Source organism: Mesorhizobium sp. M0514 (genome assembly GCF_040321145.1).
Lineage (GTDB): Bacteria > Pseudomonadota > Alphaproteobacteria > Rhizobiales > Rhizobiaceae > Mesorhizobium.
In genome coordinates this window covers 1-55,019 of record NZ_JAMYQZ010000004.1, presented here as the reverse complement: position 1 = coordinate 55,019, position 55,019 = coordinate 1, and the positions used below count along the sequence as shown (strand labels likewise).

The window sequence follows — 55,019 nt, the reverse complement described above, 5'->3', positions numbered from 1 at the left end:
TAGAACAGCCCGTGCGAATGACAGCTAATTATCGAACGTAAAGCTAGGCGCTATCTCTCTTTCATCGCAACAAGGAGATGCGCCATGAAAACCCGCAAACTTGGTACTGAACTCGAAGTCTTCCCCGTCGGCCTCGGCTGCATGGGTATGAGCTTCGCCTATGGCGGTCAGGCCGAGGCGGATGCAATCGCCACGCTGCGCCGCGCTGTCGAGATCGGCGTGACGTTTTTCGACACCGCCGAAGTCTATGGTCCCTTTGAGAACGAGATCCTTCTCGGCAAGGCGTTGAAGCCGGTGCGCGACAGGGTGACGATCGCCACCAAATTCGGCTTCAAGATTTCCGAGGAAGGCTCAGGCCTCGAACGCATGGTCGGCGTCGACAGCCGCCCGGAGCACGTCAAGGCAGTGGCGGAAGCCTCGCTGAAACGGCTCGATACCGATGTTATCGACCTCTACTACCAGCACCGCGTCGATCCCAACGTGCCGATAGAGGACACGGTCGGCGCCATGGCGGAACTGGTGCGCGACGGCAAGGTGCGGGCGCTGGGCCTGTCGGAGGTCAGTGCCACCACCATCCGCCGGGCGCACGCCGTGCATCCGATCGCTGCCGTGCAGAGTGAATATTCGCTGTGGAGCCGCGACCCCGAAGACGAAGTGTTCGATGTCTGCCGCGAACTCGGCATCGGCTTCGTCCCCTACAGCCCGCTCGGTCGCGGCCTGCTCACCGGCACCATCGCCAAGCCCGAGGCCCTCAGCGACGACGACTGGCGCCGGACCTTGCCGCGTTTCCAGGCCGACGCCATGGCCGCTAATGCCAAGGTCGTTGCGACGCTGGAAAAGCTGGCGGTGGAAAAAGGCGTCACCTCGGCCCAGCTGGCGCTGGCCTGGGTGCTGCACCAGGGCGACTTCATCGTGCCGATCCCCGGCGCAAGAAAGATCCGCCATCTCGAGCAGAACACAGCGGCGGCCGGGATCGAGCTGAGCGCGGCTGAGGTCGCGGCGATTGGAGATGCGCTGTCGCCGGACAAGGTGGTTGGCAAGCGCTATACGGAGGAACTGTTGGCGCTGGTGAATGGGTGAACAAGCGGGGGAGCTTGGCGCCCTGAGAAGTCAGCGCGCGGCACCCCCCTCTGTCCTGCCGGACATCTCCCCCGCAAGGGGGGAGATCGGCTGTCGTCGCTGTTTTCGCCAATCACCAACGTTGCAGAAAGTGCGCCAACGATGAAGCTGCCAATCTCCCTCCTTGCGGGGGAGATGGCCGGCAGGCCAGAGGGGGGTGCCTCGCGCCGCCATTTCGTATTACCAAGGCACCACCGTAATCTCCGGCCAGCACGCCTTCGCCCTCGCCCCCTTGGCCTCATGCGTGCGCCTGTTATCCATCAGCCGGTTGGGCGTGATGCGAAACGCGAAGAGGTCATCCAGCCCGAACGGCGCCACGACCTCAAGCTGCCCATCGGCATCGTATCGCACCCCGACCGCATGCGTCTTCGAAGCAAAATAGCTCACCGACTCGCTGGAACTCGTATAGCGCGGGCAGGGCTGGCCGAATTTCTGCGGATACCACAGATGCACCCGTGCCTGGTTGCGCACCTCGGCCGGCAGAGCCAGCCCCTCGAAATGCTGCGCGGCTCGACGGATGACCGCGTCCTCGGCCTCGTAGGACAGGTCGCTGTCATCGAAGTAGAAGAGATCGACATCCTTGATGCCGTAGCCCGGCGCCTTGCCGGTCAGGTGGTTCCAGACGCTGTTGTAGAGCGCGCCGGACACCACCAGCCAGTCCGGCAACGCCAGCGTGCGGGCCCGCTCCAGCGCGTCGCTGACGAGCGCATCCGCCAACACCATGGCGAGAAACGCTTCGCGCTGGGCTTCGAACGGCAGACCGGAATAGCGCAGATGGTCCATCGCCCTTTGGAGAGCGATTCGCAACTGCCGGCAATCCTCAGAAGCAATTCCAGGAAAAGTGTGTAGCGGTTTTACTGGGAAAGCGCGCCGCGCTTTCCCTAAGACGCGCTTTCCCTAAGAATTGCGTGAAGTCGAAATACGTAGGGCGGCGTTAGCCGCTCTACGTTCTCAGCATGCCGCCCGTTTGCTTGCCGACATTGTCGACGATGCGCTTGGCCAGCGCCTCGAAATCCTCGTCGGTGAGCGTCTTTTCAACCGGCTGGATAGATACTTCGATGGCAATCGACTTCTTGGCGGTCCCGAGAGATGCCCCCTCGAACACATCGAACACCGAAACGCCGGTGACCAGCTTCTTGTCGGCGGCGAGCGCCGCGCGCACCAGCGCGCCGGCCTCCACCGTCTTGTCGACGACGAAAGCAAAGTCGCGCTTCACCGCCTGGAAGGCGGACAGCTCCAGCTTTGGCTTGGTTTTCGACGGCTTGGCCTTCGGCTCGGGCACGGCGTCGATATAGACCTCGAAGCCGCAGAGCGGTCCGGAAACGTCGAGCCCCTCCAGCGTCTTCGGGTGGAACTCGCCGAACGTGCCGAGCACCGTCTTCGGGCCGAGCTTGATCGTGCCGGAGCGGCCGGGATGGTACCAGGCCGGACCGCCTGGCTCGATCTGCAGCCGGTCGACCGGCGCGCCGCAGGCTTCCAGCGCTGCAATCGCATCGGCCTTGGCGTCGAACACGCCAACCGGGCCTGCATTGCCGGCCCAGCTGCGGCCGGAGCCGTCGAGCTTGGCGGTGCCGCGCCGCACGCCGGCGGCGACGCGTCGCTGCTGGTCGGGGCCGTCGCCCTCATAGGTGCCGGAGACCTCGAACAGCGCGACGTCGCCAATGCCCTTGTCGGCGTTGCGCTGCGCGGCGGAAATCAGCCCGGGCAGCAGCGAGGGACGCATGTCGGACATGTCGGCGGCGATCGGGTTGGCGAGCTTCAGCGCCGTCTGGCCACCGCCGAACAGTTCGGCGTGCCTGGCCGGGATGAACGACCAGGTGACGGCTTCCATCATGCCGCGCACGGCGAGCGAGCGCTTGGCGGTGCGGGTGCGGACCTGCAGCGTGGTCAGGATCTTGGAATTGACCGCATCATGCGCGCCCAGCGGTTGCGGTGCGATGTTGTCGACACCGTGGATGCGCATGACTTCCTCGACCAGGTCGGCCTTGCCGTCGACATCCGGGCGCCAGGACGGCACCGCTACATCGACGACATCGCCCGAGCCCTGCGGCTTGAAGCCGAGGCGCGACAGGATGTCGAGGCTCTCCGCCCTGGGCACCTCGATGCCGGTCAGCCGCTTCACTTCCGAAAGCGGGAAGGAAACGGTCTTCGGCGTATGGCCGGCGTAGCCGACGACCTCGATTTCCGTCGGCTCGCCGCCGCAGAACTCCAGCACAAGCTTTGTCGCCAGCTCGACGCCGGGCACCATGAATTCCGGGTCGACGCCACGCTCGAAACGGTAACGGGCATCGGTGATGATGCCGAGCGTACGGCCAGTGCGGGCCGTGGTGATCGGATCCCAAAGAGCGGATTCGATCAGCACGTCCGTGGTGCTCTCGTCGCAGCCGGAATGCTCGCCGCCCATGACACCGGCGATCGATTCGACGCCATTATCATCGGCGATCACGCACATCTGCGGCGTCAGCGTGTATTCGCGCCCGTCGAGCGCCAGCACCTTCTCGCCGTCGCGTGCGCGGCGCACGACGAGATTGCCGGCGACCTTCTTGGCATCGAACACATGCAGCGGCCGGCCACGGTCGAAGGTGACGTAGTTGGTGATGTCGACCAGCGCGCTGATCGGGCGCAAGCCGATGGCGATCAGCCTTTGCTGCAGCCATTTCGGCGACGGCCCGTTCTTCACGCCTTTCACCAGGCGCAGCGCGAAACCGGGGCAGAGCTCCGGCGCCTCGATGGTCACCTTGACCGGCGTTTCACCTTTGCCAAGGACCGCTTCGACCGGCGCGGTCTTGAGCCGGCCAAGCCCGCTTGCCGCCAGGTCCCGGGCGACGCCGTAAATGCTGGTCGCATCCGGCCGGTTCGGCGTCAGATTGATCTCGATCACCGGATCGTCGAGATGCGCGTAAGCCGCGAAGCTGGTGCCGACAGGCGCATCGGCCGGCAGGTCGATAATGCCATTGTGCTCATCCGACAGCTCCAGCTCGCGCTCGGAACACATCATGCCATGGCTCTCGACGCCGCGGATCTTGCCGACGGTGAGCGTCACATCGATGCCGGGCACATAGGTGCCGGGCGCGGCGAAGGCGCCGATCAGGCCGGCGCGGGCATTCGGCGCACCGCACACCACCTGGACAGGGGCCGCGCCATTGCCGGTGTCGACGGTCAGCACCCGCAGCCGGTCGGCGTCGGGATGCTGCACGGCGGTCAGCACCTTGGCGATGACGAACGGCTTCAGGCCGGCCTTGTCGTCGACATGCTCGACTTCGAGGCCGATCGAGGTCAGCCTCTCGACGATCTCGTCGAGCGTGGCGTCGGTGTCGAGATGATCCTTGAGCCAGGAGAGGGTGAGTTTCATCACTGTGTTCCGTTTTGTCTGTACCCGCCCGGACCTTGTCCATCGGGTCGGGGCACGCTGGTCTTCAAATGGCGCGGCAGGTCGTCGGGCATATGCAGGAAAGGCAGTTGCTCGCGCACATAGGCATGGTGCGTCGGCCGGAAACAGGCCGGCATGTCCATGGCGCCGAGCATGAAGTAGATGTGGTCTTCCAACCGCTCATCGACATAGGCGATCGGCGAACCGCAAATGCCGCAGAACGAGCGTGTAACCGGGCCGTTCTCGTACATTTTCAGCGCCTTGCCGGTGAAAGCCACCTGCTCGGTAAGGAAGCCGACAAAGGCCGACACCGGCGCGCCGCTGGCGCGCCGGCAATCGCCGCAATGGCAATAGCTGACATGGTGCGGTTCGACCGAGGCCTCGAACCGTACCGCGCCGCAGCGGCAGCCACCGGCGTGCGGCGCCGTCATGCGGAAAGACCTCCGAACAGCGTCGGCATGTCGAGCGGCCGGAAACCGTAATGCGACAGCCAGCGCACATCGGCGTCGAAGAAGGCGCGCAGGTCCGGCATGCCGTATTTCAGCATGGCGATGCGGTCGATTCCCATGCCCCAGGCAAAGCCCTGATATTCGTCGGGATCGAGCCCGCCGGCGCGCAGCACATTGGGGTGGACCATGCCGCAGCCGAGGATCTCCATCCAGTCGGAGCCTTCGCCGAAGCGCACTTCGCCGGGCCGCGAGCGGTCGCATTGGATGTCGACCTCGAGGCTTGGCTCGGTGAACGGGAAGAACGACGGCCGGAAGCGCATCTTCACCTGCGGCACCTCGAAGAACGCCTTGCAGAACTCCTCCAGCACCCACTTCATGTTGGCGACATTGGCCGACTTGTCGATTACCAGACCCTCGACCTGATGGAACATCGGCGAGTGGGTGGCGTCAGAGTCCTGCCGGTAGGTTTTGCCCGGAATGACGATGCGGATCGGCGGCTTCTGCTTCTCCATGGTGCGGATCTGGACCGGCGAGGTGTGGGTGCGCAACAGCTTGCGTTCGCCCTTCTCGTCCGGCTGGAAAAAGAAGGTATCGTGCATCTCGCGCGCCGGATGCCCTTCGGGGAAATTCAGCGCGGTGAAATTGTAATAGTCGCTCTCGACATCGGGACCTTCTGCGATGGCAAAGCCGAGATCGCCGAAGATCGCCGCGATCTCGTCGATGACCTGGCTGATCGGATGGATGCGGCCGCGCTCGGCCGGCGATTGCCGCACCGGCAGCGTCACGTCGACCGTCTCGGCGGCGAGGCGCGCAGTGACAGCAACATCCTTCAGCTCGGCCTTGCGTGTCGTCAGCGCTTCGGTGACGCGGTTCTTCAGGCCGTTGATCGCGGGGCCCTTGACCTGGCGCTCCTCGGCGCTCATCGCGCCCAGTGTCTTCAGCAATTCCGAGATCGACCCCTTTTTGCCGAGAGCCGCGACGCGCACGGCTTCGATAGCAGCCTCATCGGCGGCCGACGCGACGTCGGCCATCAGGGAGTTTTCGAGAGTATCCAAGCCGGTAGCTATGTCGTTCACGGTCAAACTCGCTGTGTTGGGAGTCAACTTTGAGGTGAAAGTCACTTTCAAGTTGAAAGTTCAGCCATAAGAAAAACCCGCGCCAGCCGTGCCAGCGCGGGTTCCCCAATCAGAATTGCGAATGCTGGGAAGCGCTGGGCTCGGAGCCCGATCCCGAAAAGTTGCAGACTTTTCGGAAAGATCGCGCTCCTCGCTGAATTTCCCTGAGCATGATGTTGTCCAAAAAGTCAGCAACTTTTTGGCATCATGCTCTAGGCGACAGCGCTTTCAAAAGCATTCGGGGTGGTGTTCTTCAGATATTCGAGCGCGACCTTGGCCTTGGCCACGAGTGCGGCGAACGCCTGCGGTTCATGGATGGCCATGTCGGACAGGATCTTGCGATCGATCTCGATACCGGACTTGTTGAGGCCGTCGATGAAGCGGCCATAGGTCAGGCCATGCTCGTGCGTCGCGGCGTTGATGCGCTGGATCCACAGCGCGCGGAACGAGCGCTTGCGGTTCTTGCGGTCGCGATACGCGTACTGCATCGACTTTTCGACCGCCTGCTTGGCGATGCGAATGGTGTTCTTGCGGCGGCCGTAGAAGCCTTTCGCGGCTTTCAGGACCTTCTTGTGCTTGGCGTGCGAGGTGACGCCTCTTTTTACGCGTGCCATGTCATGATCTCCTTAAACGCTGTTCCTGAAACCGAATGCTCAGAGGCCGTTCGGCAGAAAATTCTTGATGACCTTCTTGCCATCCGGTTCAGCCAGAACCATCGTGCCGCGGGCATTTCGAATGAACTTGTTGGAACGCTTGATCATGCCGTGACGCTTGCCGGCCGCAGCCGACAGGACTTTACCCGTACCTGTGATCTTGAACCGCTTCTTGGCGGCCGATTTGGTCTTCATCTTGGGCATTTTGCTACTCCGTATTGGTGGCGCACAATCGCGCTTCTTGTTCGCTTCGGGCGGACCAAAAGCCCGAAAAGCAAATGAAACCGCCACGGCATGCCCTGCCGGGCGGTTTTCTTGGAACGGCGGTCCTATACGTCAAAGCGGGCTGGCGCGCAACACCCGAGCGGCTGCGACGCTCTGTCCGCGATCAGGGCAGCCTGAACAGCACCGGCAGAATGCCCGATTGCTGGGCGCCATCGATGGTCTCGAACACCGGCAACGCCACCAGAAACACCAGCCCGTCGAGCAAGGTGGTCAGCAAGAGGCGCGGCTTGAAGCTGCCGGTGTCGCCTTCCTGGTAGAGCGACAGCTTGGGGAAGAAACGCGGCACCCGCGCCAGATAGGCTGTGTAGGGCGCGCCGAGAACCTCCTTGAGATACCGTTCCTCGCGCAGGATGACGATGTGGAAGGCGCCGGCGCACAAAAGCGCAAACAGGACGATGCCGGAGAACGAGCCGATCTGCGCCCCGACGCCGGCGGCGGCAACGGTCGAGAACACGTAGAGAGGATTGCGGGTGATCGAATAGGGTCCGCCGGTGACCACTTCGGAGGATTTGCGCCCCCCGATATAGAGTGTCGACCACAAGCGGCCGACGACGCCAAGGAAGATCAGCAGCACGCCGACCATCTCGATCGTTTCATGCACCGGGGTATCGGGCGGGAAGGTCGACTGGCCGAACAGCAGTGCCGCAAACAGCACCACCACCAGCACCGCAAGCACCATCCGGCGCATGTGCTGGTAGCCGCCCAGCTCCTTGATGGGCGCAGGGTTGATTTCATTGGCCATGTCGGGAATCCGATCGTCGAGAAGCTTTGCCGGCGATCGCGGCGTCTGGACAGGAGAATCGGCGTCCCGCCGATCGCCGGGACGCCATGAGACAGGATTCAGGCGGATTTAGAGCGCAACGCCCGAACTGATCTAGCGCGGGGCCAGCACCATCATCATCTGGCGGCCTTCCAGCTTCGGCTCGGCTTCGACCTTGGCGATGGTAGCCGTCTCCTCGCGCACCTTGTTCAGGAGCTGCATGCCGAGTTCCATATGCGCCATCTCGCGGCCGCGGAAGCGCAGCGTCAGCTTGACCTTGTCACCTTCCTCGAAGAAGCGCCGCACGGCCTTCATCTTGGTTTCGTAGTCATGGCTGTCGATGTTCGGGCGCATCTTGATCTCCTTGATCTCGATGACCTTCTGGTTCTTGCGCGCCTCGGCCGCCTTCTTCTGGTTGGCGTATTTCAATTTGCCGAGATCGAGAATTTTGACGACAGGCGGCACCGCATTGGGCGAGATCTCGACCAGATCGAGCCCTGCCTCTTCGGCGAGCAGCAATGCGTCGTTGATGGAAATATCGCCGCGGTTCTGGCCATCGGCGTCGATCAGTTGGACCCGGGGAACCCGGATATCACGGTTGGAGCGCGGGCCATCCTTGGTGGGCGCCGCTGCTTTGAAAGGTCTGCGAATGGTCGTGGTCTCCTTGGCCGTTTCGTTCAGGGTTTCAATCTAGAAATGTTCAGGACGCGCCAATGTGGTGAGCGCGCGGGCGGAGTCAATAGCACAGCGCTGACAGAAAATCACCCTGATCGCAGGCCTGCACCAAACAAAGGATGTCGCGAGCACTTTCCGCCTCGCCTGTGCCTGTGTCAAAAGACCGGCAAGTAAAATCAGGCTCCCGCAATCAGGCCCCCAGAACCAGGATTGATCCACAGCCATGACCGCGACCACCCCAACCCTGCTGGATGTCGACGGCATTGATATCGCGGTTCGCCATTCCTCGGGCGCAACGCCCGGCATCGTCTGGCTCGGCGGCTATAAATCCGACATGCTGGGCACGAAGGCGCAGACGTTGTCGGATTGGGCGGCAAGGGAAGGCCGCGCGTATCTGCGCCACGATTATTCCGGCCATGGCGAATCCGGCGGCGCCTTTGCCGACGGCACCATTTCGAAATGGCTTGGCGAGAGCCTCGCCGTCTTCCGGCGTTTCACCGAGGGCAAGCAAATCCTGGTCGGCTCGTCGATGGGCGCCTGGATCGCGCTGCGCATGGTGCAGGAACTGCGCAAGGCGGGCGACAGCAATGTGGTTGGCCTGGTGCTGCTCGCGCCGGCGCCGGATTTCACCGCCGAGCTGGTCGAGCCGGCTCTGACGGAGGAACAGAGGCGCGACCTCCGGGAGAAAGGCTTTTTCGAAGAACCTTCGGACTATTCCGCCGAGCCTTACATCTACACAAGCGCGCTGATCGAGGACGGCAGGGCGAACCGGGTCATGACCGGGCCGATCGATACCCATTGCCCCGTCCACATCCTGCAGGGCCTGGCCGATGCCGATGTGCCGGCAAGCCATGCGCTGAAGCTGGTCTCGCTGCTGCCGGCCGACGACGTCACCTTGTCGCTCATTCCCGACGGCGACCACCGCCTGTCGCGGCCGCAGGATCTCGACATGCTGCTGAGGGCGGTGGGCGACATGGTTCAGCGGGCGGGGTAGGCGAGAATGCGCATTTCCATCCCGATATCCGCCTTTGTCGCGGCAATCGTCGGCTTCGGCGGCACGCTGGCCGTCGTCATTGCCGCCGCCAAGGCGGTTGGCGCCACGCAAGCCGAAACCGCGAGCTGGGTGACGGCAGTGTGCGTGGCGATGGCGATCGAATGCTTGTGGCTGTCCTGGCGCACGAAAATACCCATCATCACCGCCTGGTCGACACCGGGCCTGGCGCTGATGGCGGCATCGAGCGGGTTTACCATGGCCGATGCGGTCGGCGCCTTCATCGTCACCGGCCTAATGTTGATCGCCACCGGCCTGTTCAAGCCGCTGACCCAGCTGATATCAAGGATACCGGCGTCAGTCGCGTCCGGCATGCTGGCGGGCATCGTCGTCACCTTCGCGCTCAATGCCGTCAAGACCATTCCGGTCGACCCTTGGCTGATCCTGCCGCTGATCGCGGCCTTCTTCGTCATTCGCCTGTTCAACCCGGCGCTGTCGGTGCTGGCGGTGCTGATCGGCGGCGGCATCGCCGCATTCCTGACAGGCCGCGTCGGCGGATTGCCGGCGCCGGAACTGTCGACGCTGACGCTGATTGCCCCGCATTTCAGCGCCGCAGCCGTCATCGGCCTGGCGCTGCCGCTCTACCTCGTCACCATGGCGTCGCAGAACCTGTCGGGTCTCGCCGTCTTGCGCGCCGCCGGCTATCACCCCGAACCCGGCCCGCTGATCGGCGTCACCGGCCTGTTCTCGCTGCTGTCGGCGCCGTTTGGCGGCTCGACCACCAATCTGGCCGCGATCTCTGCGGCGATCTGCACCGGGCCGGACGTCCATCCCGACCCGGCCGAGCGCTGGAAGACCGGACCCTTCTATGCACTTGCCTATCTGATCTTCGCGGTTTTCGGCGCCTCGCTGGTGGCGATCTTCGCCGTCCTGCCGCAGAGCCTGATTGTTCTGGTAGCCGGCCTGGCGCTGATGGGATCGCTCGCCAACGCGCTGTCGATCGCCCTCAAGGAAGAGGACCAGCGCATGGCGGCTACTGTCACCTTCGTTGTCACCGCGTCGGGGCTGACTTTGTTCGGCGTTGGCGCCGCCTTCTGGGGCTTGGTCGCCGGCCTGGTCGTGCTTTTCCTCGAAGCGCTCAAAAAGCGATAATCATTCCAGGACCTTGTCCGGTTTTGGCGGACGTTGTCTTGAATCGCCGTTTTTCTCATCCCATTTCGAATCCACGCAGCCGCTCTTGGCTGTCTCCAACCGAAGGAATGGGAGAAAATGAACACATCCGCATTGATCCGCCCGGCCTGGACGCCGGCGACCATCGCGCTGATGGTGATCGGCTTCATGGTGTTCTGGCCGCTTGGCTTCGCCATGCTCGCCTACATCATCTGGGGCGACCGGCTTGACGGCTTCAAGCGCGACGTCAACCGCGCCACGGACGGCATCTTCGCCGGCTGCCGCCGCGGTTCCGACAAGGCCGCGCGCTGGGGCCACGGTTCGGCCCGCACCGGCAATGTCGCTTTCGACGACTGGCGCGAGAAGGAACTCGAACGCCTCGCCGAAGAGCGTCGCAAGCTCGACGAGATGCTGAGCGAGTTCGATGAGTACGCCCGCGAATTGCGCCGCGCCAAGGACCAGGACGAGTTCGACCGCTTCATGGCCAACCGCAACAAGTCGACGGCGCCTGCGAAAACAGGCTCGGCCGAAACGGCCAAGCCCGCGACCCCCAAGCGCAAGGGCCCGAACCTGCTTGACGACTGAGGCTGCGCGCATGACCCCGAAAATCGAAACCGATTTTCGGAAAGGTTCATGCGCCAAATTAGAGTGCTACAGCGTCCTTTGCGCGTCAGAGACGCGCGGCGCTGTAGGACAGGCCTTGGCATGATGGACGGCGTCGCGCGAGCGGCGCCGTTTCTTTTTTGTTCTGGTCGTTTTCCTCGAATCGCGTATCGTTCAGCCATGTCCTTCGGCTTTTTCCGCAACCTGACCAAACCAAAACCCTCGCCTGTCGAAGAGCGAGAGCACGTCGTTGCCGGCCGCACACTGCCGCTCAGGATCGTCGAGAGCGCCCGCGCACGGCGGCTGACGCTGCGCATCGATTCGGGCGGCCAGGGGCTGCGCATCACCGTGCCGCCGGGCCTGCGCCGCGGCGAGGTGGAGAAATTCCTTCACCGCCACCAGGACTGGCTGGAGCAGCGACTGGCCAAGGTACCGACACGGCCGCAAGTGCGCCCCGGCATCAAGATCCCGATACGCGGCGTCGCGCATCGCATCGTCCACGAACCGTCGAAACGCGGCACCGTCACCGTGTCGCGCGACGAGCGCGGTCCGCTGCTGATCGTCCATGGCGAGCGCATACATTTGCCGCGCCGCATCGCCGACTTCCTGAAGCGCGAAGCCAAGAAGGACATCGAGAAGCTGGTGGTCAAACATACCGAGGCACTCGGCAAGCGCGCCAAGGCGATCCGCTTCAAGGACACGTCGAGCCGCTGGGGTTCCTGCACCTCCGACGGCAATTTGTCCTTCTCCTGGCGCATCATGATGGCGCCGACGCCGGTGATAAACTACCTGGTCGCGCATGAAGTGGCGCATCTCAAGGAGATGAACCACGGCCCGAAATTCTGGAAACTGTGCGAGCAGCTCTGCCCCGACACCGACCGCTGCAAGGACTGGCTGAAGAGGAATGGTGGGGCGTTGCAGGCGATTGTGTTCGATTAGCCTGCGCCAGCGCCGCGCTCAATCATCATTGGCCGCATTAAGCTCTTCAGGCCGCAGCCCTTCGTCGCCATGGCGCGGCCATGGCAGGAAATTCTGCTCGAACGCATCGCTGCCGAAATAATCCAGGACCCGGTGCGCTTCCGCCCCGTCGAAGGCGGCGTTTTGCATCAGATGGGCGATGACGTCGCGGGCTTGCGCAATCTTCTGCCTGAGTTCGGCTATGCTCTGGTCGGCCATTCGTCTGCTCCGCCTTGCTTCTCCCATCAATAGGTAGCGCCTTTGGCGTTGCCGGCAAACAGGATGCTTTTTCTCGACTCTTGGCCGGTTTCGTGCCAATCCCCGCGCCATGGCGCTCGATATCAAGATCTGTGGATTGAAGACCGATGAGGCAATGGCCGCGGCCCTGGCCGGCGGCGCCAGCCATGTCGGCTTCATCTTCTTTGCTAAAAGCCCGCGCTATGTCGAGCCTGCGGCAGCCGGCCGCCTGCGCGAGGCGGCAATCGGCAAGGCCAGGGCGGTCGCCGTGACGGTTGATGCCGATGACGCGTTCCTGGATGAGATCGTCGCAAAGATGCGCCCCGACATGCTGCAGTTGCACGGCACGGAGACGCCCGAGCGGGTGGCCGAGGTGAAAGCTCGCTACGGCCTGCCTGTCATGAAGGTGTTCTCCGTCAGTGAGGTAGCCGATCTCGAGCGGCTAAAGCCGTTCATCGGCGTTGCCGATCGCTTCATGTTCGATGCCAAGCCACCAAAGGGCTCGCAACTTCCGGGCGGCAATGGCGTCGCCTTTGACTGGCGCATCCTGGCCGGCCTTGACGCCGGGCTCGATTACATGCTTTCCGGTGGGCTCAACGCCGCCAATATCGGCGACGCCCTGATATCAGCCAATCCGCCCGCGATAGACATTTCGTCGGGGGTGGAAAGCGGCCCGGGCGTCAAGGATCCGGCGCTGATCGAGCAGTTCTTCCGGGCCGTCAGGGCCGCGCGCGACGACCGCGCTGCCTGAGGCACTTCTTTCGAACCCGAGCATGTTCCGGAGAAGTGGGAACCGGTTTTCCGATAAGACATGCTCAGAACCAAGACCAGGAGATCGGCGATGAACAAGCCGGCGACACCCAATTCCTTCCGCACGGGACCCGACGAACAGGGCATGTTCGGCATCTTCGGGGGCCGCTTCGTGGCCGAGACGCTGATGCCGCTGATCCTCGACCTCGAGCGGCACTGGAACGAGGTCAAGAACGATCCGGACTTCAAGGCTGAGTTGACCAACCTCTCGACCCACTATGCCGGGCGGCCGTCAAAGCTGTATTTCGCCGAAGGCCTGACCAAACATCTTCGTGAGGTTTCCTCGGCGAAGGGCCTCGGGGGCGGCGCCAAGGTCTATTTCAAGCGCGAGGACCTGAACCACACCGGTTCGCACAAGATCAACAATTGCCTCGGCCAGATTCTGCTCGCCAAGCGCATGGGCAAGAAGCGCATCATCGCCGAGACGGGCGCCGGCCAGCACGGCGTTGCCGCGGCCACGGTCGCGGCGCGCTTCGGCTTTCCCTGCGTCGTTTATATGGGCGCCACCGATGTCGCCCGCCAAAGCCCCAACGTCTTCCGCATGAAGCTGCTCGGCGCCGAAGTGCGGCCGGTGACCGCCGGTCACGGCACGCTGAAGGACGCCATGAACGAAGCGTTGCGCGACTGGGTCACCAATGTCGAGGACACTTATTATCTGATCGGCACCGCCGCAGGTCCGCATCCCTATCCGGAGCTGGTGCGCGACTTCCAGTCGGTGATCGGCATCGAGGCGCGCGCCCAGATCCTCGAACAGGAAGGCCGGCTGCCCGACACCATCATCGCGGCTGTCGGCGGCGGCTCCAACGCCATCGGCCTGTTCCATCCTTTCCTCGACGACAGGCAAGTCCGCATCATCGGCATCGAAGCCGGCGGCCGCGGCCTCGACGGCATCGAGCATTGCGCCTCGATGAATGCCGGCGCGCCAGGCGTCCTGCACGGCAACCGCACCTATCTCCTGCAGAACGCCGATGGCCAGATCATGGACGGCCATTCGATCTCGGCCGGCCTCGACTATCCGGGCGTCGGCCCCGAACATTCCTGGCTGCGCGATTCCGGCCGCGTCGAATATGTGCCGATCCTCGACGACGAGGCGCTGGAAGCCTTCAAGCTGACGACGCGCGTCGAAGGCATCATCCCGGCGCTGGAATCCGCCCACGCCATCGCGCATGCGGTGAAGATCGTGCCTGATATGGACAAGGACCAGATCGTCATCGTCAACCTGTCGGGACGCGGCGACAAGGATGTGCACACAGTGGCCTCGATGCTGGGCATGGAGATCTGATCATGGTGACCCGCATCGACCGCCGCATGGCAAAACTGAAAGCCGAGGGACGCCCGGCGCTCGTTACCTATTTCATGAGCGGCGACCCGGACTATGACACCGCTTTGTCGATCATGAAGGCGCTGCCCAAGGCCGGCGCCGACATCATCGAAATGGGCATGCCGTTTTCCGATCCGATGGCCGACGGCCCGGCGATCCAGGCCGCGGGCCTGCGCGCGCTGAAAGGTGGCCAGACGCTGGTCAAGACGCTGCAGACGGCGGCTGATTTCCGCGCCACCGACAATGAAACGCCGATCGTGCTGATGGGCTACTACAACCCGATCTACATCTACGGTGTCGACCGCTTCCTCAAGGACGCGATCGCCAGCGGCATTGACGGGTTGATCGTCGTCGACCTGCCACCGGAGATGGACGAAGAACTCTGCATTCCGGCGCTGAAGGCCGGCATCAACTTCATCCGCCTGGCCACACCGACCACAGACGACAAGCGCCTGCCCAAGGTGCTGCAGAACACGTCGGGCTTCGTCTACTACGTGTCGATGACCGGCATCACCGGCTCGGCTTTGGCCGACACCGGCAAGGTTGCCGCCGCGGTCAGGCGCATCAAGGGCCATACCGACCTGCCGGTCTGTGTCGGCTTCGGCGTCAAGACCGCCGAGCAGGCGCGCATCATCGGCGCTTCGGCCGATGGTGTCGTCGTCGGCACCGCGATCGTCAATGCGGTGGCCAATGTGCTGGGGCCGAAGGGTGAAAAGACCGCCGACCCGGCCGAAGCCGTCGCCACGCTGGTCAGCGGCCTGGCGCAAGGTGTGCGTTCGGCCCGCCTTGCTGCTGCCGAATAGTTTCCCTACTTAGGCCTTGTGCAAGTCGTTATCCCAAAACCGGTTCCCACTTTTGGGCGACATGCACGAGCCAACTCTTCGTCAGGACAGGAGCCGAAGCGATGAACTGGATCACCAATTACGTTCGCCCGAGGATCAATTCGATGCTCGGCCGGCGCACGGACATGCCCGAGAATCTCTGGATCAAGGATCCCGAGACCGGCGAGATGGTGTTCCACAAGGACCTGGAATCCAACCAGTTCGTCATCCCGTCATCGGGCCATCACATGAAGATTTCGGCCAAGGAACGGCTGAAATTCTTCCTCGACGACGGCAAATACGAGCAGCTTGAGAACCCCAAGGTCGTGCAGGACCCGCTCAAGTTCCGCGACGAGAAGCGCTACACAGACCGGCTGAAGGACGCGAAGGCCAAGACCGGCCTGGAAGACGCCATCATCAACGCGCTGGGCACGGTCAAAGGCCTGCCGGTTGTGGTGACGGTGCAGGATTTCGCCTTCATGGGCGGCTCGCTCGGCATGGCCGCGGGTGACGCCATTGTGCACGGTTTCGAGGTCGCCTTGCAGCGCAAGCGGCCGCTGATCCTGTTTGCCGCCTCCGGTGGCGCGCGCATGCAGGAAGGCATTCTGTCCCTGATGCAGTTACCGCGCACCACGATCGGCGTCGACCGGCTGAAGGAAGCCGGCCTGCCATACATCGTCGTCTTGACCAACCCGACCACCGGCGGCGTTACCGCCTCCTACGCCATGCTGGGCGACGTGCATATCGCCGAGCCCGGCGCGCTGATCGGCTTCGCCGGCCCGCGCGTCATCGAGCAGACTATCCGGGAGAAACTGCCGGACGGTTTCCAGCGCTCCGAATATCTGATGGAGCACGGCATGGTCGACATGGTGGTGTCGCGGCTGGAACTGCGCGAGACGATTTCACGGCTGTTGAAAATCCTGCTCAAACTGCCGCAGGAGCAAAAGCCGCTGGAGCCGGAAATCCTGCCGCCGTCGGTCATCCCGACGGAAGCCCGCCCGCAGGCCTGACGCGACATTTCTGGCCGCAAACCGCGATTGCGTGCACCTGCGCGCATGCGTAGGATTCGCTCATGACAACGCTTGCCGCAGATCGTGAAATCGAAGCCCTGATGGCGCTGCATCCGAAAGGCTTCGACCTTTCGCTCGACCGCATCACAAGGCTGCTCGAACGCCTCGGCAATCCGCAGGAGCGGCTGCCGCCGGTCATCCATATCGCCGGCACCAACGGCAAGGGCTCGTGCGCGGCCTTTTCGCGCGCGCTGCTCGAAGCCGGCGGCCACCTTGTCCATGTCCACACTTCGCCGCATCTGGTGAACTGGGCCGAGCGCTACCGACTGGCGGCCGAGGGCGGCGGCCGGCTGGTCGACGACGAGACCTTCGCCGAGGCCATCGCCCGCGTCGCCCGGGCCAATCAAGGCCAGAAGATCACCGTCTTCGAAATCCTAACCGCCGTCACCTTCATCCTGTTTTCCGAACATCCGGCTGCCGCCGCCATCATCGAGGTCGGCCTTGGCGGCCGCTTCGACGCCACCAATGTCGTTGCCCGGCCGGCGGTGTCGGTGATCATGCCGGTGTCGATGGATCACGAAGCCTATCTCGGCGACCGGGTCGAACTGATCGCCGCCGAAAAGGCCGGCATCATGAAGCGCGGCTGCCCGGTGGTCATCGGCGCGCAGGAGAGCGAGACGGCGCTGCAAGTGCTGATCGAAACCGCCGAGCGGCTGGATTGCCCGACCTTCGTCTACGGCCAGGATTTTCTCGCCTTCGAGGAAAACGGCCGCATGGTCTATCAGGATGAGGACGGGCTGATGGACCTGCCGCCACCGCGCCTGCCCGGGCGCCACCAGTTCGCCAATGCGGCGGCAGCGATTGCCGCCGTCAAGGCCGCCGGTTTCGAAATCAGTCATCGCGCCACTGAGAAGGCGATGGCGGGCGTCGCATGGCCGGGCCGCATGCAGAAACTGGTACAGGGCCGGCTGATGGAGCTGGCGCCCAAGGGCGCCGACATCTGGCTCGACGGCGGCCACAATCCGGGCGCCGGCATGGTCATTGCCGAGGCGCTGGCCGAGCAGGAGGAAAAGAACCCGCGGCCGCTGTTTCTGATCTCCGGCATGATCAACACAAAGGACCAGAGCGGCTACTTCCACGCCTTCAAGGGCCTGGCACGGCATGTCTACACCGTGCCGGTGAGCATGAGCGATGCCGGCGTGCCGAATGACGAGCTGGCGGTGCGGGCGACCGAAGCCGGCCTCACGGCCGAACCGGTCAGTTCCGTCGCCAGTGCGCTGATGCTGCTGCGCGACACCTGGGACGGGCCGGCGCCACGCATCCTGATCGGGGGGTCGTTATATCTCGCCGGCGCGGTGCTGGCCGAAAACGGCACGCCGCCAACCTGAAGCCATTTCACTGCGAGGAGCCCATCATGATCAAGGTCAAGCAACTCGCCCATGTCTGCATCTTCGCGCATGATCTGGAAGCGACGCGAAGCTTCTACAGCGACGTGCTTGGTCTCGACACTCGGTTCAATTTCCTGCGCGACGACAAGGTCTTCGGCTTCTACCTCAATTGCGGCGGCCGCAGCCATGTCGAGGTGTTCCAGAAGGACGGCACTGCATATAGCGAGCAGAACCAGATCAACCATTTCTGCCTGGAAGTCGAAGATCTCGACGCGGCGATCGCCCATATCAAATCGAAGGGCATCGACGTCACCGCCAAGAAGCATGCCTGCGACGACACCTTTCAGGCCTGGATCCGAGATCCCAACGGCGTGAAGATCGAGCTGTTCGAATACACCGCAAAAAGCGCGCAATTCGCCGGCGGCGACCGCATCGCCGACTGGTGAGCTGTGTTGGTGTCGACGAGGATCAAAGCTCCGGCCCTGTATGGACCTTGCGGCTTTTCCGGATGATTTCTTCCAGATCGATATCCGCGCGACTGCTTGCCGTCAGGCGGGAGTAGAAGGTGGACGCCGGTTCTCGCCCCGCCTCCCGAATCTCATAGGATTCAAGCGCGCGTTCGACGATATCCGCTATCGAGCGGTTTTCGCGATGAGCAAGACGATGCGCAAGATCTCGTGCTTTTGCGCTGCGGACGGAAAGCCGGGGTTCGGCCATTTCGAAATACCTTCGAGAAAATATATCCCCATTTAGGACGAGCCATCAAGATGGCAGAGGATGGCAAGCCATCACCTTAGCTCAATCTCGATGAAGGCATACTCGCCATCATTGGCGCTAATGACGTCGTGTTCGACGCCCTCCTTTCGGAAATAGGGCGCACCCTTCTTCATCTCGGCAAAACTCTCGCCGTCCTTGGTCACCAGCTTCACCTTGCCGTCCATCAGCGGCACCACGACATAGTCGTGGCCGTGGCGATGCCAGCCGGTGTTGTCGCCGGGCTGGAACCGATACTCGGTGACAATAACGCGCTCGTTGTCGATGAAGACGGTGGCCTTGGCGGATCCGGTCATTCTGTCTCTCCTGTCCAGCCTCAAGCAAAAGACATGGAGCCTCCAGGCGCGAGTGCCAGAGAGGTCAGGCGATAACGCCAAAGAAAAGCCCGGCGCGAGGGCCGGGCTTAACGTCAGAAACTCCTACAGGATCAGGCGAGGCTGCCATTGATCCAATGCGACAGCGCGGTCTTCGGCGCGGCGCCGACCTTCATGTCGGCGACTTCGCCGCCCTTGAAGATCATCAGCGTCGGGATCGAGCGCACGCCGAATTGGGCGGCAAGCTCCGGGTTCTCGTCGATGTTCAGCTTGGCGATTTTGATCTTGTCGCCGAGCTCATTGGCGATCTCTTCCAACGACGGACCGATCATCTTGCAGGGGCCGCACCATTCGGCCCAGAAATCCACGACGACGGGCTGCGAGGCGTTGAGCACATCGGCCTGGAAATTGCTCTTGTCGACCTTGACGGTGGCCATGCGAAATCCTTTCGAAATTTATCTCGCACCAAATGTGGTGGTTGAGCAGCCCTTCTTCAAGCAGAACTTGTGTCACGCTCCCGTGAGTCGGGCAAGGGCGTCATCCATCGCCTGCGCCGGCAGTTCGATCAGCCTCGGCGCCTCGGTAAACAGCAGAGCCGCCGTCACCGCGCGGCCGGGGTAAAGCGGCTGGAGCAGCGCGCGGTAGAGCGCCAGCTGCAGGATATAGGCCGGCGGCACCTGGGCCAGGCCTGCGGGCGCCGGCCGGTTGGTCTTGTAGTCGACGATCGATACGCGCTCGGGCGTCACCGCCAGCCGGTCGATCTTGCCCGAGATCGAGCGCAGTCTGCCTTTGACTTCGAGGCTGCCCATGACCGCGACTTCAGCGCGTGACGAGGGCGAAAACAGCCCGGCAAAGCGAGAATCTCCGAGGATCGCCATCACCGAGGCCAGCGCCTTGTTACGCTCGGCCTCGGGCCAGTCGGCGCCGGCTCGAATGAGATACTGCGCCGCCGCGCCTTGCCGTTCGTCTTCGGCAAAACCGGGCAGCATCTGCAGCAGCTTGTGCAGCGCCAGCCCGCGCATCACGGCAAAACCGGGCTCCGCTTCGCTGTCCAGCACCGGCGAACGCGTATCGACGACCGCCTCCTTGCCCTCGTCGATCAGCGCCGAAGCGCCAGAGGGCGATAGCGGGCGCGGCAGTTCTTCATAAGGCGGCAAAGGGCGAAACAGGTTTGCCGGCAAGAACGGCAGAAGCGGTTGCGGCAGCCGCGCCTCGTCGGCGGCTGCCAGCGCCACCGGCGGCAGCTTGGTGATGACGAAGCGGTGCACCGGCTCGCTGCTGGCGGGGTGGCGGAGCTCGGTGCTTTCGGGTGCACCTGTCAGCGCGCGGCTGACGATCGAATGCCAGGTGCCGGTGCTGGGCTGACGCTTGCCGTGATAGCCGCAGACGATCAGCCGGTCCTCGGCGCGTGTCATGCCGACATAGAGCAGCCGCCGGTATTCGTCGTCGGCAAGCTCCCGCGCCCTGGCCGAGGCCGCCTTGGAGAAGCCGTTGGCGACATCGGCGGCCGAGCGCCAGAGATAGCCCTTGCCGTCGAAATTGCGGCTCGAAGCGTCGAACGGCATCAGCCGCGGCAGATGCTGGTCGCTGAACGGCGCCGACCCGCCATCGACCAGGAAGACAACAGGCGCTTCCAGGCCCTTGGCGGCGTGCACGGTCATCACGCGGACCTCGTCGCGCAACTGGTCCATCTCGCGCTTGATCTCCGGACCGGTGTTCTCCAGCGTCGCCAGAAAGGCCTCCAGCCCCGGCAGTCCGGTGCGTTCCTCGGCCAGGCAGAAACTCAGGAATTCGTCGAGGATGTCGCCGGCTTCCGGTCCAAGCCGGGCGATCATCTTCTTGCGCAGGCCGTCGCGCGCCAGCACCCCGGCGTAGAATTCGAACACCGGCCGGAACGCCGCCTCGTTGGCCCAGCCGTCGAGCCGGGCAACGACATCGGTCAGCGCGGTATTGTCGCCAGCATGCTGGCGTAGTGAGGCGATCAGCGATGTTCCGGCTGGCCGTCCGGCGCCAAGCGTAAAAAGCGTCTCCTCCGACACGTCGAAAACCGGGCTGCGCAGCACGGCGGCGAGCGACAGGTCATCCTGCGGCTGGATGAGGAAATGGCCGAGTGCGATCAGGTCCTTGACCGCGATATGGCCGGGCAGGCTCAGCCGGTCGGCGCCGGCGACGGGAATATCGCGGTCCTTCAGCGCGCGCGACAGCGCATGGACGAAGCGGTCGCGCTTGCGCACCAGCACAAGAATGTCGCCGGCCCTCAGCCTGCGTCCCTTGCCCTCGATGATCTCGCGGTCCTTGAGCCAGGTCTGGATGGTCGCAGCCACATGCTCGGCCACCCGCACAGCCGGCGCGCTGGCATGGTTGACCGGCAGCGTCCAGTCGTCGGGCTCCTCGACGGCGTCAGCGCCGAGCGACGGCCAGACCTCGACATAGCCAGGCGCGTCGTTGCGGATCGCCTTGTGGTCGAGCGGATCGGGGTCATGGCTGATGCCGCGCCGCACGCCCGGATCGGCAAAGACGCGGTCGACGGCGGCAAGCAAGTCGTCGGTCGACCGGAACGACCAGGTCAGTTTCAGGTCGGCAAACGAAGCATTGGCGGCGTTCACGCGTCCGGAAAACAAGAGCCGGCTGTCGGCGAAGGAATCCGGCGCGGCACCCTGAAAGGAATAGATCGACTGCTTTTCGTCGCCAACGGCGAACACCGTGCGATTGGTCGTGCCGCGCTGGCCGTGGCCGGCAAAGAACTCCTCCGCCAGCCGCTTCACCACCTCCCATTGGTCGGGGCTGGTGTCCTGCGCCTCGTCGAGCAGGATGTGATCGATGCCCTGGTCGAGCTTGTACTGCACCCAAGGGCCGGCATCGGGCCGCGCCAGAAGGTTGACGGTGCGGGTGATGAGGTCGTTGAAATCGAGAAAGCCGCGGCTGCGCTTCAGGCGCTCGTACCGCACGATCAGCCAGTCGGCTATGGTCAACGCCGCGACCGTGCCTTCCAGCATCCGGAACAGCGCCAGCCGGTCGGAGACGTCTGTTATCGACTTGACGGCCGCCAGATAGCGCTCGGGAAGGTCGGGCAGCCGGCCGAGCAGCGCCTTCTTGAACAACTTTGAGGGATCATAGGGGTCGCCATCGGCCTTGAGAAAGGCTTTGCCGAGCATCTGCAGCCGGCGGGTCGGGTCCGTCTCGGCAAAGGCCAAGCGGGCATAGGGCAAGAGATTGTTGAGCACGGTGCGGGCGTCGGCGGCCTCGGCGGCACTGGCGAACACTGCAAAGAAGTCCGGCAGGAAACCCGGCAGCGGCCATACCGATGCCGCTATGTCTTCGGCGCTCTGCCCGGGGCGAAAATGGAATTCGTCGAACAGGGCCTGAAAGCCGCCGCCGTCGCGCCGGACCGCATCGATGAAGCCGCGTAAGCCGTCGCGCTTGCGCACGATTTCGGCGAGCAGCGCATCGAGTCCGTGTTCGCCGCCGCGCTCCAGCACGGTGGCAAAGGCCTCGGCCAGTCCGGTGTCTCCGGCTGACGTGCCCGAAATCATGTCGCGGCGGGCGCCAGCAAACAGCGAGGCCTCCATCTGCGGATCGAGCATTTCGAAATGCGCCGGGATGTTGGCCTCCAGCGGAAACTGGTGCAGCACCGATTCGCAGAAGGCGTGGATGGTCTGGATCTTCAGCCCGCCCGGCGTTTCCAGCGCTTCGGCAAACAGCCGGCGCGCCCGCCGCATCGTGTCGCGGTCGGGTCGGCGGCCGTCCACCGCCTCAATCTTTGTGGCAAGCTCGGCATCGCCGAGCGCCGTCCATTCCGACAGGGTCGAGAACACGCGGTTCGACATGTTGGCGGCGGCCGCCCGCGTATAGGTCAGGCACAGGATCTTCGACGGATCGGTGCCGTTGAGCAGCAGCCGGATGACGCGCTGGGCCAGCACATGCGTCTTGCCCGAGCCGGCATTGGCGGACACCCAGGCCGAGTTCTTCGGGTCGGAGGCGCGCGCCTGGCTGGAGGCGGTTTCGCTGGGGATGGGATAGGCTTTTTTCATGCCTCCCCCGCCTCGTCATCGCTGTCGCCGCCGGCCGACCATTCGAGCACGCGCGCCAGATGGTCGTAATCGCCATCGCTCTCGCCCTCGCGAAATGGCAGCGCCCGCGACAGATAGCCGGTCGTCGGATCGGCATAGTGGACCAGCAGCTTTTCCAACCGCGCCCAAGCCTCCTCGGCGAGGTCTTCGGCGGTCCGAGGCTGGCGGTTGTAGTCGAGGATGGATTCCTCGAACACTTCGCCATTCGGCTTCAGCCGCACGAATGCGAGCTGGGAGGGCTCGCGCGCGCCAAGCCCCTTGAAGGCGCCGCGCCGGAGCAGCGCCCCTTCGAGCGCCAGCTGTGGCGCCAGCAGCGTGTGGGCCTGCGCCTTGGACGGGGACGAGCCGGTCTTGTAGTCGAGAATGTCGGCCATGTCACCGGCCAAAAGGTCGACGCGGTCGGCATAGCCGGACAGCGTCACGCCGGTGCGGCCGACAGCGGTCTTTTCGGCACGCTCCTCGGCATGCCGCCGGGCGACGGCGGGAGCGCGGCCGCGCTCCCATTCGATGATGTTGGCGGCAAGCTTTTCGAAGCGCGGCCACCACACAGCCTCGACATCGGCGGGCAGGGCGATCTCGGCAAAGCAGGTCCGGCCGGCAGCGATGAGGCGTTCCAGAGCTTCGGGCGCGCGGGGATCCGCCACCTCTGTCGAGAACAGATGCAGGATGTCATGAAACAGCGTGCCGCGCTCGGCCGCGCCGGGGTCGCGGATCACCGGCTCGAGCGGCAGAAGGCTCAGAATACGCTTGGCATAGACCGCATAGGGGTCGCGGCGCAGCGTCTCGATCTCGGTCACCGAGAAGTGGGTGGGCCGCATGCTCAGCGGCGGTTTCGGCTGCGGTCGCGGCGCGAAATGCTGCCGCTCGCCGGCATCGAGCGCGCGCGCCCAGGCAAGCAATTCGTCGCCGCGTCCGCGCAGTGCGGCTGCAGGATCCTTGCCGATGAAGGTGAGGATGCGCTGCAACCAGCGCGACGGCACCGCCGGTGCGTCGCTGGCGCGGGCGGAGCGCGTCAGCACCACCTTTTTCGCCCCCATCGCCATCTGGAAGTCGTGGGCGGCAAGGCCGATGCGCCGCTCCGGCGGCTCGAGATCGATGCCGGTCTTCATCAACCGCGACATGAAGCGATCGCTTTCCGGCTTGCGTGGCCACACGCCTTCGTTCAGCCCGCCAATGACAAGCGTGTCGACGCTCTGCAGCCGCGCCTCCAGCGCGCCCCATATCGCGATGTTGCGGTCTGTGCCTTGCCCCGGCTTGACCGTTTCCGGTGCTACCAGCGCGTCCATCACATCAGGCCATTCGTCGGCCGGGAAGTCGAACGATGCAGACGCGGCGACCACACCGCGCAGCAGCTCGGCGAGTTTCTCGCCGGCGTCGCCGGCATAAAATTCAGCCAGGCTGCCCTCCGCCGTGCGGCCGAGATTTTCCAGCGCGGCGACGCTCGCTCTGGTCAACGCGACGAGATCGGCATTCTCTTCACCGCGAAAGGCAGTCAGCGGCGCCAGCGCCGCCACAAGCCGGCTCAGCATATCGCGGGCATCGTCGATGCCGCGCACGCTCAGGCGCGAAAACCAGAAGGGCTGGCGCTTGTCCCCGCTCAGCCCGGCGAGACGCTCCTCGAACAGTGCTGGCAAGGCGGCGATGTCGGGGCGTCCGGTGCCGCCGCGCAGCGCCACGAGTTCGATGAGCTCGGCGGCATGGCGCACGCCGGTGCGCTCAAGTCCGAGCCCGAGCAGCGGATGCTTGAGCAGCGACAAAAGGCCGACGGGATCGCCGGGCCGGAATACCGCGTGAAGTGTGAGCCGCAGCAGGCTGGCTGCAGGCGTGTTGGCGAGCGGCGTGCCGCCGGAATCGTCAGCGATCACACCGAAGCGCAACAGCTCGGCCGAGACGCGCCGCGCCAGCCCGCGGTCGCCGGTAACGAGAGCTGCCCTGTGTCCCGGCTGTTCCACGGCGGTTTTCAGCGCGATGGCGATCGCCACCGCCTCGTCGCGTTCGCTGGCGGCTTCGACCAGCGTCACGTCGGCGAAGGCCTCGGCGATATCCAGGGCGTTGAAGCGTATGCGGGTCTCGGCCCATAATTCCGTGGTCTCGGCCGGCCGCAGCGCCTCGCCGACAAGGGCCGCGCGAAGCGCCAGTGCGGGCTCGGCGGCGACCACTTCCTCGACATCGCCACGCAGCACGCCAATTTTGCCGATCAGCTTGGCCATGCCGTATTGCGGGTGGCCAAGCAGTGCCGGCCGCGCACCGGGCGCCGCAATCGCGGCAAAAGACGGTTCGTCCAGCATCCCATCGAGCCCGGGCAGCACCACGGCGCCGTTGGGCAGGCCGGCGACCGTGGCAAGCAGTTCAGCCGTGGCGGGAATAGAGCCCGTCGAGCCGGCGGCGATCACCGGGCCTTTGGGCGGATTGCGTTCCAGCCGCTTCGCCTCGCGCCGGATCAGCGCATTGCGGTGCGCGGCCGGGTTCGAGCGGTCGCGCTCCTCCAGCAATTTCGGCCAGGCCTCGGTGACGATACGGAGGAAATCGAGCGTCACCAGCCACCATCCGGCAAGATTGCCGGTGACCAGATCGGCAAGCCTGGTCCAGTCCGTGCCTTCGGTTTCGATCTCGTCCATCAGCCGGGCGAGGTCACGCGCCAGCCAGATCGCATCGGCGGCGGAGGCCGGCACGACGATCTCTTCGTTGAACATATCAAGGACATGCGCCGGCAAGGTGCGCTTCCAGGCCCGCACCAGCGGCGCCAGTAGCAGCAGGCGTTCGATGGCTGCGATCGGCGGCGCCATTTCAAGCTCGGTCGGCGTGCCGGCGTCGAAGGCGGCTTCGTCCTCGTCGAACTCTCCGAGCGGGCGGATGACCGGCAGGATCGCCGAACGACGGCTCCCTCCCGGTCCTGAAAGCGCGTCGACAAAGGCGCCGCGCAGCGCGCGAGCCGCGCGCCGTGTCGGCACATAGATGGTGACATCAGCCAGCGCCAGCGGATCGCCGTCGAACCGGAAGCCGGGCACCAGCCGTCCGGCCAGCAAGGCCTCGGCCAGAGTCGGCAGGAATGGCGCTCCGGGCGGGATCGAAAGAACGCGGCGCGCGCCGCTCATACCACCTTCGCGAGAGCGTCGGCGACCGCCGCTTCCGCCTGCGGAATGGCGTCGGGAGTGCCGACGGTGATCCAGCTTCCGCGCATCTGCATGCCGAACAGACGGCCAGAGGCGATTGCCTTGTCGAAATAGGTGTTGAGCGAATGCGCCCCGGCCGGCGCATCCCTGAAGATGGCGGGATTGACGATTGCCGCTCCGGCATAGATCAACCCGGCCGGATCGCCTTTCGAGCGCCGCATGCCGCCATCCGGCGCCATCAGGAAATCCGTGCCGACACCGTGTCCGGTGGCCGAGTCGAGATCGGTAAGCATCAGCAGAATATCCATTTTCGCGCCGTCCCATGCAAGGGCAAGGCGCTCGAGGCTGGGCTGGCCGCTGTCGATCCAGAACGTATCGGCGTTGATGATGTAGAAGGGTTCGGCACCCAGCAGCGGCAATGCCTTGACGATGCCACCCGCCGAATTCAGCAGCGCGTCGCGCTCGTCGGAAATGACGATCTTTGGCGCCCGCCTGTGGGCGATATGGGCGACGATCTGGTCCGGCAGATAGTGCACGTTGACGATGGCTTTCTCGACGCCGGCCGCTTCGAGACTGTCCAGCCCCCAGTCGAGCAAGGTCCTGCCGGCGATCCGCACCAGCGGCTTCGGCATGGTGTCGGTGATCGGCCGCATGCGCTTGCCAAGACCAGCCGCCAGCACCATCGCTGTGGTCAAGGTCACGGGAGCCGTTCCTCCAGCAGGCCATGTGCCATGTAAAACTCCTTCAACTGAGCCAGCGCCGGGTGCGCCAGCGCCCGCCTGAGATAATCGCGGATGCGCGGCAGGTGTCGGAGATAATAGGGCTTGCCGTCGCGCTTTTCGAGCCGCACGAAAATGCCGAGGATCTTCGAATTGCGCTGCGCCGCCATGATCGCATAGGCCGCGCGGAAGGCGTCCTCATCGAAGCCGCCGGCGGCGTGGCGCGCAGCGACATAGGCGTCCACGGTCCGCTGCTCGATATCGGGCGCAACGGTGACGCGGGCATCCATGGCCAGCGACGCAACGTCATAGGCCGCCGGACCCATCAGCGCGTCCTGGACGTCGACGATGCCGAGGCGGTCGTGGCCTTTGCGGTCACCGCGCCAGATGATGTTGGGCGAATGGAAGTCGCGCAGCATCAGCGTGTATTCCTGTGTGTCCAGCCGATCGAGAACCGCGTTCCATTCCCTGTGATAGCCGGCGCGTAAAGCCTCGCTTGCCGGGCTGCCAGTCACCATCGGCACATACCAATCGACCAAGAGATCGGCTTCGATCAGCATGGCGTCGCGATCGAAGGGCGGCACCTCGTGGAAGACGCCTGGGACGGCTTCCATGCGCTGCAGCCAGGTCTTGCCATGCATCATGGCCAGCAATTCGGCTGCTGCCGTGTAGCGCTCGGCCACCGGCTCACCATTGCCGTCGAGAAAACCTTCCGAGCCCAGATGCTCCAGCAGCAGAAACCCTTGCTCGAGATCCTCGGCATGGATTTTTGGGACACTGACACCTTGCGCCAGCAGCGCCTTGTCGATGGCGACGAAGGCGGTGACCGACTGCGCGGTGTGGGCGATCACGGCATAGGGCTTGCCGTCGCGCACCGGCGGCCCCAGCGCCAGCCGCGGCGAATTCATCAGCACGCGCGGCGCAAGGCCGGCGAGCGAAACGATCTCGTAAGAGCGCGCCGAGGCGTCACCGACGAAAAAGCGCCGCGCGGCGTCGCCCCAACCGGCCGTTTTGAGGAAATCGCGCATCGCCAGCGATCGCGCCACGCGTTCGAAGGCAACGCCTTGGCCCGATAGTTTCGCCAATCGTCCTTCGTCCTGATGGACGAGTTCGATCCAGATCGACGTTCTCGGAAGAGCGGCCTCCGCCCGTTCCGGCCACTCGACAAGGGCAGCGCCCTGCAGCAGCGCCTCGTCGAAACCCAGCTCGTCCATCTCGCCGGCCGAGGACAGGCGATAGAGATCGAAATGGTGCACGGGGATGCGCGTGTCGTAGCTTTGCACCAAGGTGAAGGTAGGGCTCGGCACATCGAGGCCGGCATCATCGGCCAGCGCCCTGATCAGGGCCCGCGCCAGCGTCGACTTGCCGGCGCCGAGATCGCCCTTGAGCGCCAGCACGTCGCCCGGCCGCAGCGCCATGGCCAGGTCTTCGCCGAGCCTTGCGGTCGCAGCCTCGTCGGCGAGAAAACGCTCCAGCACAACAACAGTCATCGAGCGCGCTACTCGGCCGCGGCGCGGATGCCCGACGGTGCATCGGGGAAGGTGCAGATGACGGTGGTGCCCTTGTCCTTGCCGGTCTCGATGCGCACGCTGCCGCCGTGCAGCTCGACAAAGCTCTTGACGATCGACAGGCCTAAGCCCGCACCGCGCCGGCGCCCGCCATTGGTGCGCGGCTCGAAGCGGCGGAACACCGAATCGAGCAGGTCCGGCGGCATGCCGGGGCCGTTGTCATGGACGGAGAATTCCACACCTTGCTCCAAATGCCGGCAGGCAAGCGTGATAGTGCTCGCCTCCGGCGCGTAATTGGCGGCGTTGCTGAGCAGATTGTAGAGGATCTGGCGAACCCGGGTCTCGTCGCCGTGAAAACTCTTCGGCGCCGCAGCGGCGTCGATCCGGAGCTTGATCGAATGCTCTTGCAGCCGGTCGGCGACCAGTTCGGCCGCGGCCTCGATGGTGCGCTCGACGCTTACTTCCGAAATGTCGAGCTGCATGATGCCGGCGTCGACGGTGGCGAGGTCGAGTATGTCGTTGACGATGGTGAGCAGCACCGAGGATGACGAGCCGACATGCTCGACATATTCGCGCTGCTTTGGGCTGAGCGGCCCGGTCGCCGGCAGCGACAGAAGCTCGGTAAAGCCGATAATGTTGGTCAGCGGCGAGCGCAGCTCGTAGGAGACGTGCTGCACGAACTCGTTCTTCAGCTGGTCGGATTTCTGCAGCGCTTCGTTCTTGTCCTTCAGCGCGCGCTCGACATTGACGCTGTCGGTGACGTCCACAAAGGTCATCATCACCTGGCCGTTGGGCAGCGGGATGACGGCGTAGCTGAGCACTGTGCCGTTCTTCAGTTCGGTCTGGCCATGGCGGTCGCGGCGCTCGTCGTCGAAACCGGTGATGGCGGCGACGAACCCGCCCCACGGGCTGTCGACGGCGCGCTGGTCGCTGAGATCGCGGATCGCCGAGACATGGACGTTGGGCTTGATCACATCCTGGCTCAGTCCCCACAGCGCGACAAAGGCCGGGTTCGACAGGCGCAGCCGCCCATCGGGGCCGAACACCGCGACGCCTTCGGCCAGATTGTCGAGCGTTTCGCCCTGGACCCGCACCGCCGTCTGGTAGCGGCTTTCCAGGTCCATCTTCTCGGTCAGGTTCTCGAACACCCAGGTCACGCCGCCCTTCGGCTGCGGGTTGGCCACCACGCGGATGGTCTTGCCGTCGGGCAGATGCCACCAATGCTCTTGCGATTCCACCGCGCGGTAGGCGCCAAGCAGGCCTTCTTTCCAACGCCGCCATTCCGGCTGCTCGGCGATCTTGCCTTCGCTGCGCAGCCGGTCGAGCAGCAGCGCATTGTCGGGCGCGCTGTGCAGGAAGCCCGGGTCCAGCCCCCACAGTTTCTGGAACGCCTGGTTGAAGAAGCGCAACTTTTCGTTGGCATCGAAGATCGCCACCGCCGTGTTGAGCTGGTCGAGCGTGTCGGCATGGCTGCGCACCGTGCGCTCATATTCGCCGCGAATGGTTTCGGTGGCGCTGGTGTCGCAGGCAAGGCCGGCCGAGCCGTCCGCACCGGCGAAGTCGGTGACGGCGAACACGCGGCGGTCGCCCTCGATCACCGTCGACAGCGTTTGTTCGAAGATTGGGCGCGATTTGTGCTGCGCGGCGATCTGTTCGCGCGCTTGGGCGCCGAGGAATTCCTTGGCTTCGCGCACGGCGGTCTCGGCGTTCGGTGCCTCGACCGCTCCGGCATAGGCACGGTTGACCCATTTCAGCCGCCCGTCGGTGGCGCGCAGCCAGGCCGGCATCGGCAAGGCGTCGAGCAGGCCGATCATGGTCTCGTAGTCGGCGGCCAGACGCTGGTTCTCGATCTTCAGCCTGGCTTGGCTCCTCTGAGTTTCCGACAGCGAGACGAAGCGCACCAGCACATGCGCGGCGCTCTTGCGGCCATGCACTTCAAGCGGCGCCCCGGCCTGCGATTCGATCACGAGATCAAAGGGTTTCGCTTTCTCGCGCAGACCAGCGACGGCATTTTCGAGCGCCGCCGCCGAGCGCGGCATCAGCCAGCGGCCGAAGGCGAGGAAGGCTGCACGGTCGTCCGGCGCACCGCTTTCCAGCGGCAGCGTGCCGATCAGCTCCGGCTTCTTGTTCTCCGACGCCCAGACGATGACGCGCTGGTCACGCAGATTGAGCAGCGCCTCGGAGCGCTGCAGCGCCGCATTGATGTCGGCAATGCGGGCTCTGAGTTCGACATTCTGCGCCGAGGTGCGGGCTCTTTCGCGGATCAGGAAGATGGCCGAGACCAGTGCCGCGCCCATGACGCCGACGAACATGGCGAGCTGGATGACTTCGACCGCGCTGACCGACAGTCCGGCCTTCTGCGCAATGGCCGGCTCGGCATGGGCGGCAAACGAGGTGAGCGGGCCGGCAAGAGCTGAGGTGGCAAGAAAGCCGGCGGTGCGGGCGCCGACGCGCCTCTTCAGGCCACCGCCTGTCGTGACGGAGCCATTGCTATCGGAATCGTCATGGCCGCCGGAAACGGCCGATCCCGCGCGAGGCGGGTTTTCCCCCGGCATGCCTTGGTCCTCTTCGCCGCCTGAATGCAAGACCGCCCAGATCAGGATCACGTTTGATGGAAACGCCCTTCTGACCTAACTCTTTTCTAAAGAGCATGATCTTTTCGAAAACCGCTTCCCACTTTTCGCCGACGCGGTCCTTCGGTTCGAATCATGCTCTCGATGCGTACGCCGGCCTCGTCCCCGGCCCACGAATCAGCACAATAGCGCGTGCTGGAATCGGCGTGAAGAATCATCCGCGCAAAAAAGAAGCCGGGCGAAAAGTCAATCGCCCGGCTTCAATATCTAGTGGTAAACGCCGCTTTGGCTAATAGCGGTAGTGTTCCGGCTTGAACGGACCCTGCGGGGTCACGCCGATATAGGCGGCCTGTTCGCCGGAAAGTTCGGTCAAGCGGGCTCCAAGCTTGTCGAGATGCAGACGCGCCACCTTCTCGTCGAGGTGCTTGGGCAGCACATAGACCTGGTTCTGGTACTGGCCGGGCTTGGTGTAGAGTTCGATCTGCGCCAGCACCTGATTGGTGAACGAAGCCGACATCACGAAGCTCGGATGACCGGTCGCGTTGCCGAGGTTGAGCAGGCGCCCCTCGGACAGCAGGATCATCCGCTTGCCGTCCGGGAAGGTTATCATGTCGACCTGCGGCTTGACGTTGGTCCATTGCAGGTTGCGCAGCGACGCGACCTGGATCTCATTGTCGAAGTGGCCGATATTGCCGACGATCACCATGTCCTTCATCGAGCGCATGTGGTCGAGGGTGACGACATCCTTGTTGCCGGTGGTGGTGATGACGATGTCGGCGGTTGGTGCGGCATCTTCCAGCGTGACGACTTCAAAGCCGTCCATCGCCGCCTGCAGCGCGCAGATCGGATCGACTTCCGTGACCTTGACGCGGGCGCCGGCGCCCTTGAGCGAAGCCGACGAGCCCTTGCCGACGTCGCCATAGCCGCAGACGACCGCAACCTTGCCGGCCATCATGGTGTCGGTGCCGCGGCGGATGCCGTCGACCAGCGATTCCTTGCAGCCATATTTGTTGTCGAACTTCGACTTGGTGACCGAGTCGTTGACGTTGATCGCCGGGAAGGGCAGCAGGCCCTTCTTCTGCAACTGGTAGAGCCGGTTGACGCCCGTCGTCGTCTCTTCGGTGACGCCGCGGATGGCTTCCTTCTGCTTGGTGAAGAAGCCGGGCGAAGCCTTCAGGCGCTTCTTGACCTGGGCGTAGAAGTATTCCTCTTCCTCGCTCTGCGGGTTGGACAGCACGTCCTCGCCGGCTTCGGCGCGGGCGCCGATCAGTATGTACATCGTGGCGTCGCCGCCATCATCGAGGATCATGTTGGAGAGGCCGCCATCGGCCCACTGGAAGATCCTGTCGGTGTAGTCCCAGTACTCCTCGAGCGACTCGCCCTTGACGGCGAACACCGGGATGCCGGCCTCGGCGATGGCCGCGGCCGCATGGTCCTGGGTCGAGAAGATGTTGCACGAGGCCCAGCGGATATCGGCGCCAAGCGCCTTCAGCGTCTCGATCAGCACCGCCGTCTGGATGGTCATGTGCAGCGATCCGGTGATGCGCGCACCTTTCAACGGTTTCTTGTCGCCGAATTCCTCGCGGCAGGCCATCAGGCCCGGCATTTCGGTTTCGGCGATATCGAGTTCCTTGCGGCCCCAGCCGGCAAGCGAGATGTCGGCGACCACATAGTCCTTGCTACCTGTCATGGCAGTGCTCCGGTGTGATTTGTCTTCAGAATGCGCCTGCGCCACACGGCGCGTCGAAGGGCGCGGAATGCCGGCCTGACTAGCAGATCGCCGCCAAGACGACAATGGGATATAAAGAAATCTTTATGCGCGTATGTGTTTACGGGGATGCATGCCGCCCAAAAGTATCCGGCGGTTTTGGGACAACGGCGTCCAAAGCAAAAACTTCAGCACTCTTCGCCGAAGCGCGAGGCGACCAGCTGCTCCAGCGCGTCCATCGCCGCTGCGGCTTCAGCGCCGCTGGCGGTGACGCGGATCGAATAACCGGGGCTCGCCGCCAGCATCATCAGCCCCATGATCGAGGTGCCGCCGACCTTGAGACCATCCTTCTCGACATGGACGGTGGCGTCGAAGCCGCTGGCGACCTGGACGAACTTCGCCGAGGCGCGCGCATGCAGGCCGCGCTGGTTGACGATCGGGAACTCGCGCACGATCTCACCGGGCGACAGCGCGTTCATTTGCTGCTCAGCAGCTGACTTGCGACGTTGATGTATTTGCGCCCCGCGGCCTGCGCCTCGTCGAGCGCGGTCGCCATGTTGTCGCCCTTGCGGATCGACGACAGCTTGATCAGCATCGGCAGGTTCATGCCGGCGATGACCTCGGTGCGACCGGATTCCATCACCGAAATGGCGAGGTTGGAAGGCGTGCCGCCGAACATATCGGTCAGAACGATGACGCCGGTCCCGGTGTCGACGCGGCCGACGGCGTCGACGATATCGCGCCTACGCTGCTCCATATCGTCGTCGGCGCCGATTGCCACGGTTTCGAAATTGTCTTGTGGCCCCACGACATGTTCCACGGCATGGCGGAACTCGGCGGCCAGTTGACCGTGCGTTACAAGCACGAGTCCGATCATTCTATGGTGGCTCCCGTCATCGCCGCTTCACAGGCGCTTTTTATGCTCGCCGGCCATCCCAGGCGGCGGGAGCGCTATCTTGTCGACGCGCGGCGCGTTGACAAGCCCAAAATTGCGTCGGCCATGGCCAATTTGACGCATTGCAGCAAAAAACCGGCGGCGGATCATACGAAAGGCGCAATCGCCAGCCGCGCCATTACCGCCGGCAAAGCCGCAGTGACGTTGCGCTGAACGAGGTCGATGCGCGGCACCACACAGCCGGCAATGGTCGCGCTCGACTCTTCCTGGAAACGCTCCACAGCGTTAGCGGCAACCAGCTGGATCGTAAGGTCGATGACTCCCACAGATTGGAACAAAAGCGGCTTCGGACCAAGTCCGGGCACCTCTGCGAGGCCGGCAATGCTGGCGGGCGCATGGCAGACCAGCCGCCCGAAACGCGCCGCGACAAACAGCTGGTCGTCGCCGATCAGCCGCGCAAACAGCCCGAGCCGGCTGAAATGGTCGATGAGCGCCAGCGCCAGCGTTGTCTTGCCCGAGCCGGACGGCCCGGTGATCAGGACGCCCCGCTCGCCAATCAGGACTGCGGTGGCATGGATGTTCTCGGGTTCCGCGGTGGGATCGGGCATGCGCAGCCGCGATCAGCCTTCGGCCGGCAGCGTAACGACGAAGCGCGCGCCCTTGATGTCGCCGGGCTTGGTGCCGGGGATGTTCTCGGCGGTCAGCGTGCCGCCATGGGCTTCGACGATCTGCCTGGATATCGACAGGCCAAGCCCCGAATTCTGGCCGAACGCCTCGCCGGCCGGGCGGTCGGTGTAGAAGCGCTCGAAGATGCGGTCGATGGCGTCGGCGCGGATTCCGGGGCCGTTGTCGTCGACGGTGACGATGTTGACCTTGCCCGAGCGTGCCAGGGAAATGGCGATATGGCCGTGGTCCTCCGGCACGAAGGAGCGGGCATTCTCGATCAGATTGGTGATGACCTGGCCGATCCTCAGATCATGGCCGGTGACGAAATAGCCTTTGACGCCTTGCGGCAGCTTGGCGGCCTTGAATTCGATCTCGACAGCCTTTTTGTTGCGCGTCGCTTCGCGCGACACGGCGACGAGATCGATGATGAATTTCTTCAAATCGACCGTGGCGGCATCCTCACGCGCCAGTTCGGCGTCTAGGCGCGAGGCATCGGAAATGTCGGTGATCAGCCGGTCGAGACGCCGGACATCGTGCTGGATGATCTCCATCAGCCTGCCGCGTGAATTGTCGTTCTTGGCAAGCGGCAAGGTCTCCACCGCGCTGCGCAGCGAGGTCAGCGGGTTCTTCAGCTCGTGCGAGACATCGGCGGCGAAGCTTTCGATCGCCTCGATGCGGGCATAGAGCGCATTGGTCATGTCGCGCACCGCGACCGACAAATTGCCGATCTCGTCCTGGCGGTCGGAAAAGTCGGGGATCTCCTCGCGGCTCTTGACGCCGCGCCGCACCCGCACTGCCGCCGCCGATAGCCGGCGCAGCGGATTGGCGATGGTGGATGCGAGCAGCATCGACAGGATGGCGGTGACCAGGGCGGCGATGCCGAACACGCGCAAAATAGCCTTGCGCTCGGCGGCGACGATCTTGTCGATGTCGCCGCCTTCCGTCGACAGCATCAGCACGCCGAGAACGGCGCGGAAGCGCTGGATCGGCACCGCCACCGAAACGATCTGCTCGCCCTGTTCGCTCACCCGCACGATCGTCGACGGACTGCCGGTCAGCGCCTTGACCACTTCCGGGAAGGCCGCACCGTTGCCGCCGGGCTGCTCATGGTAGACGGGCAGGTCCTTGTTGCGGAAGAAGTCGAAGACGAATTTCTGCACGCGCTCCAGCATATCCGGCTGCTCGTCCTCGACCGGAGGCAGGTCGTAGCGCAGGATCTGGCCGCGCGAGTAGAGATGGCGCGAATCGAGCAGCAGATTGGCGTCGCGGTCATAGATGCGGGCCCGGGTGCGCGTCGGCGAAATCAGCCGCCGCAGCACCGGCGCGACGCGCTCGGGGTTGATCGGGAAATCCAGATTGTCGAGCTGGTCTGAGCCCGGCCCCAGGCTTTCACCGGCCTGCAGTTCGAGTAGTTTTTCCGGATCGATGCTGATCGAATCGGTCTCGACCGTTGCCGACGCGGCAATGGCGCCGGCGATGATCTCGCCCTGCGTCATCAGGCTTTCGACGCGGGCGTCGATCAGCCCGTCGCGGAAGGTGTTGAGATAGAGGATGCCGGTGACCAGCACGGCGAGGCCGGCCAGGTTGAGGAACAGGATGCGCCGGGTCAGGCTGGAAAAGATGTGGTGGCCGAGGAAGCGGCGCATCGGCACCGTCAACCTCGACAGGAATGCGGGCAGAATCCGCGACCGCCTGACAGCGCTCGTTCGTCTGCTCCGCTGTACATCCACTGCCATCGAATAGCAGCTCCCGCCTAGTCTTTGGTTTTATGCATGTCGTCGTCCCAAAAACCGCGACCACTTTTGGGCGACATGCATCAACTCAAGCTTCGCGGAACCGGTATCCGACTCCGTAAAGGGTTTCGATCATTTCGAAGTCGTCATCGACGGCTTTGAACTTCTTGCGCAGCCGCTTGATGTGGCTATCGATGGTGCGGTCGTCGACATAGACCTGCTCATCATAGGCGGAATCCATCAGCGCATCACGGCTTTTTACCACGCCTGGGCGCTGCGCCAACGAGTGCAGGATGAGAAATTCGGTGACCGTCAGCGTCACCGGCTCGCCCTTCCAGGTGCAGGTATGGCGTTCCTGGTCCATGACGAGCTGGCCGCGTTCCAGCGAACGGGCCTGCTGGCTGGGCGCCTTTGCCGCAGCTTCGCGGGCGCTGGCGCGGCGCAGCACGGCGCGCACCCGCTCGACCAGCAGGCGCTGCGAGAACGGTTTGCGGATGAAATCGTCGGCGCCCATCTTGAGGCCGAAAAGCTCATCGATCTCATCGTCCTTCGAGGTCAGGAAGATCACCGGCAGGTCGGACTTCTGCCGCATCCGGCGCAACAGCTCCATGCCGTCCATGCGCGGCATCTTGATGTCGAGGATGGCGAGATTCGGCGGCCGCGCCGCCAGGCCTTCCAGCGCCGACGCACCATCCGTGTAGGTCTCGACGCGATACCCCTCGGACTCGAGGGCGATCGACACCGATGTCAGAATGTTGCGGTCGTCATCGACAAGCGCGATTGTTGCCATTTCAAGCGGCTCCCTCATGAGCTGTCCCTTCTGTCTTAGAGAAGGGGCTTTTGCAGGACAAATTAGGTACAAAATGTGGCACAGGCTCCACCCGCTGTCGCGGACGGCTTGCCGGCGGCCCCATCGGAACCTCTACACGGGGTTGGACGAACACTGTGTGCCAATCCTTTGGGCAACCACCGTGATTTTTTGCACATATAAACGATTTAAACAACTTTCAAAATTTTTAAATCGATTAATGATTTGATATCATTCGAGTTTTCTGGTTCTCACCGTCTCAGCCCCTAACGCGGGCTCGCCGGAAACGCGCCGGCAAAGTGCGGCGAATCCAGAAGAAGGGACCCTTGATGTCGGAAGTCGGCAAACGCAATTCTGCTTGCGCGATCGATCGTATCGGCCTGAAAACCACCGGCACGGTGCATTATAATTTTGGTGCGGCCGCCCTTTATGAGGCAGCGATCCGTCGTGGCGAGGCCCGGTTGACCGCCGGCGGCGCGCTGCTTGCCGAGACCGGCCAGCACACTGGCCGCTCGCCCAAGGACAAGTTTGTCGTCCGCGATGGCGCCACCGAGCCCCATGTCTGGTGGGACAACAACAAGGCGATTTCGGCGGGCCAGTTCGAAATGCTGCTCGCCGATTTCCTTGTCCACGCCGCGAATAGGGATCTCTATGTGCAGGACCTCGTCGGCGGCGCCGATGCCGAGCTGAAGCTGCCGACGCGGGTCATCACCGAATTCGCCTGGCACTCGCTGTTCATCCGCAATCTTTTGATCCGCCCGCAGGCCGCCGAGCTCGAGGATTTCGTGCCGGAGATGACGATCATCGACCTGCCGTCCTTCCGCGCCGATCCGGCCCGTCACGGCAGCCGCACCGATACGGTGATTGCGGTCGATCTCGCCCGCAAGATCGTGCTGATCGGCGGCACTTCCTATGCCGGCGAGATGAAGAAGTCGGTGTTCACCATGCTCAACTATCTGCTGCCGGAAAAGGGCGTCATGCCGATGCACTGCTCGGCCAATGAGGGCCCGGGCGGCGACGCAGCGATCTTCTTCGGGCTTTCCGGGACGGGCAAGACGACGCTGTCGGCCGATCCGTCACGTACGCTCATCGGCGACGACGAGCACGGCTGGGGACCGCACGGCATCTTCAACTTCGAAGGCGGCTGCTACGCCAAGACGATCCGGCTGTCGGCCGAGGCCGAGCCGGAGATTTTCGCCACCACGCAGCGCTTCGGCACGGTGCTGGAAAATGTCGTGCTCGACGCCGACCGCGTGCCGGACTTCAACGACGGCCGGCTCACCGAAAACACGCGCTGCGCCTATCCGCTCGACTTCATCCCCAATGCTTCGAAGAGCGGACGCGCCAGCCATCCGAAAAACATCATCATGCTGACCGCCGATGCCTTCGGCATCATGCCGCCGATCGCACGGCTGACCCCGGCGCAGGCGATGTATCACTTCCTCTCCGGCTACACCGCCAAGGTGGCCGGCACCGAGAAGGGCGTTACCGAGCCGGAAGCGACCTTCTCGACCTGCTTCGGCGCCCCGTTCATGCCGCGCCACCCCAAGGAATACGGCAATCTGCTGCGCGAGCTGATCGCCCGCCACGGCGCCGATTGCTGGCTGGTCAACACCGGCTGGACCGGCGGCGCCTACGGCACCGGCAAGCGCATGCCGATCAAGGCGACGCGCGCCTTGCTGGCCGCAGCGCTTGACGGTTCGTTGAAGGCGTCCGGTTTCCGCACCGACGCCAATTTCGGCTTCGAGGTGCCGGTTGCTGTGCCTGGCGTCGACAGCGCCATTCTCGACCCGCGTTCGACCTGGGCTGACAAGGCAGCCTATGACCGGCAGGCAGCGCGATTGGTCGGCATGTTCGCCGTCAACTTCGAGAAATTCGAGAGCCATGTCGATGCCGTCGTGCTCGGCGCAGCACCCCGCCTGCAGGAAGCTGCGGAATAGTCGAGGCGTCTTCACCGAAGCATCCTTGAAAGGCGCGATCTCGATCGGGCCTTTTCTTTTTTGGTCCGCCGCGCCATGACTGCGGCATGCCTATCGACGACATCATCATATCAGACGAAGCCGTAATCCATCCGGGCGACCTGCACGAGGATTTCATCCGCTCGTCGGGTCCCGGCGGCCAGAACGTCAACAAGGTGGCGACCGCCGTCCAATTGCGCTTCGACGCCGCCAATGCGGCTGGCCTGTCCGAACGCGTGCGCGCGCGCACGATCAAGCTCGCCGGCCAGCGCGCCACCAAGGACGGCGTCATCGTCATCGAGGCCGGCCGCTTCCGCACCCAGGAGCAGAACCGGGCCGATGCCCGGGTAAGGCTGACGGCGCTGGTCGCCAAGGCCGCGGAACCGCCGCCGCCGCCGCGCAAGAAGACCAGGCCGTCGAAAGGCTCGGTGGAGCGGCGGCTGCAAAGCAAGGCAGGGCGCGGCACGATCAAAAAGCTGCGCGGCCGGGTAGAGAACGACTAAGGACCGTGCCGACTGCGTGCATAAAGCGGCCTCCCCTTCGGAGCCGCAGCCGCAAGGTTTCACCATTGCCACAGAAAGGGAGACCGACAACGGTGGCTTTCGGGTCGCTGTTTCTGATTGGCGGTGGCATGGTTTCAGTATCAACCGGAGGCGAAGTCATGCTCGTTCTGCCCAAAGGCGTCCGCCACATGCCTGGTCATCTGTCCCGCGCGGCGCAGGAAGCGCTGGTCGAAGAGGTGAGGACCATTGTACAGCGCGCGCCGCTGTACGTGCCGGCGATGCCGCGGACCGGCAAGGAGATGAGCGTGCGCATGACCAATTGCGGCACGCTCGGCTGGGTCACCGACAAGGAGCTGGGCTATCGCTACCAGCCAACGCACCCACTCACCGGAGAGCCATGGCCGCCGATCCCGGACGCGCTGCTGCAATTGTGGCGGGAGGTCGCCGCCTATCCGAATCCGCCGGAGGCCTGCCTGGTCAATTTCTATACGCAGGACGCCAAAATGGGTCTGCACCAGGATCGCGACGAAGCCGATTTCTCGGCCCCAGTGGTCTCGGTGTCGCTTGGCGACGATTGCCTGTTCCGGGTCGGCCAAGTGACGGGCAGGGGGGCCACACGCGACGGCGGCACCAAATCGTTCCGCCTGAAAAGCGGCGACGTCGTCGTGCTCGGCGGCGAAGGCCGGCTCTGCTTCCATGGCGTCGACCGCATCTACCCGTCGACCTCGGCGCTGCTGAAAAATGGCGGCAGGATCAATCTGACGCTGCGGCGGGTGACCTTGCCTTGAAGAGGTGAGAGTGCATTCTTGCACTTACTGAACCACTGACCTTGCGAATGAAAAGTCCCTAACGGAATTTAAGGTTTCGGCCGCTAGTCTGCGCCAAAACGTCATCATTCCCGGTGTGGATACCATGCTCGAAATCGAATCCGAAGTGATTTGGCGCTACATTCGAAATGCCGCATGGCGCACGGTTTCGATCGCCCGCTCGGATGCATCGCTCTACCTGTTCATTGGCATCTACACTGCAACGGGGCTGGGGTTTCTGGCTTGGGTCGGCGCGCTCCATCGCACCGCATACCAGACCTACGTGCCGATATGGCTTATGGTTTTCGGTTTCGTGCTGCCGGCGGTATCGCTTCTCCTGGAAACCGGCTGGCTTTTGCATCGATTTGAGCGTCGGCGGAAATTTGCTGCGGGCAAGATGTTCTCAGCCGAGCGGATGGCGGTTCTCTTTTCCGGCATATGTCTGTTGATGGGCATCATGATTTTCCAAAGCACCTTCACCTCGGTCAAGAACGGCATGTCCGTCCTGTGGAAAGGTTTCCCCTATGATCGCGCCTTGGCAGATATCGATGCCTATCTGCATTTCGGCACTGATCCGTGGCGATGGCTCTACGTTATCGGCAAGCATGACTGGGTACGGGAATCCGTCGGATGGAACTACGACATGCTGTGGTTCATCATTTGCTACAGCATGCTGTTTTTCATGGTCACGTCACCACGCACCACGCATCTGAAGAGACGCTATGTGCTGTCCTTCATGGTGGTGTGGGTAGTCGTCGGAAACATCCTGGCCGGGCTGTTCATGTCGGCCGGACCGGCGTTCTACGGCTATGTCACCGGCGATGTGCCACGCTTCGGTGAACAGCTTTCGTTTCTTGCGCAAAGCCCGTCGGCGAGTTCCGCCGCCGTGTACCAGCAGTATCTGTGGACGCTCCAGACCGAGGGTGTGACTGGACTCGCGTCGGGAATATCGGCATTTCCAAGCGTTCATGTCGCCTTGATCACCCTGAATGCGGTATATACCTGGGAGTACGACCAGCGGTTGGGCGCCATCGCATTTCTGTATGTCGCCTTCATAGTCGCGAGTTCGGTCTATCTTGGTTGGCACTATGCGATCGATGGTTATGCGGCGGTCGCGCTCACGATCGCCCTATGTGCGGCCGTCCGCAAGCTGGTACCCGACGGCGAAATCCTGATGCCAGGCCCGGCCCGGCAATCGGCGGCTGGCGGCAGCCGCCCGGAGGCGGCGGTCACAGTTTCCTGAGCGCCACTTCCTCGACCAAATGATTGGCGCCCTTGCGCAGGATGAGGTCGGCGCGCGCCCGTGTCGGCACGATGTTCTCGCGCAGGTTTTTCAGGTTGATGTTGGCCCACAAGCCTTCCGCAATGGCACGCGCGGCGTCTTCCGAAAGCTGCGAATAGCGGTGGAAGAAGGAGTCCGGATTGCGGAAGGCCGTCTCGCGCAGCCGCATGAAGCGGGCGATGTACCATTGGTGGATCAGCTTTTCGTCGGCGTCGATATAAATGGCGAAATCGAAGAAATCCGACAGGAACGGCACGATCTTGCCGTCCTTCGGCAATTTGCCGGGCTGCAGAACGTTGATGCCTTCGAAGATCAGAATGTCTGGCCGGTCGATGGTGACGAACTCGCCGGGAATGACGTCATAGGTCAAATGCGAATAGACGGGCGCGCGGACATTGCGCTGCGCCGACTTGATGCCCGAGAGGAAACGCAGCAGCGCACCGACATCGTAGCTGTCGGGAAAGCCCTTGCGCTCCATCAGATTGTCTCGTCGCAACACCTTGTTGGGTAAGAGAAAACCGTCGGTGGTGATGAGATCGACCTTGGGGCTCGACGGCCAGCGCGCCAGAAGCTCCTTCAGCACGCGCGCCGTGGTCGATTTGCCGACCGCAACCGAACCGGCAATGCCGATGATGAACGGTGTCTTGACCACATCCAGCGCGTTGAAGAAGGCCTGGCGCTGGCGAAACAGCAACTGGCTGGCCTCGACATGCGCCGAAAGCAGCCGCGAGAGCGACAGATAGATGCGCTTGACTTCTTCCAGGTCGACCGGATCGTTCAGCGAGCGCAGACGGTTGATCTCGTCTTCGCCCAGCGTCATCGGCGTGTCGGCGCGGAAGTTCGACCATTGCTCGGCCGAGAAGAAACGATAGGGGGAATATTTCTCGGTCGGAGCGAGCTGGTCCATCGAGTTTCCTGCCCTCTAGAGCATGAGGCCGAAAAGTGTGAAGCGTTTTTCGGGCGACATCATGCTCCCTCTGTCAATTTAGAGACGGATTCAGATTTAAGGCCTCGGCCCGAAATCATCCGGCTCTAGCGGTCAGCCTTTCGGCCGGGATGCCTTTTCAGTGACGCCCGAACGGCCGGTGCGGCCCTCAAGCTCCTTCAGCACCTCGCCTAGCGAAACGCCGGCGATGCCAAGCACGACGAGCCAATGATATATGAGATCGGCACTTTCGGAAACGAGAGCATTTTTGTCGCCTTTGACGGCGGCAATCACCGTCTCGACTGCCTCTTCACCAAGCTTCTGCGCCGCCTTGTCGATGCCTTTGGCGAACAGTTTTGCCGTCCACGAGTCCGGGTCGCCGGAACGGGCGCGTTCGCCAATGATCGTTTCCAGATCGGACAGCGAAAATTCAGCCATGGCGCAGCCTACAGCCTTTGTGGAGTGGATTGAACCGGATAGTCCAGCCGCATCGGCAGCCCGGCCTCGGCCATATGCGCCTTGGCTTCCGCAATCGTGTAAGTGCCGAAATGGAAGATCGAGGCGGCGAGCACGGCGCCGGCATGGCCGTCGCGAATGCCCTCGACCAGATGGTCGAGCGTGCCGACGCCGCCCGACGCGATGACTGGCACGCGAACCGCATCGGCTATCGCGCGGGTCAGCGCAATGTCGTAGCCGGCCTTGGTGCCGTCGCGGTCCATCGAGGTCAAAAGAATCTCGCCGGCGCCGCGATCGACCATTTTTCGCGCAAACTCGACCGCATCGATGCCGGTCTTTTCACGGCCGCCATGGGTGAAGATCTCCCAGCGGCCGGGCTCTTTGGGCGCCGACACCTTCTTGGCGTCGATGGCGACGACAATGCACTGGTTGCCGAACTTGTCGGCGGCTTCGGCGACGAAATCGGGGTTCTTCACCGCCGCAGTGTTGATCGACACCTTGTCGGCGCCGGCCAGCAACAGTTTGCGAATATCGGCCACCTGGCGCACGCCGCCGCCGACGGTCAGCGGCATGAAGCATTGTTCGGCGGTGCGGGCGACGACGTCGAAGATGGTTTCACGGTTGTCGGACGACGCGGTGATATCGAGAAAGCAAAGCTCGTCAGCGCCGGCCGCGTCATAGGCTTTGGCCGCCTCGACCGGATCACCGGCATCGATGAGGTCGACGAAATTGACGCCCTTGACGACGCGGCCGTTCTTGACGTCGAGGCAAGGGATGACTCGGGCCTTCAGCATCAGCCCTTCTCCATCGTCGCCAGCAACTCGCTGAGCAGTTCGCCGACCAGCGGCGGAACCTCGGCCTGCGCATCGAACGCCGGATCGTAGGCGGAAATGGTGATGCCGGAAATCGGCAGCAGGCCGGCCATGCCGCAGACAGCCTGGCGCAGCTGTTTCGGCTCCGGGCCGCCGGGCGTGGTGTAGCGGTTGACCTGCAGCGCCCCGGGGTCGTGCACGTCGAGATCGAGATGCAGGTGCACCCGCTTCGCATCCGGCGCCTTCAGCCTGCCGCTCGCCGTCGCCCAGTCCGGGCATTCGGTGCGGATGACCGGCAACGTCTTCAACAGCTCCGTTTCGGCCGGATCGAGATCGCGCGCGTTGACCAGCACGCAGCGCGCCGGATCGATCGGCCTGAAGCCGGGGATGGCCGAGGCCATCGGCTTCCAGCACAGGCCGAGAACCGTGGCCAGCGCCATGCCGTCGAGAAAGCCGAAGATGGACGTCTCCGGCGTGTTGAGATCGCCATGCTGGTCGGCCCAGATGATCGCATCGGCATCCTCGCCGGCAACCGCACCGGCCGATGTCAGGCAATTGCCGGCCAGCACGATGGGAAACCGGCCGCGGTCTATGGCGATGCGGACCTCGCCGGAGACGGCACCGCACACGGCAAAGCCGGTGGCGATCTCGCGCTGCTGTTCGTCGCCAACCCTGCCGATATCGGTGACGACGACGTCATGCCCGGAGAGCGTCAGCGCGTCGACAAGCCCGCCGGCGATGAGTGCATCCGGGCCTCGGCCCATGCCGCCGTGATAGTGGCCGCTGTCATAGGAGGCCAGGATGATGGAGATTTTCACGGCCGGGTCTCCATCGCCTTGCCCTGCAGCACCGCCAGCGCCTCGGCCGGATCGATGCGCCCGTCATAGAGCGCGCGACCGGAGATGGCGCCTTCCAGTTTCTTCGCGTCGGGCATGGTCATGCGCACGATGTCGGCGATCGAAGCCAGCCCGCCCGAGGCGATGACCGGGATCGAGACCGCGTCGGCGAGATCTATCGTGGCATCCCAGTTGATGCCGGTCAGAACGCCGTCGCGGTCGATATCGGTGTAGATGATGGCGGCAACGCCGGCGCCTTCGAATTTCCGCGCCAGTTCGATGACGCCGAGGCTGGAGGCCTCGGCCCAGCCTTCGACCGCCACCTTGCCGCCCTTGGCGTCGATGCCCACGGCGATCTTTCCAGGAAATTCCTTGCAGGCTTCCCGGACCAGGTCGGGATCGCGCACCGCCACCGTGCCGAGGATGACGCGGGCCAGCCCGCGGTCGAGCCAGTCCTCGATCTGCGCCAGCGTGCGGATGCCGCCGCCGAGCTGCACCGGGTTTTTCGTCGCCTTGAGGATGGCGCCGACCGCCGCGCTGTTGACGCTCTGGCCCTTGAAGGCGCCGTTGAGGTCGACGACATGCAGCCATTCAAACCCTTGCTCTTCGAAGGCCTTGGCCTGGGCCGCAGGGTCGTCATTGTAGATGGTCGCGGTCGCCATATCGCCGTGCTTCAGCCGCACGCACTTGCCGTCCTTGAGGTCGATGGCCGGAAACAGGATCACCGTTCAGACCCCTTCCACAATGGCGAAATGCGAGGTCGAATAAGCGCGCCGGAATTTCAGCGCTGCCTGGTATTCGGGAGAATGGAAGCAAGCCAGCGCGACCTCGTAGCTTTCGAACTCGACGATCACATGGCGATTGCCGGATGGCTCTTCCGGGCTTGACGACTGACCGCCTCGCGTCAGGAATTTCGCGCCGTATTTGTCGAACGCCGCTTTGTTGGCGGCGATGTATTTCGGATAGTTTTCCGGATCGGTCACATCGACCATCGCCATCCAGTAGCCCTTCTTGCTCATCTCAAGGCCTCCAGCGCAGGAAGTTGGTGATCAGTGCCAGGCCGAGCGCCTGGCTCTTTTCCGGATGGAATTGCGTGCCGGCAAGGTTACCGCGCGCGACCGCCGCCGTTACCGGGCCGCCATAATCGGCGACGGCCAGCACTTCGTCCGGCCTTGTCGCGTCGAGATGGTAGGAATGAACGAAATAGGCGTGCAGACCCTTAGGCCCGGTCGCAATACCCGAAAACAGCGGGTGCTTGCGCTCCAGATCGATGGTGTTCCAGCCGATTTGCGGGATCTTCAGTGCCGGATCGGCGGGCGTGATCTCCTTGACGTCGCCGGCAATCCAGCCGAAGCCCTTGGTCACGGTCTTTTCCAGGCCGCGCTGCGACATCAGCTGCATGCCGACGCAGATGCCGAGGAACGGCCGCGCCTTGGCGATCGCTACCTCTTCCACCGCTTCCCACATGCCGGCGACGCCGCGCAGGCCCGCCGCGCAATCGGCATAGGCGCCGACGCCGGGCAAAACGATTCGGTCGGCGCTGCGCACCCGCTCGGCGTCGGCGGTTAGCTCAATGGCAGCGGCAATGCCGGCTTCATGCGCGGCGCGCTCGAAGGCCTTGGTGGCCGAGCGCAGATTGCCCGACCCGTAATCGATGATGGCAACCCGCATCTCAGGCTTTTCCCGGCGTATGGCTCAGGCCCAGCGTCAGCCCGGTCTGCGTCGGCCGGGCCAGGCTGGCGTCCGGCACGATGCGCGGCAGCGGCGCCGGCTCGTCGGCAAGCGCCTGGGCGTCCAGTGTCTGGCGGATGTCGGCATCGTCAGGATTGTCGGCTTCGACGACGCCCCATTCATGCCAGCCGCGGCGGCGCAGCGCTGCGATCCGCAGCCCTTGGCCTTCCAGCCCGATATAGAGCGAGACCAGTAAAGACAGTGCGGAGCCGGCCCAGTCCAGTCCCAGCCATTGGCCGAGCACCGAGATGAGCCCCATGGCGACGAAGGCGAGCGCCGCCTCGATCCACAGCCTGTGCCAGGCGAGCCACAGCGGCGCCACCAGGAAAGCCAGCCAGGAAAAACCGTCGCGGACCAAAACGGTTGCGTCGGACGCCTCGGTGCGGCCTGGCGGTTCCATCACGACATAGATGGCCATCAGCCTACCCTTTCAGAGATCCCTTGGTGGAGGGAACCGCTTCCGGCTGGCGCGGGTCGCGCTCCAGTGCGAAACGCAGCGCGCGCGCCACCGCCTTGAAGCAGGTCTCGGCAATATGGTGATTGTTGGCGCCATAATGATTGGTGACATGCAGCGTGATACCGGCATTCTGCGCCAGCGCCTGGAAGAATTCACGCACCAGTTCGGTGTCGAACGTGCCGATCTTGGGCGACGAGAAGGCGACATTCCAGACCAGGAACGGACGGCCCGACACGTCGATCGCGGCCCGCGTCAGCGTCTCGTCCATGGCAAGGTCGACAGAGGCGTAGCGCATGATGCCGCGCCGCTCGCCCAGCGCCTTGGCCAGCGCCTGGCCGATCGCAATGCCGGTGTCCTCGACCGTGTGGTGGTCGTCAATGTGCAGGTCGCCCTTGGCCTTCACCGTGATGTCGATCAGCGAGTGGCGCGACAGCTGGTCCAGCATGTGGTCGAAGAAGCCGACGCCGCTCGACATGTCGGATTTTCCGGTGCCGTCGACATGGACCGAGACGCTGATCTCGGTTTCCTTGGTCTTGCGGCTGACTTCGGCGGAACGGGACGCCATGACCTTGTCCTTGGCTGAGGGGTTCGAAACTCAAGACGGGGTTCCAAGCTGTCATTTGCTTGAAAACGAAAGCCTTCTAGCAGCATGATCCGGCGATAGCCAGTTGCGATGCGGATCGCTATCGGCCGTGGCGGAGGCGGTTTGCAATCGTTAGCCCCATGCATACATATGGCCGATCGAAATCCCGCGCCAATCGCCTCATCGGGATCGCGCGAATCGGAGCAGCAGATGTCCAATGAACTGAGTATGCACGCCACGACCATTGTGACGGTGCGCAAGGGCAACAAGGTGGTGATCGCCGGCGACGGCCAGGTCAGCCTTGGCCAGACCATCATGAAAGGCAACGCCAAAAAGGTGCGCCGCATCGGCAAAGGCGGCAATGTCATTGCCGGTTTCGCCGGCGCCACGGCGGACGCTTTCACCCTTCTGGAGCGGCTCGAAGCCAAGCTCGAACAATATCCGGACCAGTTGACGCGCGCCTGCGTCGAGCTCGCCAAGGACTGGCGCACCGACCGTTATCTGCGCCGGCTGGAAGCGATGATGCTGGTGGCCGACAAGTCGGTTTCGCTGGCGCTCACCGGCACCGGCGACGTGCTGGAGCCCGAATTCGGCGTCATGGCCATCGGTTCCGGCGGCAACTATGCGCTGGCCGCTGCCCGCGCGCTGATGGATAGCGACAAGGATGCCGAGGAGATCGCCCGCAAGGCGATGCAGATCGCCTCCGACATTTGCGTCTACACCAACAACAACTTTGTTGTCGAAACGCTCGATGCCGGCTAACCCGCCGGTGCTCTATGATTTTCGACCGGTTACCGAAAAAGACCTGCCGATGATCGCCGGCTGGCTGGCCGAGCCGCATGTCGCCGAATGGTGGGACGACCCCGAGACGGAAATTGCCGGTATCAGGGAGAACATCGACTCGATTTCGGTCGAGCCGCTGATCGTCGAGCTCGAGGGCAGGCCGATCGCCTATCTGCAGAGCTACGATCCGCATCTGGAGGACGGCCATCCCTATGCCGACCAGCCGTTCGGCACGCTCGGCATCGACCTGTCGATCGGCGTGCCGGACCTGGTTGGCAAAGGTCATGGCTCGGCTATCGTCAGGCAATTCGTCGAGCAACTGTTCGAGGAAGGCGCGCCGCGCGTCATCATCGATCCGCATCCCGACAATGGCCGCGCCATCCGCGCCTATGAAAAGGCGGGCTTCAGGGCTATCGATCGCAGACACTCTAGATATGGGGACGTCGTGCTGATGGCCGTCGATGCCGAAGAGAGCGACGCGGAAGAAGGGGAATGAGTTGATGGCGACACCGGGCACTGCCAAAAATTACTCGGCCTATGAAGACAGCTGGCGGATGGGGCTTCTGCTCGTGCTCGCTCTGCTCATCTTCCAGGCCGGCGCGCTTTACGGCATGGGCCGCACGCCGATCTGCACCTGCGGTTACGTCAAACTCTGGCACGGTGTGGTGAACAGTTCGGAGAATTCCCAGCATATTTCCGACTGGTACACGTTCTCGCACATCATCCACGGCTTCCTGTTCTACGCCTTGGCCTGGTTCCTGTTCCCGCGCTCGCCAATCGGTCTGCGCCTGGCATTCGCCGTCGTCATCGAGGGCGGCTGGGAACTCCTGGAAAACAGCCCGTTCATCATCGAGCGCTACCGCGCCGGCACCATCTCGCTGGATTACTATGGCGACTCGATCATCAATTCGGTGTCCGACACGCTGGCCATGGTGCTGGGATTTGTGATGGCGCGAAAGCTACCTATATGGAGCATCGTCGGCCTCGCCCTCATCTTCGAACTGGGTGTCGGCTACCTCATCCGGGACAATCTGACGCTCAACGTGATCATGCTGCTGCATCCGTTCGAGTCCATCAAGCAGTGGCAAAGTGGAATCTAGTGATATGACCACCTTCTCTCCCCGTGAAATCGTTTCGGAACTCGACCGCTTCATCATCGGCCAGAAGGACGCCAAGCGCGCCGTGGCCATTGCCTTGCGCAACCGCTGGCGCCGCCAGCAGCTGGAAGGCCAGATGCGCGAAGAGGTGATGCCGAAGAACATCCTGATGATCGGCCCGACCGGCGTCGGCAAGACCGAGATCTCGCGCCGCCTGGCGCGACTCGCCGGTGCGCCCTTCGTCAAGGTCGAGGCCACCAAGTTCACCGAAGTCGGCTATGTCGGCCGCGATGTCGAGCAGATCATCCGCGACCTGGTCGAGATCGCCATCGGCCTGGTGCGCGAGAAGATGCGCGAGGACGTGAAGGCGCGCGCGCACCTCAATGCCGAGGAGCGCGTGCTGGAAGCCCTGGTCGGCAAGACGGCGAGCCCGGCGACCCGCGATTCCTTCCGCAAGAAGCTGCGCGACGGCGAGCTCGACGAAAAGGAGATCGAGATCGAGGTTGCCGACACCGGCACCGGCGGCATGCCCGGCTTCGAGATCCCCGGCATGCCGGGCGCTAATATCGGCGTGCTCAACATCAACGACATGCTGTCGAAGGCGATGGGTGGCAAGAAGACCAAGGCGCGCAAGACGACGGTCAAGGAGTCCTACGCGCTGTTGGTCAACGACGAGTCCGACAAGCTGCTCGACCAGGACGAGGTGGTGCGCCGGGCGCTCGACGCGACCGAAAATGACGGCATCGTCTTCCTCGACGAGATCGACAAGATCGCCTCGCGCGAAGGTGGCATGGGCGCCGGCGTCTCGCGCGAAGGCGTGCAGCGCGACCTGCTGCCGCTGATCGAAGGCACGACGGTGGCGACCAAATATGGGCCGTTGAAGACCGACCACATACTGTTCATCGCCTCGGGCGCATTCCATGTCTCGAAGCCCTCCGACCTGTTGCCGGAATTGCAGGGCCGCCTGCCGATCCGTGTCGAGTTGCGGGCGCTGGAGAAGGACGATTTCATTCGCATCCTCACCGAGACCGAGGCGAGCCTGATCAAGCAGTATATCGCACTGATGAAGACCGAAGGCGTCGATCTCACCTTCACCGACGACGCCATCGATTCGCTGGCCGGCATTGCCGTCGACCTCAACGCCAGTGTCGAGAACATCGGCGCGAGACGCCTGCAGACGGTGATGGAGCGTGTGCTGGACGAGATCTCCTACGACGCGCCGGACCGCAACGGCACCAGCGTCGCCATCGATGCCGCCTATGTGGAAAAGCATGTCGGCGACCTCTCGCGAAACACAGATTTGTCGCGATTCATCCTTTAAACGAGGGCGCCGGTTCATCCGGCGCCGGTATTAGAGCGCCGCGCGTCCTTTGGACACGCAAAGGTCGCTCTAGCAGTATTGAATCGATGCATCGGACTTTCCAAAAATCGGTTTCGATCTTTGGGCCGATGCTTAGGCAACAATCCGGCTAACAGCTTGATGTGTGGCCGGATGGTATCATCGGGCCACCTTTCGTCTTGCCGGGTGCAAGGGCGCTCTCGACTCAACCGGGAGCACTCCCTAGTTTGCGCGGCAATTCTCTAGACGCAATTCCGGACGGAAAGCCGTTTCACACTTTCCTGGAATTGCTTGGGCGGCGGCGCATGAAAAAACTGATCCTTGTCATTCTCGGCTTGACGCTGGCGGCGACGCTGTTCGCGGCTGACGCGGCGACATTGGTGCCGGCGGGCAACCGCAATGTCGTGCAGCCCGACATACCGGGCGCCTCCAGCCGCCGCACCCAGGCGACCAACACCACCTTCCAGGCCAAATACCGCAAGGTCTACGCCTTGCTTCAGAACGACGTCGAACTGCGCGCCAAGATCAGGAAGGCCGCCGCTGCCTACGGCATCAATCCTTTGCACATCGTCGGCGCCATCGTCGGCGAGCACACCTACAATGTCGACGCCTACGACCGGCTGCAGACCTACTACGTCAAGGCGATTTCCTACCTCTCCAGCAAGCTGTCCTTCGCCTATGACGGAGAGGACATCACCGATTTCGTGCAGCGGCCGGAATTCAAGAAGTGCACGATGTCGGACAGCTACGACCTGTGGGAATGCCGCGAGCAGGTGTGGAACCGCTCCTTCCGCGGCAAGACCGTCGGCGGCACAAGCTTTCCCAACGACCGCTTCGGCGCAACCTTCTTCCAGCCCTACTATGCCGGCCAGACCTTTGGCCTCGGCCAGCTCAACCCGCTGACCGCGCTGCAGATGAGCGATCTCGTGCACAAGGTGTCGGGGCTGCCCGAGCTCGATGTCGGCGATCCCAATGGGGTCTACAAGACCATCATGGATCCGGACCTGACATTGCCCTACGTCGCAGCGACGATCAGGAAGTCGATCGACGCCTACAAAAACATTGCCGGCTTCGACATCTCAGGCAATCCGGGGCTGACCGCCACGCTCTACAATGTCGGCAATCCCGAGCAGCGCGCCTATGCGCTGAAGGCCGAGAACGACAAGCGCCGCGCGGCGGGTGAGGCGGTCAAACTGCCCGAGGAGAATTATTACGGCTGGCTGGTCAACGACAAGCTGGACGAGCTGAAGGCGCTGTTTTAGCGGGCTTAGCTCAGCCGTCTACCTCCCCCTTTGTGGGGAGGTCGGACCGCAGGTCCGGGTGGGGGCCGGTGCCGCACCCCGCCCCGCTGCTTCGCAGCGACCCTCCCCACAAGGGGAGGGTAAGTCAGTCCTTCACGCTGCCAGCAACGACTTCAGCTTCACATCCGGCGACCCCAACGCCTCCGGCGCCGGCCTAGCCCGCTTGGCGATCAGCATCTCGGCCAGCCTGATGTCGCGCGCCACGGCATTGCCCGTACCGAGGCCGCTCGCCGCCACCAGCCTGCCATCCTCGGCCAGATGAAACAGAATAAAAGCACCGTCGCCGAGATCGCGGCGGACCGTGCTTTTGCCCTCGTCCGAAAGGCCGGCGACCTGCAGCGACAAACCATACTGATCCGACCAGAACCATGGCACCGCGGCATGCGCTTCGCGGGCGCCCAGCATGTTCTTCGCGGCCAGCGCACCCTGTTCCTGCGCATTGCGCCAGGCTTCCAGCCGCACCCGCCGGCCAGCATAGACAGCGAGCGGAAACGAGCAGCAATCGCCGGCGGCGAAGATGTCGGGATCGATTGTTTGGAGTTCGCCATTGACGGCGATGCCGTTATCGACGGTCAGGCCCGCTTCCGCGGCAAGCCCGGTCACCGGCACGGCGCCGATGCCGATGACGGCGAGATCGGCGACGATGTCCTGCCCATCGGCGAGCATGATGTGCACCTCAGCGCCGTCGTCGGCGATATCAGCGATGCCCTGACCGGTGAGCACGGTCACGCCTTCGGCCTCATGCGCCTGATGGATGATTTCAGCGATCTCCGCCGGCACCCCGCGCAGGAGGATGCGCGGCTGCGCCTCAATGACGGAGACGGCAGCCCCTGCCTTGCGCGCCGAAGCGGCGAGCTCCAGGCCGATAAAGCCACCACCAATGATGGCGATGCGGTTTGCCGGGCTGAGGTGGGCGCGAATGGCCAGCGCGTCGGCAAAGGTGCGGAGGTAGACGCAGCGCGACCCCAATCCCGGCATCGGCAGCTTGCGCGGTGTCGAGCCGGTCGCCAGCAGCAGCTTGTCGTAGGGCAGGGCCGAACCGTCCGACAGCCGCACCATATGCGCCGGGCGGTCGATCGCCACCGCTTGAACGGAATGGATATGCCGGATCGATTTCTCGGCCAGAATTTCGTCGCTGGCGATCGTCTTGATCTCGGCCGCGTCGCTCGTCATTGCGTCCTTGGACAGGGGCGGCCGCTCATAGGGCAGATGGGGTTCGTCACCCACCAGCGTCACCGGCCCGTCATAACCCAGCTCGCGCAGTGTCAGCGCTGCCCGCCCGCCGCACTCGCCGGCGCCAATGATGACCATTCCCGCGTGCATGGTCCTACCCGATCTGGATCAGCACTTTGCCGGCCTCGACCTTTACTGGATACGTGGCGAGATTGACGCAAACCGGCGCGCCGCGTGCCGCCCCCGTCTTGTAATTGAAGCGGCCATTGTGCTTGGGGCACTCGATGATGTCATCCATCACCAGCCCGTCGGCCAGATGCACCTTTTCGTGCGTGCACAGGCCATCGGTGGCGAAGTAGTCGTCATCGGGGCTGCGATAGATGGCGAAGGTGCGGCCGCCATGATCGAAGCGCATCACATCTTCTTCGTCGATGTCGCCGGCGGCGCAGGCTTCGATCCAGTCGCTCATGTGTTCCTCCCAAAAGCAATTCCAGGAAAAGTGCGTTGCGGTTTTCCGTTCGGAGTTGCGTCAAAACAAAAGCTTAATCGCGCGATCATTCCGCCGCGGCGGCGACGACGTCGTTGTGGAATTCCTCGCGGTACGGCCGCGCCGTCGGCGGCAATTCGCGCTTGAGGAAATAGTCTTCGTTGCGCAGCTGGCGCAAAAAGGCCGGGATCATCTCGCGGTAGCCGGCCAGGATCGACGGCGTCGGCGCCGGCAGATCGTGCTTGATCAGCGCATGCAGTTTGGGCAGCGCATGATAGGGCACCATCGGGAACATGTGGTGTTCGACGTGATAGTTCATGTTCCAGTAGATGAAGCGGCTGACCGGGTTCATGTAGACGGTGCGGCTGTTCAGCCGGTGGTCGATGACATTTTCCGCGAGCCCGCCATGCTGCAGCAGGCCGACCATGACATGATGCCAGGCGCCGTAGAGCCGGGGCAGCCCGACCAGCATCAGCGGCAGCCATGAACCGAAATAAAGCGCCAGCGCGATCGTCACGGCATAGATCGCCGTCCAGATGCGGGCGATGCGAATGGCTTTAGGCTGCTCCTGTTCGGGGATAAAAGTCTTTTCCGCCGCGCTGATATTTCCGGCGGCATTGCGCAGCATGTCCGACATCGCATGCCAGGCATCCAGCACGCCGATAAAGCCAAGCGCGACCCGGAACAGATCCGGCGGCCGCATAACGGAGATTTCCGGGTCGCGGCCGACGATGATGGTGTCGGTGTGGTGGCGGGTGTGGCTCCAGCGCCAGGTCACCGGATTGCGCATGATCATGAAGCAGGCGATCTGGTAGACCGCGTCGTTCATCCACTGCGTGCGGAAGGCAGTGCCATGGCCGCATTCGTGCCAGCGTGAATCGGTGGACGAGCCGTAGAGGACGCCATAGACGAAGAAGAACGGCACGCACCACCAGCTGCCCCAGAACCAGGCGCCGCCGGCGGCACTCAGGATCAGCGCGGCGAGCCAGATCGTGGTGTCGCGGATCGCCGGCCCATCGGAGCGCTGCATCAGCTCCTTCATCTGCTTGCGCGGAATATCGGTGTGATACCACTCGGCCGCCGACAGGCCGGTCTCGACGGCGAGCTTGGCGTCGCGGCCGATCAGGCTGTAGTCGCGCCGGGACGGTGGTGTGGATAGTGTCGCTTCCATAGGGGCTGCCTCCGTCGGCCACAGCATCCGTCAGGACGGATATGTCCATTACAGGCGCCTGTGTCCGAGCGCAAAATAGCGCCATGCGGTGATAGTCTCAATATCACAAAGATAGTTTCTATCATTTTCCATCAGAACGATGTAAGCAGTTGCAGGCACTCATGCGGGACAGTCATGGCAAAACGGCCAACCATCACCGATCTGGCGCGCATCTCCGGCGTTAGCGTCGCCACTGTCGACAGGGTGCTGAACAACCGGCTGCCGGTGCGCGAGGAAACCGCGCGCCGCGTCTATGAGGCGGCGACCGGCATCGGCTACCACGCCGCCGGGCTGATCAAGCGGCGCATGCGCCAGGAATTGCCGGAATACCGCCTCGGCTTTCTGCTGCTGCGGGGCAATGATGTTTTTTACGGCGATTTCGCGAGGGAGCTAGAAATGGCGGTCTCGCAATCGCAGCGCTTCCGCGGCGTCGCCACCATCGATTTCGCCAGCTCGCTAGCCGCCGACGAGATCGCCGCCCAGATGCGCAAGCTGGCAGCGAAATCCAGAGCAATCGCCGTTGTCGGTCCGGACCATCCGACGCTGACGGCGGTCGTGGAGTCGCTGAAAGCGAGGGGGCAACCTGTCTTCTCGCTGCTGTCCGACTTTGCCGCTGGCATCCGTGAGGGATATGTCGGCCTCGACAATCGCAAGGGCGGTCGCAC

Annotated in this window: 56 protein-coding genes; 21 read left to right on the top strand and 35 right to left on the bottom strand. The window is 63.7% G+C overall.

The genetic code is table 11. The annotated features are described in order from the left end of the window. Window positions 1-84: 84 nt before the first annotated feature. A complete protein-coding gene (locus NKI61_RS02885; protein WP_352560028.1) occupies window positions 85-1,080 on the top strand; it encodes an aldo/keto reductase in 996 nt (331 codons plus the stop codon). Between the two features lie 219 nt (window positions 1,081-1,299). On the opposite strand, the gene NKI61_RS02880 is transcribed toward NKI61_RS02885, so the two are convergent. The 8 genes from NKI61_RS02880 to infC all read right to left on the bottom strand — a co-directional run bounded on the left by NKI61_RS02880 (window position 1,300) and on the right by infC (window position 8,402). After that, the gene (locus tag NKI61_RS02880; protein ID WP_023672277.1) at window positions 1,300-1,902 is read right to left on the bottom strand and encodes a nucleotidyltransferase family protein; all 603 of its coding nucleotides are present in this window, start codon (window positions 1,900-1,902) and stop codon (window positions 1,300-1,302) included. A 160-nt stretch (window positions 1,903-2,062) separates the two neighbouring features. Further along, window positions 2,063-4,471, bottom strand: a complete 2,409-nt coding sequence (gene pheT, locus NKI61_RS02875; RefSeq protein ID WP_352838812.1) for a phenylalanine--tRNA ligase subunit beta — start codon at window positions 4,469-4,471, stop codon at window positions 2,063-2,065. After that, window positions 4,471-4,920 carry a GFA family protein gene (locus NKI61_RS02870; protein ID WP_023687441.1) on the bottom strand — a complete coding sequence of 150 codons (450 nt, stop codon included), beginning with the start codon at window positions 4,918-4,920 and terminating at the stop codon, window positions 4,471-4,473. Before NKI61_RS02870 ends, pheT begins: the two co-directional genes overlap by 1 nt. Further along, window positions 4,917-5,969 carry a phenylalanine--tRNA ligase subunit alpha gene (gene pheS / locus NKI61_RS02865; RefSeq protein ID WP_032891898.1) on the bottom strand — a complete coding sequence of 351 codons (1,053 nt, stop codon included), beginning with the start codon at window positions 5,967-5,969 and terminating at the stop codon, window positions 4,917-4,919. Before pheS ends, NKI61_RS02870 begins: the two co-directional genes overlap by 4 nt. Window positions 5,970-6,265: 296 nt before the next feature. Continuing rightward, on the bottom strand, window positions 6,266-6,667 hold the full coding sequence (gene rplT / locus NKI61_RS02860) for a 50S ribosomal protein L20 (RefSeq protein WP_023672281.1): 402 nt from the start codon (window positions 6,665-6,667) through the stop codon (window positions 6,266-6,268). Between the two features lie 39 nt (window positions 6,668-6,706). Further along, complete coding sequence (rpmI, locus tag NKI61_RS02855) at window positions 6,707-6,910, bottom strand: 50S ribosomal protein L35 (RefSeq protein ID WP_006201248.1); 204 nt, start codon at window positions 6,908-6,910, stop codon at window positions 6,707-6,709. A gap of 184 nt (window positions 6,911-7,094) precedes the next feature. Beyond that, window positions 7,095-7,733: a methyltransferase family protein gene (locus tag NKI61_RS02850; protein WP_023755491.1), complete on the bottom strand. Its 639-nt coding sequence runs from the start codon at window positions 7,731-7,733 to the stop codon at window positions 7,095-7,097. Window positions 7,734-7,865: 132 nt separating this feature from the next. Next, window positions 7,866-8,402 (bottom strand): translation initiation factor IF-3, encoded by a 537-nt coding sequence (gene infC / locus NKI61_RS02845; RefSeq protein ID WP_023744911.1) that lies wholly within the window; start codon window positions 8,400-8,402, stop codon window positions 7,866-7,868. A gap of 247 nt (window positions 8,403-8,649) precedes the next feature. Here infC and NKI61_RS02840 point away from each other — a divergent pair, with 247 nt between their 5' ends. The 4 genes from NKI61_RS02840 (at window position 8,650) to NKI61_RS02825 (ending at window position 12,129) form a co-directional block, all read left to right on the top strand. Continuing rightward, the gene (locus NKI61_RS02840) at window positions 8,650-9,420 is read left to right on the top strand and encodes an alpha/beta hydrolase (RefSeq protein WP_023681389.1); all 771 of its coding nucleotides are present in this window, start codon (window positions 8,650-8,652) and stop codon (window positions 9,418-9,420) included. 6 nt (window positions 9,421-9,426) lie between these two features. Further along, window positions 9,427-10,569: a benzoate/H(+) symporter BenE family transporter gene (locus NKI61_RS02835; protein ID WP_352838811.1), complete on the top strand. Its 1,143-nt coding sequence runs from the start codon at window positions 9,427-9,429 to the stop codon at window positions 10,567-10,569. A 117-nt stretch (window positions 10,570-10,686) separates the two neighbouring features. Then, window positions 10,687-11,172: a DUF2852 domain-containing protein gene (locus NKI61_RS02830; RefSeq protein WP_023672286.1), complete on the top strand. Its 486-nt coding sequence runs from the start codon at window positions 10,687-10,689 to the stop codon at window positions 11,170-11,172. Window positions 11,173-11,370: 198 nt separating this feature from the next. Then, window positions 11,371-12,129, top strand: a complete 759-nt coding sequence (locus tag NKI61_RS02825; RefSeq protein ID WP_352838810.1) for a M48 family metallopeptidase — start codon at window positions 11,371-11,373, stop codon at window positions 12,127-12,129. A gap of 18 nt (window positions 12,130-12,147) precedes the next feature. Here the strand turns inward: NKI61_RS02825 and NKI61_RS02820 are convergent, their stop codons facing one another. Continuing rightward, entirely contained in the window at window positions 12,148-12,366 is a 219-nt protein-coding gene (locus NKI61_RS02820) for a hypothetical protein (RefSeq protein ID WP_352838809.1), read from the bottom strand. 109 nt (window positions 12,367-12,475) lie between these two features. Between NKI61_RS02820 and NKI61_RS02815 the strand changes: the two genes are divergently transcribed. The 6 genes from NKI61_RS02815 to NKI61_RS02790 all read left to right on the top strand — a co-directional run bounded on the left by NKI61_RS02815 (window position 12,476) and on the right by NKI61_RS02790 (window position 18,180). After that, complete coding sequence (locus NKI61_RS02815; protein WP_023681392.1) at window positions 12,476-13,135, top strand: phosphoribosylanthranilate isomerase; 660 nt, start codon at window positions 12,476-12,478, stop codon at window positions 13,133-13,135. A gap of 90 nt (window positions 13,136-13,225) precedes the next feature. Beyond that, the gene (gene trpB / locus NKI61_RS02810) at window positions 13,226-14,476 is read left to right on the top strand and encodes a tryptophan synthase subunit beta (protein WP_023687439.1); all 1,251 of its coding nucleotides are present in this window, start codon (window positions 13,226-13,228) and stop codon (window positions 14,474-14,476) included. Between the two features lie 2 nt (window positions 14,477-14,478). Continuing rightward, complete coding sequence (gene trpA / locus NKI61_RS02805) at window positions 14,479-15,318, top strand: tryptophan synthase subunit alpha (protein WP_352838808.1); 840 nt, start codon at window positions 14,479-14,481, stop codon at window positions 15,316-15,318. 101 nt (window positions 15,319-15,419) lie between these two features. After that, window positions 15,420-16,346: an acetyl-CoA carboxylase, carboxyltransferase subunit beta gene (gene accD, locus NKI61_RS02800; RefSeq protein ID WP_352838807.1), complete on the top strand. Its 927-nt coding sequence runs from the start codon at window positions 15,420-15,422 to the stop codon at window positions 16,344-16,346. Between the two features lie 62 nt (window positions 16,347-16,408). Further along, a complete protein-coding gene (locus NKI61_RS02795) occupies window positions 16,409-17,734 on the top strand; it encodes a bifunctional folylpolyglutamate synthase/dihydrofolate synthase (RefSeq protein ID WP_352838806.1) in 1,326 nt (441 codons plus the stop codon). A gap of 26 nt (window positions 17,735-17,760) precedes the next feature. Next, window positions 17,761-18,180, top strand: coding sequence for a VOC family protein (locus NKI61_RS02790; RefSeq protein ID WP_352838805.1), 420 nt, complete (start codon window positions 17,761-17,763; stop codon window positions 18,178-18,180). A 22-nt stretch (window positions 18,181-18,202) separates the two neighbouring features. Here NKI61_RS02790 and NKI61_RS02785 read toward each other — a convergent pair whose 3' ends face one another. The 14 genes from NKI61_RS02785 to NKI61_RS02720 form a co-directional block, all read right to left on the bottom strand. Next, complete coding sequence (locus NKI61_RS02785; RefSeq protein WP_352838804.1) at window positions 18,203-18,451, bottom strand: plasmid stabilization protein; 249 nt, start codon at window positions 18,449-18,451, stop codon at window positions 18,203-18,205. A 71-nt stretch (window positions 18,452-18,522) separates the two neighbouring features. Next, window positions 18,523-18,804, bottom strand: a complete 282-nt coding sequence (locus tag NKI61_RS02780; RefSeq protein ID WP_023696001.1) for a cupin domain-containing protein — start codon at window positions 18,802-18,804, stop codon at window positions 18,523-18,525. Window positions 18,805-18,935: 131 nt separating this feature from the next. Further along, window positions 18,936-19,259 carry a thioredoxin gene (gene trxA, locus NKI61_RS02775; protein WP_023672297.1) on the bottom strand — a complete coding sequence of 108 codons (324 nt, stop codon included), beginning with the start codon at window positions 19,257-19,259 and terminating at the stop codon, window positions 18,936-18,938. A gap of 72 nt (window positions 19,260-19,331) precedes the next feature. Beyond that, the gene (addA, locus tag NKI61_RS02770; RefSeq protein WP_352838803.1) at window positions 19,332-22,853 is read right to left on the bottom strand and encodes a double-strand break repair helicase AddA; all 3,522 of its coding nucleotides are present in this window, start codon (window positions 22,851-22,853) and stop codon (window positions 19,332-19,334) included. Further along, entirely contained in the window at window positions 22,850-25,987 is a 3,138-nt protein-coding gene (addB, locus tag NKI61_RS02765) for a double-strand break repair protein AddB (protein WP_352838802.1), read from the bottom strand. The genes addA and addB overlap by 4 nt, the downstream gene beginning before the upstream one ends. After that, complete coding sequence (locus NKI61_RS02760; RefSeq protein WP_352656515.1) at window positions 25,984-26,688, bottom strand: nucleotidyltransferase family protein; 705 nt, start codon at window positions 26,686-26,688, stop codon at window positions 25,984-25,986. Before NKI61_RS02760 ends, addB begins: the two co-directional genes overlap by 4 nt. Window positions 26,689-26,702: 14 nt before the next feature. After that, window positions 26,703-28,214 (bottom strand): tRNA (adenosine(37)-N6)-threonylcarbamoyltransferase complex ATPase subunit type 1 TsaE, encoded by a 1,512-nt coding sequence (gene tsaE, locus NKI61_RS02755; protein ID WP_352838801.1) that lies wholly within the window; start codon window positions 28,212-28,214, stop codon window positions 26,703-26,705. Window positions 28,215-28,222: 8 nt separating this feature from the next. Further along, window positions 28,223-30,787 (bottom strand): sensor histidine kinase, encoded by a 2,565-nt coding sequence (locus tag NKI61_RS02750; RefSeq protein WP_023672300.1) that lies wholly within the window; start codon window positions 30,785-30,787, stop codon window positions 28,223-28,225. A gap of 307 nt (window positions 30,788-31,094) precedes the next feature. Continuing rightward, on the bottom strand, window positions 31,095-32,495 hold the full coding sequence (gene ahcY / locus NKI61_RS02745; protein ID WP_023681401.1) for an adenosylhomocysteinase: 1,401 nt from the start codon (window positions 32,493-32,495) through the stop codon (window positions 31,095-31,097). A 206-nt stretch (window positions 32,496-32,701) separates the two neighbouring features. Beyond that, window positions 32,702-32,992, bottom strand: coding sequence for an HPr family phosphocarrier protein (locus tag NKI61_RS02740; protein WP_023672303.1), 291 nt, complete (start codon window positions 32,990-32,992; stop codon window positions 32,702-32,704). After that, on the bottom strand, window positions 32,989-33,390 hold the full coding sequence (locus NKI61_RS02735) for a PTS sugar transporter subunit IIA (protein ID WP_023672304.1): 402 nt from the start codon (window positions 33,388-33,390) through the stop codon (window positions 32,989-32,991). The genes NKI61_RS02740 and NKI61_RS02735 overlap by 4 nt, the downstream gene beginning before the upstream one ends. Window positions 33,391-33,554: 164 nt before the next feature. Continuing rightward, on the bottom strand, window positions 33,555-34,016 hold the full coding sequence (locus NKI61_RS02730) for an HPr kinase/phosphorylase (protein ID WP_023687429.1): 462 nt from the start codon (window positions 34,014-34,016) through the stop codon (window positions 33,555-33,557). 12 nt (window positions 34,017-34,028) lie between these two features. Then, window positions 34,029-35,810: a sensor histidine kinase gene (locus NKI61_RS02725; protein ID WP_352838800.1), complete on the bottom strand. Its 1,782-nt coding sequence runs from the start codon at window positions 35,808-35,810 to the stop codon at window positions 34,029-34,031. 85 nt (window positions 35,811-35,895) lie between these two features. After that, window positions 35,896-36,597 (bottom strand): response regulator transcription factor, encoded by a 702-nt coding sequence (locus NKI61_RS02720; protein ID WP_010912942.1) that lies wholly within the window; start codon window positions 36,595-36,597, stop codon window positions 35,896-35,898. 347 nt (window positions 36,598-36,944) lie between these two features. Between NKI61_RS02720 and NKI61_RS02715 the strand changes: the two genes are divergently transcribed. The 4 genes from NKI61_RS02715 (at window position 36,945) to NKI61_RS02700 (ending at window position 41,125) form a co-directional block, all read left to right on the top strand. Beyond that, complete coding sequence (locus tag NKI61_RS02715; protein ID WP_023714500.1) at window positions 36,945-38,555, top strand: phosphoenolpyruvate carboxykinase; 1,611 nt, start codon at window positions 36,945-36,947, stop codon at window positions 38,553-38,555. Window positions 38,556-38,641: 86 nt separating this feature from the next. Next, complete coding sequence (arfB, locus tag NKI61_RS02710; protein ID WP_023832656.1) at window positions 38,642-39,076, top strand: alternative ribosome rescue aminoacyl-tRNA hydrolase ArfB; 435 nt, start codon at window positions 38,642-38,644, stop codon at window positions 39,074-39,076. Between the two features lie 158 nt (window positions 39,077-39,234). Further along, window positions 39,235-39,864: an alpha-ketoglutarate-dependent dioxygenase AlkB family protein gene (locus tag NKI61_RS02705; RefSeq protein WP_023741284.1), complete on the top strand. Its 630-nt coding sequence runs from the start codon at window positions 39,235-39,237 to the stop codon at window positions 39,862-39,864. Between the two features lie 124 nt (window positions 39,865-39,988). Beyond that, on the top strand, window positions 39,989-41,125 hold the full coding sequence (locus NKI61_RS02700; RefSeq protein ID WP_023681407.1) for a phosphatase PAP2 family protein: 1,137 nt from the start codon (window positions 39,989-39,991) through the stop codon (window positions 41,123-41,125). Here NKI61_RS02700 and coaA read toward each other — a convergent pair. The 9 genes from coaA to hisB all read right to left on the bottom strand — a co-directional run bounded on the left by coaA (window position 41,112) and on the right by hisB (window position 46,946). Next, window positions 41,112-42,071, bottom strand: coding sequence for a type I pantothenate kinase (gene coaA / locus NKI61_RS02695; protein WP_023672313.1), 960 nt, complete (start codon window positions 42,069-42,071; stop codon window positions 41,112-41,114). The genes NKI61_RS02700 and coaA overlap by 14 nt on opposite strands. Before the next feature lie 132 nt (window positions 42,072-42,203). Further along, on the bottom strand, window positions 42,204-42,527 hold the full coding sequence (locus NKI61_RS02690; RefSeq protein WP_352838799.1) for a phosphoribosyl-ATP diphosphatase: 324 nt from the start codon (window positions 42,525-42,527) through the stop codon (window positions 42,204-42,206). A gap of 8 nt (window positions 42,528-42,535) precedes the next feature. Further along, a complete protein-coding gene (hisF, locus tag NKI61_RS02685) occupies window positions 42,536-43,342 on the bottom strand; it encodes an imidazole glycerol phosphate synthase subunit HisF (RefSeq protein ID WP_352838850.1) in 807 nt (268 codons plus the stop codon). After that, window positions 43,339-44,175 carry an arginase family protein gene (locus tag NKI61_RS02680; protein WP_352838798.1) on the bottom strand — a complete coding sequence of 279 codons (837 nt, stop codon included), beginning with the start codon at window positions 44,173-44,175 and terminating at the stop codon, window positions 43,339-43,341. Before NKI61_RS02680 ends, hisF begins: the two co-directional genes overlap by 4 nt. Next, a complete protein-coding gene (gene hisA / locus NKI61_RS02675; protein WP_023694622.1) occupies window positions 44,172-44,918 on the bottom strand; it encodes a 1-(5-phosphoribosyl)-5-[(5-phosphoribosylamino)methylideneamino]imidazole-4-carboxamide isomerase in 747 nt (248 codons plus the stop codon). Before hisA ends, NKI61_RS02680 begins: the two co-directional genes overlap by 4 nt. 3 nt (window positions 44,919-44,921) lie before the next feature. After that, a complete protein-coding gene (locus NKI61_RS02670; RefSeq protein ID WP_352838797.1) occupies window positions 44,922-45,212 on the bottom strand; it encodes a DUF1330 domain-containing protein in 291 nt (96 codons plus the stop codon). A 1-nt stretch (window position 45,213) separates the two neighbouring features. Further along, on the bottom strand, window positions 45,214-45,864 hold the full coding sequence (hisH, locus tag NKI61_RS02665) for an imidazole glycerol phosphate synthase subunit HisH (RefSeq protein ID WP_023672319.1): 651 nt from the start codon (window positions 45,862-45,864) through the stop codon (window positions 45,214-45,216). Window position 45,865: 1 nt separating this feature from the next. Continuing rightward, window positions 45,866-46,342, bottom strand: coding sequence for a DUF2628 domain-containing protein (locus tag NKI61_RS02660; RefSeq protein ID WP_023828818.1), 477 nt, complete (start codon window positions 46,340-46,342; stop codon window positions 45,866-45,868). 4 nt (window positions 46,343-46,346) lie between these two features. Continuing rightward, window positions 46,347-46,946, bottom strand: a complete 600-nt coding sequence (hisB, locus tag NKI61_RS02655; RefSeq protein WP_023672321.1) for an imidazoleglycerol-phosphate dehydratase HisB — start codon at window positions 46,944-46,946, stop codon at window positions 46,347-46,349. Window positions 46,947-47,174: 228 nt separating this feature from the next. Here hisB and hslV point away from each other — a divergent pair, with 228 nt between their 5' ends. The 5 genes from hslV (at window position 47,175) to NKI61_RS02630 (ending at window position 51,445) form a co-directional block, all read left to right on the top strand. Continuing rightward, a complete protein-coding gene (hslV, locus tag NKI61_RS02650; RefSeq protein WP_023672322.1) occupies window positions 47,175-47,726 on the top strand; it encodes an ATP-dependent protease subunit HslV in 552 nt (183 codons plus the stop codon). Further along, window positions 47,716-48,243 carry a GNAT family N-acetyltransferase gene (locus NKI61_RS02645; RefSeq protein ID WP_023703757.1) on the top strand — a complete coding sequence of 176 codons (528 nt, stop codon included), beginning with the start codon at window positions 47,716-47,718 and terminating at the stop codon, window positions 48,241-48,243. Before hslV ends, NKI61_RS02645 begins: the two co-directional genes overlap by 11 nt. A gap of 4 nt (window positions 48,244-48,247) precedes the next feature. Next, window positions 48,248-48,847, top strand: a complete 600-nt coding sequence (locus tag NKI61_RS02640) for a DUF2585 domain-containing protein (RefSeq protein WP_023695986.1) — start codon at window positions 48,248-48,250, stop codon at window positions 48,845-48,847. Between the two features lie 4 nt (window positions 48,848-48,851). Next, entirely contained in the window at window positions 48,852-50,165 is a 1,314-nt protein-coding gene (gene hslU / locus NKI61_RS02635; RefSeq protein ID WP_023703756.1) for an ATP-dependent protease ATPase subunit HslU, read from the top strand. Window positions 50,166-50,488: 323 nt separating this feature from the next. Continuing rightward, window positions 50,489-51,445: a DUF1402 family protein gene (locus NKI61_RS02630; protein ID WP_023732726.1), complete on the top strand. Its 957-nt coding sequence runs from the start codon at window positions 50,489-50,491 to the stop codon at window positions 51,443-51,445. A gap of 132 nt (window positions 51,446-51,577) precedes the next feature. On the opposite strand, the gene NKI61_RS02625 is transcribed toward NKI61_RS02630, so the two are convergent. The 3 genes from NKI61_RS02625 to NKI61_RS02615 form a co-directional block, all read right to left on the bottom strand. Next, window positions 51,578-52,807 (bottom strand): NAD(P)/FAD-dependent oxidoreductase, encoded by a 1,230-nt coding sequence (locus NKI61_RS02625; RefSeq protein ID WP_352838796.1) that lies wholly within the window; start codon window positions 52,805-52,807, stop codon window positions 51,578-51,580. Window positions 52,808-52,811: 4 nt separating this feature from the next. After that, on the bottom strand, window positions 52,812-53,126 hold the full coding sequence (locus NKI61_RS02620; RefSeq protein ID WP_023672328.1) for a MocE family 2Fe-2S type ferredoxin: 315 nt from the start codon (window positions 53,124-53,126) through the stop codon (window positions 52,812-52,814). Between the two features lie 85 nt (window positions 53,127-53,211). Then, window positions 53,212-54,315 carry a fatty acid desaturase family protein gene (locus NKI61_RS02615; RefSeq protein ID WP_352838795.1) on the bottom strand — a complete coding sequence of 368 codons (1,104 nt, stop codon included), beginning with the start codon at window positions 54,313-54,315 and terminating at the stop codon, window positions 53,212-53,214. A gap of 174 nt (window positions 54,316-54,489) precedes the next feature. Between NKI61_RS02615 and NKI61_RS02610 the strand changes: the two genes are divergently transcribed. Continuing rightward, window positions 54,490-55,019 (top strand): LacI family DNA-binding transcriptional regulator (locus NKI61_RS02610; RefSeq protein WP_352838794.1); only part of this gene is annotated, 530 nt, incomplete at its 3' end.

What these genes read in the sequence shown, in the direction of transcription:
- NKI61_RS02815 (WP_023681392.1), top strand. Translation starts at nt 12,476, where the DNA reads ATGGCGCTCGATATCAAGATCTGTGGATTGAAGACCGATGAGGCAATG.
- NKI61_RS02630 (WP_023732726.1), top strand. Translation starts at nt 50,489, where the DNA reads ATGAAAAAACTGATCCTTGTCATTCTCGGCTTGACGCTGGCGGCGACG.
- trpA (WP_352838808.1), top strand. Translation starts at nt 14,479, where the DNA reads ATGGTGACCCGCATCGACCGCCGCATGGCAAAACTGAAAGCCGAGGGA.
- NKI61_RS02885 (WP_352560028.1), top strand. Translation starts at nt 85, where the DNA reads ATGAAAACCCGCAAACTTGGTACTGAACTCGAAGTCTTCCCCGTCGGC.
- NKI61_RS02825 (WP_352838810.1), top strand. Translation starts at nt 11,371, where the DNA reads ATGTCCTTCGGCTTTTTCCGCAACCTGACCAAACCAAAACCCTCGCCT.
- NKI61_RS02705 (WP_023741284.1), top strand. Translation starts at nt 39,235, where the DNA reads ATGCTCGTTCTGCCCAAAGGCGTCCGCCACATGCCTGGTCATCTGTCC.
- NKI61_RS02645 (WP_023703757.1), top strand. Translation starts at nt 47,716, where the DNA reads ATGCCGGCTAACCCGCCGGTGCTCTATGATTTTCGACCGGTTACCGAA.
- NKI61_RS02670 (WP_352838797.1), bottom strand. Translation starts at nt 45,212, where the DNA reads ATGAGCAAGAAGGGCTACTGGATGGCGATGGTCGATGTGACCGATCCG.
- rplT (WP_023672281.1), bottom strand. Translation starts at nt 6,667, where the DNA reads ATGGCACGCGTAAAAAGAGGCGTCACCTCGCACGCCAAGCACAAGAAG.
- NKI61_RS02835 (WP_352838811.1), top strand. Translation starts at nt 9,427, where the DNA reads ATGCGCATTTCCATCCCGATATCCGCCTTTGTCGCGGCAATCGTCGGC.
- NKI61_RS02690 (WP_352838799.1), bottom strand. Translation starts at nt 42,527, where the DNA reads ATGGCTGAATTTTCGCTGTCCGATCTGGAAACGATCATTGGCGAACGC.
- NKI61_RS02740 (WP_023672303.1), bottom strand. Translation starts at nt 32,992, where the DNA reads ATGAACGCGCTGTCGCCCGGTGAGATCGTGCGCGAGTTCCCGATCGTC.
- NKI61_RS02700 (WP_023681407.1), top strand. Translation starts at nt 39,989, where the DNA reads ATGCTCGAAATCGAATCCGAAGTGATTTGGCGCTACATTCGAAATGCC.
- addB (WP_352838802.1), bottom strand. Translation starts at nt 25,987, where the DNA reads ATGAGCGGCGCGCGCCGCGTTCTTTCGATCCCGCCCGGAGCGCCATTC.
- NKI61_RS02730 (WP_023687429.1), bottom strand. Translation starts at nt 34,016, where the DNA reads ATGCCCGATCCCACCGCGGAACCCGAGAACATCCATGCCACCGCAGTC.
- addA (WP_352838803.1), bottom strand. Translation starts at nt 22,853, where the DNA reads ATGAAAAAAGCCTATCCCATCCCCAGCGAAACCGCCTCCAGCCAGGCG.
- rpmI (WP_006201248.1), bottom strand. Translation starts at nt 6,910, where the DNA reads ATGCCCAAGATGAAGACCAAATCGGCCGCCAAGAAGCGGTTCAAGATC.
- NKI61_RS02795 (WP_352838806.1), top strand. Translation starts at nt 16,409, where the DNA reads ATGACAACGCTTGCCGCAGATCGTGAAATCGAAGCCCTGATGGCGCTG.
- NKI61_RS02615 (WP_352838795.1), bottom strand. Translation starts at nt 54,315, where the DNA reads ATGGAAGCGACACTATCCACACCACCGTCCCGGCGCGACTACAGCCTG.
- accD (WP_352838807.1), top strand. Translation starts at nt 15,420, where the DNA reads ATGAACTGGATCACCAATTACGTTCGCCCGAGGATCAATTCGATGCTC.
- NKI61_RS02790 (WP_352838805.1), top strand. Translation starts at nt 17,761, where the DNA reads ATGATCAAGGTCAAGCAACTCGCCCATGTCTGCATCTTCGCGCATGAT.
- tsaE (WP_352838801.1), bottom strand. Translation starts at nt 28,214, where the DNA reads ATGACTGTTGTTGTGCTGGAGCGTTTTCTCGCCGACGAGGCTGCGACC.
- NKI61_RS02880 (WP_023672277.1), bottom strand. Translation starts at nt 1,902, where the DNA reads ATGGACCATCTGCGCTATTCCGGTCTGCCGTTCGAAGCCCAGCGCGAA.
- hisB (WP_023672321.1), bottom strand. Translation starts at nt 46,946, where the DNA reads ATGGCGTCCCGTTCCGCCGAAGTCAGCCGCAAGACCAAGGAAACCGAG.
- NKI61_RS02640 (WP_023695986.1), top strand. Translation starts at nt 48,248, where the DNA reads ATGGCGACACCGGGCACTGCCAAAAATTACTCGGCCTATGAAGACAGC.
- NKI61_RS02850 (WP_023755491.1), bottom strand. Translation starts at nt 7,733, where the DNA reads ATGGCCAATGAAATCAACCCTGCGCCCATCAAGGAGCTGGGCGGCTAC.
- NKI61_RS02780 (WP_023696001.1), bottom strand. Translation starts at nt 18,804, where the DNA reads ATGACCGGATCCGCCAAGGCCACCGTCTTCATCGACAACGAGCGCGTT.
- NKI61_RS02830 (WP_023672286.1), top strand. Translation starts at nt 10,687, where the DNA reads ATGAACACATCCGCATTGATCCGCCCGGCCTGGACGCCGGCGACCATC.
- NKI61_RS02625 (WP_352838796.1), bottom strand. Translation starts at nt 52,807, where the DNA reads ATGCACGCGGGAATGGTCATCATTGGCGCCGGCGAGTGCGGCGGGCGG.
- NKI61_RS02820 (WP_352838809.1), bottom strand. Translation starts at nt 12,366, where the DNA reads ATGGCCGACCAGAGCATAGCCGAACTCAGGCAGAAGATTGCGCAAGCC.
- trpB (WP_023687439.1), top strand. Translation starts at nt 13,226, where the DNA reads ATGAACAAGCCGGCGACACCCAATTCCTTCCGCACGGGACCCGACGAA.
- pheT (WP_352838812.1), bottom strand. Translation starts at nt 4,471, where the DNA reads ATGAAACTCACCCTCTCCTGGCTCAAGGATCATCTCGACACCGACGCC.
- NKI61_RS02735 (WP_023672304.1), bottom strand. Translation starts at nt 33,390, where the DNA reads ATGATCGGACTCGTGCTTGTAACGCACGGTCAACTGGCCGCCGAGTTC.
- NKI61_RS02760 (WP_352656515.1), bottom strand. Translation starts at nt 26,688, where the DNA reads ATGGTGCTGGCGGCTGGTCTTGGCAAGCGCATGCGGCCGATCACCGAC.
- ahcY (WP_023681401.1), bottom strand. Translation starts at nt 32,495, where the DNA reads ATGACAGGTAGCAAGGACTATGTGGTCGCCGACATCTCGCTTGCCGGC.
- hslV (WP_023672322.1), top strand. Translation starts at nt 47,175, where the DNA reads ATGTCCAATGAACTGAGTATGCACGCCACGACCATTGTGACGGTGCGC.
- pheS (WP_032891898.1), bottom strand. Translation starts at nt 5,969, where the DNA reads ATGGCCGACGTCGCGTCGGCCGCCGATGAGGCTGCTATCGAAGCCGTG.
- NKI61_RS02660 (WP_023828818.1), bottom strand. Translation starts at nt 46,342, where the DNA reads ATGGCCATCTATGTCGTGATGGAACCGCCAGGCCGCACCGAGGCGTCC.
- arfB (WP_023832656.1), top strand. Translation starts at nt 38,642, where the DNA reads ATGCCTATCGACGACATCATCATATCAGACGAAGCCGTAATCCATCCG.
- NKI61_RS02750 (WP_023672300.1), bottom strand. Translation starts at nt 30,787, where the DNA reads ATGCCGGGGGAAAACCCGCCTCGCGCGGGATCGGCCGTTTCCGGCGGC.
- hisH (WP_023672319.1), bottom strand. Translation starts at nt 45,864, where the DNA reads ATGCGGGTTGCCATCATCGATTACGGGTCGGGCAATCTGCGCTCGGCC.
- NKI61_RS02870 (WP_023687441.1), bottom strand. Translation starts at nt 4,920, where the DNA reads ATGACGGCGCCGCACGCCGGTGGCTGCCGCTGCGGCGCGGTACGGTTC.
- coaA (WP_023672313.1), bottom strand. Translation starts at nt 42,071, where the DNA reads ATGGACCAGCTCGCTCCGACCGAGAAATATTCCCCCTATCGTTTCTTC.
- NKI61_RS02720 (WP_010912942.1), bottom strand. Translation starts at nt 36,597, where the DNA reads ATGGCAACAATCGCGCTTGTCGATGACGACCGCAACATTCTGACATCG.
- NKI61_RS02785 (WP_352838804.1), bottom strand. Translation starts at nt 18,451, where the DNA reads ATGGCCGAACCCCGGCTTTCCGTCCGCAGCGCAAAAGCACGAGATCTT.
- hslU (WP_023703756.1), top strand. Translation starts at nt 48,852, where the DNA reads ATGACCACCTTCTCTCCCCGTGAAATCGTTTCGGAACTCGACCGCTTC.
- NKI61_RS02840 (WP_023681389.1), top strand. Translation starts at nt 8,650, where the DNA reads ATGACCGCGACCACCCCAACCCTGCTGGATGTCGACGGCATTGATATC.
- NKI61_RS02620 (WP_023672328.1), bottom strand. Translation starts at nt 53,126, where the DNA reads ATGAGCGACTGGATCGAAGCCTGCGCCGCCGGCGACATCGACGAAGAA.
- NKI61_RS02725 (WP_352838800.1), bottom strand. Translation starts at nt 35,810, where the DNA reads ATGGCAGTGGATGTACAGCGGAGCAGACGAACGAGCGCTGTCAGGCGG.
- trxA (WP_023672297.1), bottom strand. Translation starts at nt 19,259, where the DNA reads ATGGCCACCGTCAAGGTCGACAAGAGCAATTTCCAGGCCGATGTGCTC.
- NKI61_RS02715 (WP_023714500.1), top strand. Translation starts at nt 36,945, where the DNA reads ATGTCGGAAGTCGGCAAACGCAATTCTGCTTGCGCGATCGATCGTATC.